Origin of the sequence: Thioclava atlantica, assembly GCF_000737065.1 — a bacterium.
GTDB classification, from domain to species: domain Bacteria; phylum Pseudomonadota; class Alphaproteobacteria; order Rhodobacterales; family Rhodobacteraceae; genus Thioclava; species Thioclava atlantica.
Genome location: NZ_AQRC01000005.1, coordinates 112,487 through 170,157 on the forward strand (window position 1 = coordinate 112,487; position 57,671 = coordinate 170,157).

The following is a 57,671-nucleotide window of genomic DNA, read 5'->3' on the forward strand; positions in this document are numbered from 1 at the left end:
ACGGAGGTGATGATGATCGTCGCGAGCGAGGTCGCCACGCAGACCTGCATCAGATCCTCGGACCCATAGCCCAAGCCGCTGAAGAGATAGAAGAAGGCGGGCACGAGAACGATGCCTCCGCCCACGCCCAGAAGGCCTGCGAGCACGCCCGCGAAGGCCCCCACGCCCATCAGGATCAGAACCAGCGGCGCGAGCGTCGCGAAATCGAACATAGGTGAACCTCTCCGATGAGACCGCGCTCAGATAGCCTGTTCACGCAATGCTGACAATGCGCTCGCGAAAAGTTCAGAATCCGCGCCCGGCCGGGTCGCGCCTTCGGAGAGGATCTGCCGGTAGCGCCGCGCGCCCGGGCGTCCGTGGAAGAGCCCGAGCATGTGGCGCGTCACCTGATGGAGGCGGCCGCCTCGCGCGAGATGGGCCTCGATATAGGGGATCATCGCCTCGGCCACCTCGAAGGGATCGCGCGCGTCCCCCCTGCCCCAGATCCGCGCATCCGCCGCACCCAGAACCTCCATCGGCTGGTGATAGGCGGCGCGGCCCACCATCACCCCGTCGAGGCCCTGCGAAAGCTCGGTCTCGGCCGCGGCGAGATCGCCGATGCCGCCATTGATCGAGACATGGAGCTGCGGGAAGGCCGCCTTCATCCGGTGCACGAGCGGATAGTCGAGCGGCGGGATCTCGCGATTGTCCTTGGGCGAAAGCCCCTGCAGCCAGGCCTTGCGCGCATGGATCGTGACCCGCCGCACCCCGGCCGCGGCGATCTTCCCGAGAAAATCGGGCAGCACCTCCTCGGGGTCCTGATCGTCTACGCCGATCCGGCATTTCACCGTCACCTCGACCGGGCTCGCCGCGATCATCGCGGCCACGCATTCCGCGACCAGATCGGGCGTCTTCATCAGCACCGCGCCAAAGGCGCCCGATTGCACGCGGTCCGAGGGGCAGCCGCAATTGAGGTTGATCTCGTCATAGCCGTGGTCGGCCCCGATCCGCGTGGCCTCGGCCAGTTCCTTCGGGTCCGAACCGCCCAGTTGCAGCGCCACCGGATGTTCGGCCGCATCGAAGCCCAGAAGCCGTGCGCGATCGCCGTGGCTGACGGCGGGGGCGGTCACCATCTCGGTATAGAGAAGCGCCTCGCGGCTGATCTGGCGGTGGAAATAGCGGCAATGACGGTCCGTCCAGTCCATCATCGGCGCGACGGAGAGCTTCGCGGCACGGGAGAGGGTGTCGGATGTCGTCATGGCGGGCTGTCCCTCATGGACCGGTTTCAGATAGCGCGGCAACCGCCCCCGCGGCGCAAGAAATTCACGATGAATGGGGGTGGCGCACCCGATAGGATTCGAACCTATGGCCTCTGCCTTCGGAGGGCAGCGCTCTATCCAGCTGAGCTACGGGTGCCTGAGCGCGGATATAGAGGAGGCGGGCGCGGGCCGCAACGGGAAATCTCAGGGGTCGCGGCGGGCAAGCGCGTCGTCGATCACGCCGGCGAGAACCTCGCGCGGGACCTCCGAGGTCACGAAGGCCTGGCCGATGCCGCGGGCCAGAATGAACCGCAGCTTGCCGTCGAGCACCTTCTTGTCCTGCGCCATCAGCTCGATCAACGCATCGGTGCCGGGAAGGTCGCCCTCGATATCGGCGAGATCCACCTTCATCCCCATCGCGCGCAGATGGGCGCGCACGCGGCTCGGCGCCTCCTGCGGACACAGGCCGAGGCGCTGGCTCAGCTCGAAGGCCAGCGCGCAGCCGATCGCCACGCCCTCGCCATGCAGGAGCCGGTCGGAATAGCCCGTCGCCGCCTCGAGCGCGTGGCAGAAGGTATGCCCGAGATTGAGAAGCGCGCGGTCTCCCTCCTCGGTCTCGTCGCGCGCCACGATCTCGGCCTTCATCTCGACCGAGCGTTTCACCGCGTGCAGGCGCTTGTCGAGATCACCCCCCGCCATCGCCGGGGCGTAGGCCTCGAGCCAGTCGAAGAACTCCGCGTCGCCCAGAAGACCGTATTTCACCACCTCGCCATAGCCTGCGAGGAAATCGCGCTTGGGCAGGGTCTCCAGCACCCCAAGATCGGCCAGAACCAGCGAGGGCTGGTGAAAGGCCCCGATCAGGTTCTTGCCCTGCGGCGCGTTGATCCCGGTCTTGCCGCCGACCGAGCTGTCGACCTGCGCGAGCAGCGTGGTCGGGATCTGCACGAAACGCACGCCCCGGCGCAGCACCGCGGCCGCGAAGCCGACCAGATCGCCGATCACGCCCCCGCCGAGCGCGATCACGATGTCCTTGCGCTCGACCTTCTGCTCGAGCAGCCATTCGACGGTGCGGGTGAAATGCGGCCAGCTTTTCGTGCCCTCGCCCGCAGGCAGGGTGAGCGCCACCGACTCGATGCCCCCGAGCCCGGCGCGCAGCGCGTCGAGATGCAGCCTCGCCACGGTCTCGTCGGCCACGATCGCCACCCGGGGCCGGCGCAGGAGCGGTGCGATCTCGACCGCGGCACCCTCGATCAGCCCGGTGCCGATCCGCACCTCGTAAGAGCGCGCGCCCAATTCGACCGGTACGATTTCACGCATCCTTTTCCCCTTCGAACAAACCATCGACCGCGCGCAGATGCGCGACCACCTTTTCCGCCATGTCCTGGATCGAGAGCCCCGGTTCGGCCTCCACCGCCACCTGCGCCATCTCGTAATGCGGCATCCGCTTGGCGAGAAGATCGGCGAGGGTCTGTTTCGGGTTCGGGGTGCGCAGGAGCGGACGGGTATCCTTGTGGCGCACGCGCTGCCAGAGCAGGTCCAGATCGGCCTTGAGCCAGACCGAAACGCCGAGCCGCGCGATCAGGGCGCGGTTCGCCTCGGAGAGAAACGCGCCGCCGCCGGTGGAGATCACCCCGGGCGGACCGGAGAGCAGCCGTTCGAGCACCTCCGATTCGCGGGCCCGGAAAAAGGGCTCTCCGTCGCGGGCGAAAATCTCGGACACGCTCATCTGGGCGGCACGTTCGATCTCGTGATCGCTGTCGAGGAAGGGCACGTCGAGCAGTTTCGCCAGCGCCGTGCCGACCGCGGTCTTGCCCGAACCCATCATGCCCACGAGCACGATCGACCGGTTCGGTCGCCCTTCTTTTCGCGCCTCCTGCTCCAAGCTGCTCCTCACCCTTGTCAATCCCGCGCCTCGGCCCAAATCCGCTCATCGGCGAAGCCTTGCACAAACGTGACGAAGGGCCCCTTGAATGGCGTGAACTTCCTTGAAATCCCATATATGATCAATGCGAAACCGCAACCAAGAACGGTCCCGCCGCAAGCGACGGACCGCGCAAGACGGCAGAAAAGAGAGAAAATGGGGCGCATCTTCAAACTCATCGTCATCCTTGTTGTGCTCGGCGCGATCGGCGTGATCGGCTATGCCTATCTGGGCGACATGGGTGCAGACAGCCAGCAGCAGCATATCGAGGTCACCTTGCCCGACGGGATCGGCGCAGGCGGCGGGGGCACGGGTGCGAACTGATCGCCGCGGCCTCGCGGCAGTCCTTGCCACGATCCTGATCGCTTCCCCGGGCGCATCGCTGCGGGCGCAGCAGACGGCCCAACCGGCCGCGACGGATCCGCATGTCCATCCGATGTCCGCGATCGAATGGCTGTCGGATTCTGTGGCGCAGCCCCCGCGCACGGGCAGCCGGACCGCACCGCCGCTCACCGGGGCGGGCGGGATCGAGAACATCGCCGTGCAATCGCTCGACGCGCCCTCGGCCGACACGCTGGGCCTGTTGCCGCCCGCACGCACCGGGCTGCCGGCGAACCTGTGGGGCGCGACTCCGGCCGCCGAGCTTGCGCAGGCCCTGCGTGAAATGCCGATCGATTTCCTGCCCAGCCTCCACGGTTTGGTGATGACGCTCCTTCTGGCGGAACTCGACCCGCCGCAGGTCGCAGCGCCGGGCCAGCGTGACGCACTCTTCCTCGCCCGGATCGACCGGCTTCTGGACATGGGCGCGCTCGAACAGGCGCATGCGATGCTGCAGCAGGCCCCCACCACGAGCCCCGGCGTGTTTCGCCGCAGCTTCGACGTGGCGCTCCTGCTCGGACAGGAGAATCGCGCCTGCCGGATCATCGAGCGCAGCCCCGCCATCGCCCCTTCCTACGCGGCACGGATCTTCTGTCTTGCGCGCACCGGGCAATGGGACCTGGCGGAGCTGACCTATGGGACGGGCAAGGTGCTCGGGCAGATCCCCGCCTCGGAGCAGAACCTGCTCGAGCAGTTTCTCGATCCCGCGCTGGCCGAAGGCGCCGAGGAGATGACGCCGCCCGATCCGGTCACGCCGCTTGCCTACAAGATGATGGAGGCGATCGGGCAGCCCCTGCCGACCGCCACGCTGCCGCTCGCCTTCGCGCAGGCCGATCTGACCGAGAACAATGGCTGGAAGGCGCAGCTCGAGGCAGGCGAACGTCTGGCCCGCGCGGGCGTGCTGGATCCGAACCGGCTTCTCGGGCTTTATACCGAGCGCAAGGCCGCGGCCTCCGGCGGGCTCTGGGACCGGGTCGCCGCGATCACCGCCCTCGACCAGGCGCTGCGCAAGAGCGACTCCGCCGCGGTCGCACGTACCCTGCCCCGCGCCTATGAGTCGATGCGCGCCGAACATCTCGAACCGGTTCTGGCCGCGCTCTTCGGCGACCAGCTTTCGGGAATGGAGCTTTCGGGCGCGGCCGGACGGATCGCCTATGAGCTGAGCCTTCTGACCCCGGCCTATGAGGAGAACGCGCGCCTCGGTGCCAAGGCCGATCCGCAGGGCGCGCTGCTTCAGGCGCTCGCGAAGGGCGATACCAGCGGGGTCGACGCGCGCGACGGGCTAGGCGAGGCGCTCAAGACGGTCTTCGATGCCGCCCCCGGCGATCCGCCGCAGCGCTATGAGGGCCTTGTTCCCGACCAGCTCGGCCTCGCGATCATCCGCGCGATCGGCGATGTCTCGGAGGGCGCGAAGGGGGATTATCCGCGTCTGCAGGACGGGTTGCAGCTCTTGCGGCTCGCGGGGCTCGAAACCGTCGCCCGGCGGAGCGCGATCGAACTCGTCGTTCTGGAGCGGCGCGAATGAGCGAGGCGCCTCCCGATCCCCACTGGTTGCCCGCCTTTCTCGAGGCGCAGGCCGCCGAGGCCGGATCGGCGCGCAACACGATCCTGTCTTACGGGCGCGATCTCAACGACTTCGCGGGGTTTCTTCAGGCGAAGGGATTGAGCTATGCCACGCTCGCCCGCGCCGATATCGAGGCCTATCTGATCCGCTGCGAAGCAGAGGGGCTCGCGAAATCCACCCGCGCGCGGCGCCTCAGCGCGATCCGGCAGCTCTTCCGCTTCGCCTATGAAGAGGGCTGGCGCAGCGACAACCCGGCGATCCGCATCTCGGGCCCGGGCCGCGCGCAACGCCTGCCCAAGACGCTGTCGCTGGAGGAGGTCGAGGCGCTACTGGAAGCCGCGCGCGATCAGGGCCGGTCAATGTCCGAGCAGATCCGCAACCGCTGCCTGATCGAGCTGCTCTATGCGACGGGCATGCGCGTGTCGGAACTGGTCTCGCTGCCGGTCTCGGCCGCGCGCGGCGATCCGCGGATGCTGCTCGTGCGCGGCAAGGGCGACAAGGAACGCATGGTGCCGCTCTCGCCGCCCGCGCGCGAGGCGCTTGCCACCTGGCTCGCCACCCGCGACGCCGCCGAAGAGGACGCCCGCGTCAAGCATCGCGCGGCCCCCTCGCGCTTTCTCTTTCCCTCGAGCGGCAAGGAGGGCCACCTCACGCGGCAGGGCTTTCATCGGCTGCTCAAGGAGATCGCGGTCGCGGCCGGGATCAGCCCCGCGAAGGTCACCCCCCATGTGCTGCGCCACGCCTTCGCCACGCATCTTCTACAAGGGGGCGCGGATCTGCGCGCGATCCAGATGCTGCTCGGTCACGCGGATCTCTCGACCACCGAAATCTACACCCATGTGCTCGACGAGCGGCTGAAGGATCTGGTGCTCGAGCATCACCCGCTCGCCAAACCGCGCACGGGTCCTTGATTGCGCCCCGCGCGCAGCCCATAACCAAGCCATGAACAGCTCTCTCGACCTCGCCTTCTGGCTCACCGCCGGTGCCATCATCCTGCTGCTGGCGCTCTCGGCCTTCTTCTCGGGCTCCGAAACCGCATTGACGGCGGCCAGCCGCGCAAAGCTGCGCTCCGCCGCCGACAAGGGGGAGAGCGGCGCCAAGACCGCGCTTGCCGTGACCGAGGACAGCGAACGGCTGATCGGCGCGATCCTTCTGGGCAACAACGTCGTCAACATCCTCTCGGCCTCGCTCGCGACCGCGCTGATGACCCGGCTCTTCGGCCAGTCCGGGGTGGCGCTCGCGACGCTGGTGATGACGGCGCTGGTGCTGATCTTCTCGGAAGTGCTGCCCAAGACCTATGCGATCACCTTGCCCGAGAAGGTCGCCTCCAAGGTCGCCGCGCCGATCCGCGTCTTCACGCTGCTGCTCGCCCCGATCGTCGAGATCGTGCGCGCGGTGGTGCGCGGCATCCTCTACGCTTTCGGGATGCGCACCGACAAGAACCAGCACATGTTCTCGATCCACGAGGAGATCGCGGGGGCGCTCGCGCTCGGCCAGTCCGAGGGGACGGTCGACAAGGAGGATCGCGACCGGCTGCTCGGCGCGCTCGATCTGGGCAACCGCACGGTCGAGGAGATCATGCTCCATCGCAGCCAGATCGAGATGCTCGATATCGAGGACGACCCGGACCAGATCCTGACCGCAGTGCTCTCCTCGCCCCATACCCGCCTGCCGCTCTACAAGGGCGAGCGCGAGAATGTCGTGGGCGTGATCCATTCCAAGGATCTGCTGCGCGCGGTCGAGAAGGTCGTGCGCGGCGGCGACGGGACGCTCGAGAGCGTCGCCGATCTCGACCTCTCCAAGGTGATGATGAAACCCTATTTCGTCCCCGAGACGACACCGCTCGACGAGCAGATGCAGGAATTCCTCAAGCGTCGCACCCATTTCGCGCTGGTGGTGGACGAATATGGCGATCTGCGGGGGCTGCTGACGCTCGAGGACATCCTCGAGGAGATCGTGGGCGAGATCACCGACGAGTTCGACCCCAAGGGCGAGCGCAGTCTCCGGCCCACCGAGAGCGGCGACTATATCGTGGACGGCGCGATGACGATCCGCGATCTGAACCGCGAGACCGACTGGACCCTGCCCGATGACGAGGCGAATACCGTGGCGGGCCTGGTGATCCACGAGGCGCAGACGATCCCGACCGAGGGCCAGGTCTTCTCCTTCCACGGCTTCCGCTTCGAGGTGGTCGCGCGCAAGGACAACCGGCTCACCCGGCTCAAGATCCGCCCGCTCGTGGCGCGCGAGGATGGGGGCGCTGCCCCCGCGCGCTGAGACGCGCTCCCCCGGGGTATTTCGGTCCAGGTGAAGGACGGGTGCTCAGTCACAGGCGCAGCCCGGCCCTTTCCGGCAGGTTTTCGACCGGCTGATGCAGCTGTTGCCGCAGGCTTTCCCGCTCGAGCAGTGCTTGCAGCAGCCCGCATAGAGCGCGTCGTGCTGGCCCAAGGAGAGCGCGAAGAGCGCGGATTTCGCGCGTGCCGCATCCCCGCGGCTTTCGTGGAGAGACTGGGCCGAGGCGACCGGGGCGGCCAGAAGCGCCGCGAGACCGAGCGTCGAAAAGAGCCTGAACACATCACGTCTCCCCCTGAAATACCCACCCGGGAAGCGTGAATGCGCGTCCAGGCGCGGTCAAGTCGGCGGATGCGCGCGCTGACCTCTTGCCTTCCGCCACGTCCGGCCCTAATGCCTGCTCCATGACACAGCACCAGCGCCTCCTCATCATCGACTTCGGTTCGCAGGTCACGCAGCTGATTGCGCGGCGCCTGCGCGAACTCAACGTCTATTGCGAAATCCACCCCTATCAGAACGTCACCGACGCCTTCCTGAAAGACTTCGCCCCCAAGGCGATCATCTTCTCGGGCGGCCCGGATTCGGTGACGCGCGAGGGATCTCCCCGGCCGCCGCAAAGCGCCTATAGCCTCGGCGTGCCGATCCTCGGCATCTGCTATGGCCAACAGGTGATGATGCAGGATCTGGGTGGGTTGGTGGAGGCCGGCCAGAGCCACACCGCCGAATTCGGCCGCGCCTATGTGAAGCCGACCGAGACCCGCATCGACATTCTCAACGGCTGGTTCATGGATGGCACGGGCCGCGAGCAGGTCTGGATGAGCCATGGCGACCATGTCAGCAAGCTGGCCCCGGGCTTCGAGGTCTACGGCACCTCGCCCGGCGCGCCCTTCGCGATCACCGCCGATCTGAGCCGCAATTTCTACGCCGTGCAGTTCCACCCGGAAGTGCATCACACGCCCAACGGCAAGACGCTCTACGAGAACTTCGTGCGGATGGCGGGGTTCACCGGCGACTGGACGATGGCGGGCTATCGCGACGAGGCGATCCGCCAGATCCGCGAACAGGTCGGCGATTCCCATGTGATCTGCGGGCTGTCGGGCGGCGTGGACAGCTCGGTCACCGCGATCCTGCTGCATGAGGCGATCGGCGACCAGCTGACCTGTGTCTTCGTGGATCACGGGCTCTTGCGGATGAACGAGGCCGAGGAAGTGGTCACGATGTTCCGCGACCATTACAACATCAAGCTGATCCATGCCGATGAGAGCGAGCTGTTTCTCGGCGAGCTGGAAGGCGTCACCGACCCCGAGGTGAAACGCAAGACGATCGGCCGTCTCTTCATCGACGTGTTCCAGAAATACGCCAACCAGATCGAGGATGCGGAATTCCTCGCCCAGGGCACGCTCTACCCGGATGTGATCGAGTCGGTCAGCTTCTCGGGCGGGCCCTCGGTCACGATCAAGTCGCATCACAATGTGGGCGGGCTGCCCGAGAAGATGGGCCTGAAACTGGTCGAGCCGCTGCGCGAGCTGTTCAAGGACGAGGTGCGCGCGCTCGGTCACGAACTGGGCCTGCCGGCTTCCTTCATCGGTCGCCACCCCTTCCCCGGTCCGGGTCTTGCGATCCGCTGCCCGGGCGAGATCACCCGCGAGAAGCTCGAGATCCTGCGCAAGGCCGATGCCGTCTATATCGACCAGATCCGCAAGCACGGTCTCTATGACGAGATCTGGCAGGCCTTCGTCGCGATCCTGCCCGTCCGCACCGTGGGCGTGATGGGCGACGGGCGCACCTATGATTATGCCTGCGCACTGCGCGCGGTGACCTCGGTCGATGGCATGACCGCCGATTACTACCCGTTCAGCCATGAGTTCCTCGGCGAGACCGCGACGCGGATCATCAACGAGGTGAAGGGCATCAACCGGGTGACCTATGACATCACCTCGAAACCGCCCGGCACGATCGAGTGGGAATGAGTTCAAGGCCCGCGCCCGCAACGGCGCGGGCCTTTTTCGTTACAGGAACCGCGCGATGCCCCTTACCCTCACCGGCCGCCTGATCTGCGCAACCGAGGAAGAGGCCGCGATCGTGCGCGCCCATCTTCCCGAACATATCCGCCTGACCCGGGCCGAACCCGGCTGCGAGCGTTTCGAGGTCCGCCAGGGAGCGGACCCGCTCGTCTAGGACGTGACGGAGCGCTTCGCCACACGCGCCGATTTCGAGGCGCATCAGGCGCGGGTGAAAGCCTCCGACTGGGGCCGCGCGACCGCGGGGATCGCGCGGGATTACCAGATCACCGAAGACTGAGCCTCACAGGAAGGCGTCGGGTACCGCGGCCTTCTTGCGCGCGACATAGTCGGACAGCGCCTCGGCCACGCCCGGATCGAGCGGCGGCGGCTGGTAATCGCCCAAGAGTTTCGCGACCCGTTTTTCCGCAAGCGCCATCGTGTCGGGCGCTCCCTGCTCTTCCCAGGTCTCGAAGGGACGGTAGTCGAGCAGGTTGGTGCGCCAGAACGCGTCCTTGAAATTGGCCTGGGTATGGGCGCAGCCGAGATAGTGACCGCCGGGCCCGACCTCGCGGATCGCGCCCATCGCCTGGCCGTTCTCGGACATGTCGATCCCGGCGGCGAGCTTGTGCAGCGCACCGAGCTGATCGGCATCCATGACGAATTTTTCATAAGATGAGACCAGCCCGCCCTCGAGCCACCCGCAGGCATGGAGCATGAAGTTCACCCCGGCCATCAGCCCGGTATTGAGCGTGTTCGCGCTTTCATAGGCCGCCTGCGCATCGGGCAGTTTCGAGCCGGTGAACCCGCCGGCCGAGCGGTAGGGCAGCCCGAGGCGCCGCGCGAGCTGCCCTGCGCCCAGCGTGATCTGCGAGGCTTCCGGGGTGCCGAAGGTGGGCGCGCCCGAGTTCATGTCGATCGAGGTGACGAAGGCGCCGAAGATCACCGGCGCGCCGGGGCGGACGAGCTGCGAATAGGCGACGCCCGCGAGCACCTCGGCGAGAACCTGGGTCAATGTGCCCGCGACCGAGACCGGGGCCATCGCGCCGCCCACGATGAAGGGCGAGATGATGCAGGCCTGGTTGGCCGCGGCGTAGATTTCGAGCGCGCCCATCATCGTGCTGTCGAAGGTGAGCGGCGAGTTGATGTTGATGAGCGAGGTCATCACCGTGTTCTCGTCGACGAAGGCGTCGCCGAAGAGGATCTTCGACATCTCGACCGAATCCGCGGCCCGCGAGGGCTCGGTGACCGAGCCCATATAGGGCTTGTCCGAGAGCGTCATATGGGCGTGCAGCATGTCGAGATGGCGCTTGTTCACGGCGACGTCGGTCGGCTCGCAGACCGTGCCGCCCGAATGGTGGAGCCATTTCGACATCTGCCCCAGTTTCACGAAATTCCGGAAATCGGTGATCGTGGCGTAGCGCCGGCCATTCGCGCTGTCGCGCACGAAGGGCGGGCCATAGACCGGGGCGAGAACGAGATTGCGCCCGCCGATCACCACGTTGCGCTCGGGATTGCGGGCGGCCTGAGTGAATTCGCGCGGCGCGGTGGCGCAGAGCTGGCGGGCAAGACCGCGCGGGATGCGCACCCGTTCGCCCTCGATCTCGGCGCCCGCCTCGCGCCAGCGCTCGAGCGCGGCGGGGTTGTCGACGAAATTCACCCCGATCTCGGCGAGCACCGTCTCGGCGTTGGCCTCGATGATCTCGAGCGCTTCCGCGTTCAGGATTTCGAGATCGGGAATGTTGCGCGTGATGTAGCGGGTGAATTCCATCCGCACCGCGGTGCGTTCGGCACGGCGCGCCGCACCTCCGCCGCCGCGCGCGCGCCGCCCCACACGTTCGCCCAGATCCGAATCGGCCATGCTCGCCTCCGCACGTTGTCCTGCGGTCAAATTACCGGCTGCGCGCAGGGCGGCATGGCCCGTTTGCGGCATCAGCGGTAAAGAAGCGACTGTCCGTTCGCGAAGAGATGGACCTTGGAGGGATCCGCGGTGAGCCCGATTTCCGAGTGACGCCGGTCATGATGGATACCGGGCAGTTTCGCGATGATCGGGTCGCGCTCGCCCTCGGCTTCGAAATAGAGCAGCGTCACCTCGCCCAGGGCCTCCACGATATCGACCCGGCCGGTATAGATCGGCTCGACGCCCTCTGCGGGCACGAAATCCTCCGGCCGCACCCCGATATTGACCTTCAGGCCCTTGTCTGCGGGTTGCGTCGGCACGCTCGATCTCGCGACACCGCCGCGATCGAGCTTCACCACCGTCGTCGCGCCGGTCTCGACCACCTCGCCGGGGAACAGGTTCATCGAGGGGCTGCCGATGAATTGCGCGACGAATTCGTTTTGCGGCTTCTCGTAAAGCTCGAGCGGCGTGCCGACCTGCGCGATCCCCTTGTTCGCCAGCACGACGATCCGCGAGGCCAGCGTCATCGCCTCGACCTGGTCATGGGTGACGTAGATCATCGTGCGCTCGGGCATCGCCTCTTTCAGCTGCGCGATCTCGATCCGGGTCGCGACGCGCAGCGCCGCGTCGAGGTTCGAGAGCGGTTCGTCGAAGAGATAGACCTTCGGGTCGCGCACGATGGCGCGGCCGATCGCGACGCGCTGGCGCTGGCCGCCCGAGAGCGCCTTGGGCAGACGGTCGAGATAGGGTTCGAGCTGGAGCATCCTGGCCGCCTTCTCGACCGCGGCGTCGATCTCGGCCTGCGGCATCTTCGCGATCTTGAGCGCGAAGGCCATGTTGTCGCGCACCGTCATGTGCGGATAGAGCGCGTAGGACTGGAACACCATCGCGATGCCGCGGTTCGCGGGCGGGACGTCGTTCATCCGCACGCCGTCGATCTCGAGCGTGCCGCCGGTGATCTTCTCGAGCCCCGCGATCATCCGCAGCAAGGTGGATTTGCCGCAGCCCGAGGGGCCCACGAAGACGATCAGCTCGCCGGCCTTGATGTCGAGATCGATGTCCTTGAGGACCTGCACCTCGCCATAGGATTTGGCGACGTTTTCAAGTTTCAGATCGGCCATGTTCCCCCCTTAGGCCTCGTGCTCGTCGAGGCGAAGAATACTCGGCTGCCAGGGGCCGAGATGCAAACTATGATCGGCCATCGGCCGGATCGACCCGAGCTCGCCCCCGATCGTGACCCAGTTGCCCGGCGGCACGGTGGCGTTCACCGGCTGGTCGGACAGGTTGAAATAGCACAGGATCGTCTCGTCGGCGTTCCTGCGCGTGAAGACCAGAAGATCGCCAGAGCAATACATGTCTTCCATCCCGCCCGAGCGCAGCACGTCGTGATTGCGCCGGAAGGCGAGCGCGCGGCGGTAGAAATGCAGCAGCGAGGCGGGATCGTGCTCGGCCACATCGACCGCGTGATTGTGGTGGCTCGACGAGACCGGCAGCCAGGGCCGCGCATTCGAGAAGCCCGCATAGGCGGCGTCGCGCTCCCAGACCATCGGCGTCCGGCATCCGTCGCGGCCCTTGAATTCGGGCCAGAACTCCTTGCCGTAAGGGTCCTGCAGATCCTCGAAATCGAGATCCGCCTCGGGCAGGCCGAGCTCCTCGCCCTGATAGAGGCAGACCGATCCGCGCAGGCACATCATCAAGGTGGTGTAGAGGCGCGCGGCGGCCGGGCTGAGTTTCCAGCGCGAGATGTGGCGCTCCACATCGTGGTTCGAATAGGCCCAGCAGACCCAGCCGTCCTTCGCGACCCGCTCGACCTTGTCGAAGACCGATTTCAGGTAGCTCGCGCTCAGCGGCTCGTGACCCGAGAGCAGCTCGAAGGCATAGGACATCTGCATCTTGTCGTTGCCCGAGGTGTATTCGCCCAGGATCTCGAGCCCGCGCTGGCTGTCGCCCACCTCGCCCACGGCCGCCGCGTTGTAATTGTTCATCAGCGTGCGGAGCTTGCGCAGGAAGCGCAGGTTCTCGGGGTGGTTCTTGTCGTGGATGTGGAGCTGGTGGTTGTAGGGGTTCACCTTCGGCGCGGTCTGGTCGTTGCGCTCTTCCGGCGGCAGCGGAGGATTGTCGCGCAACTCCTTGTCGTGCATGTAGAAATTGATCGTGTCGAGGCGGAATCCATCGACCCCGCGCTCGAGCCAGAACTGCGCCACGTTGAGCAGTTCCTGCTGCACTTCCGGGTTGTGGAAGTTCAGGTCGGGCTGCGAGGTGAGGAAGTTGTGCAGGTAATACTGCTCGCGCCGCGAATCCCAGTGCCAGGCCGAGCCGCCGAAGATCGACAGCCAGTTGTTGGGCGGCGTGCCATCGGGCTTGGGCTCGGCCCAGACATACCAGTCGGCTTTCGCGTTGTCGCGGCTCGAGCGGCTCTCGACGAACCACGGATGCAGGTCCGAGGTATGCGACAGCACGAGATCGATCATCACCTTGAGCCCGAGCACATGCGCGGTCGCGATCACCTGATCGAAATCGGCCAGCGAGCCGAACATCGGATCGACATCGCAATAGTCGCTCACGTCATAGCCGAAATCCTTCATCGGCGAGGTGAAGAAGGGCGAGATCCAGACTGCATCGGCGCCCAGCGACGCCACATGCGGCAGCCGCCGGACGATCCCGAGAAGGTCGCCCACGCCGTCGCCATTGCTGTCCTGAAAGCTGCGCGGATAGATCTGGTAGATCACGGCCCCGCGCCACCAGTTGTCTTTCTTAGTGAGGGTTTTCATCAACCACCTTTAACCGAACCCGCCAGCAGACCTCGGACGAGATATTTCTGCATCGCGAAGAAGACCAGGAGCGGCACCGCGATCGAGATGAAGGCCGCCGAGGCGAGAATGCCCCAGTCGCCCCCACGCGACCCGAGCAGGTCGTCGGCAATCTTCACCGTCATGACTTTCGACCAGTCGTTGGCCGGCAGGAAAACCTTGGCCACGAGAAGGTCGTTCCAGACCCACAGGAACTGGAAGATCGCGAAGGAGGCCAGTGCCGGGAAGGACAGCGGCAGCACGATCTTCATGAAGATCTGGAAATCCGTTGCGCCATCGACCTTCGCGCTCTCGATGATGTCGCGCGGCAGCCCGACCATGTAATTGCGCAGAAGGTAGATCGCGAGGGGCAGGCCGAAGCCCGTATGGGCGAGCCATATCCCGAGGAAGCTCTGGCCGATGCCGACTTCCTGATGAAGCCGCAGCAGCGGCACCAGCGCCAGTTGCAGCGGCACGACCAGCAGGCCGACCACCGCCGCGATCAGCAGCCCGCGCCCCGGAAACTCCATCCAGGCCAGCGCGTAGGCCGCGAAGGCCGCGACGAGGATCGGAATGATCGTCGCCGGGATCGTCACCGTGAGCGTGTTCATGAAGGCCTGCCCCATCCCGTCGGAATAGAGGACCTCCCTGTAATTCGACAGCGTGAAGGCGGGCGGCATATCGGCCACGAAATAGACCCGCGGCCCCGAGCCCTCGAAACTCACGGGCGAGCTCGCCTTGAAGGTCCCATCGGCATTGACCGTCATCGTGGCGCCATCGCCCAGATCGGCGGTCTCGCCCGGCTTGTACTTGTCGGGCTTGATGCCCGAGGTGCCGAAGGCGACGATCTTCGCGCCCGACTTGAGGTCCTGCGCGTTCTGGCCGTCGGTGAGCAGATTGCCTTCGAGCACGTAAGCCCCGTTCGCCTGGGTCTCGCCATCGGCGGGGATGCGGTCGCGGAAGGCTTTCTCGACCGGGAAGGCCGCGTCCCACCAGCCAGACTGGCTGATCTGGTCCGTGGTGCGGAACGAACTCACCAGCAGACCCACGGTCGGGATCAGCCACAGCACCACCATGACCACGACCGAGATCTGCACCGCCCAGGTCAGGCGCGATTTCTGTCCTGCGATTGCCGACATCAGCGCGTCTCCTTGCGGGCTTGAATGATGTTCCAGATCATCACCGGCAGCACGATGATCATGATGACGAAGGCCACCGCCGTCGCGCGCCCGTCATCGCGGAACATGTATTGCATCATGTAACTGGGCAGGATCTGGGTGCCGAAATTGCCGCCCGTCGTCGCATAGACGATATCGAAGACCTTCAGCACGAGGATGGTGATCGTCGTCCAGACCACGACGATCGTCGGCATGATCTGCGGCACCTTGATCTTGAAGAAGAGCTGGAACGGGTTCGCCCCGTCGAGCACCGCCGCCTCGATCGTCTCCTCGGGGATCCCGCGCAAGGCGGCCGAGAGGATCACCATCGCGAAGCCAGTCTGGATCCAGACCAGGATCACCATCAGGAAGAAGTTGTTCCAGAACGGGATCTGCAGCGGGTCGATCGGCTGGAGCTGGAAATAATCCCGGATCGCGTTGATCAGACCGATCTGCGGATTGTTCGCATAGACGAATTTCCAGATCAGCGAGGCCCCGACGAAGGAGATCGCCATCGGCATGAAGATCAGCGACTTGGCGATGTTGCCCCACTTGATCCGGTCGGTGAGCTGGGCCGCCATCAGGCCGAAGAAGGTGGCCGCCGCGGGCACGACCAGCACCCAGAGGAAGTTGTTGAACACCGCCTGCCGGAAGGTCGGATCGGCGGCGAGCTTCTCGTAATTGCCCAGGCCGATAAATTGCGCGCCGTCGCGGTCGAAGAGCGACCGCCAGGCCGAGCCGACCACCGGATAGGCGAGATAGAGACCGAGCGCGAAGATCGCGGGGAAGAGAAAGAGCCACGGCCGCACCGCATTCGCGCGGTTGATGTTGCGGCCCGGATCGGAGCCCTTCGGCGGGAAGATCACTTTGTCGAGGATCAGGTTCGAGGCGTAGAAATAGGTCACGCACCCCCCTACCCCGAGCACGATCGTGATGATCCCTTGCAAGATCGGTGACATGCGGACCCTCCCCGGCACTCACAAAAAAGACACGCGCCCCCGGGGATTGCTCCCGGGAGCGCGTCTGATGGTTACTTCTTGATGCCGTCCCAACGCTTCTGGATCGCCTCGGCGGCCTGCTCGGCGGTCTCGTCGCCGGTGGTGTAGGCCACCATCGCCTTCCAGAACGCATCCGTGCCGATTTCGCCCGGCATCTGGTCGGAGCCGTCGAAGCGGAAGGTCGTCGCGTCGAGCAGGATCTCGTTCATGTGACGCTGGACGTCATTGGCGAAGGCCGCCGGGTTGACGTTCTTGTTCGGCGTCAGGAAGCCCGACTGGGCCATCCAGATCTCGCTCGCGATCGGGGTCTCGAGGAACTTCACGAAGGCTTCCGCCGCCGGGCTGTCCTTGGTGATCCCGAACATCGTGCCCGCACCGAGTACCGGCTTACCGAGATCCTTGCTCGCATAGGCCGGGAAGTAGAAGAAGTTCACGTCCTGGCCGACCTTCGTGCCCTCGGGGAAGAAGGTGGGGATGAAGCTCGCCTGCTTGTGCATGTAGCATTTCGGCGGGAAGTCGAAGAGACCTTTCGGGCTGTCACGGAAATCGGTGGTGGCCACCGCCTGCGGACCGCCTTCGGCAAAGCCCGGCGTCTTCGCGAACCAGCCGTATTCCTTGATCGCCTCGACGACCTTGGGATCGGTGAACTTGATCTTGTTGGTCACCCATTCGTCATAGACTTCGGGCTTCTGGGTGCGCAGCATGAAATCCTCGACCCAGTCGGTCGCGGGCCAGCCCGTCGCCGCCCCCGATCCCAGACCGATGCACCACGGGGTGCCGCCATCGGCCTTGATCTTCTCGGTCAGCGCCTTGAGGTCCTCCATCGTCTCGGGAACCTTGTAGCCCGCTTCCTTGAAGTTCTCCGGCACGTACCAGACGAGCGATTTCAGGTCCGCCTTGAACGGGAAGGTGTAGGTCTGCTCTGCGCCATCCTTGCCCTTGTAGGTCGAGAGGTCATACCAGCTCTGGCCGGCGGCATAGTTGTTCTTGATCCAGTCGCCGGTGCCCTGGGGCATCGCGGTGAGGTAGCCCTGGCGGGCCATGTCGGCGGCGAGGCCGGGCTGCGGGAAGACCGCGACATTCGGAGGCGTGCCGGCCTTGGCGGCGATGACGATATCGTTCTCGAAGCTTTCCGAGCCCGAATAGTTCACCTTCGCGCCGGTCGCGGCCGCGAAATAGGCCAGGACGCTTTCGAACAGTTTCTTGTCGTTGCCCGTCCACGGGCCGGTGATCGTCAGCGTCTGGCCGCTGAGATCGGTGTCCTTCGCGAACTGGTCATAGCTCGACCAGTCGAAGCGGTCCGGCTGATCGCCCGGCTTGAACTTGAGGTCCTGAGCCGAAGCGAGCCCGGCCGACAGCGCGACGGCTGCGATGCCAAGCAACAGATGTTTTGTCATGAATTCCTCCCGGTAGGTACCACCGCAGCCCCTTGCGACTCGATCATCCCAAAGCGCTTTGGATGCAACGAAGCTTTCAGAGCCGCCTTGCGATGTCAATTGGCGGCCCTCACGACGAAATCAAATTTACTTCATTTCACTGGGGATTGCGCGACATTTCGCGCCGCATCGCAGCATTCCGCACGCGGCAATCGCAGCATTGACGGGCCTCGGCCCGCGCTCTAACCTCGCCGCCAGCCAAAGCGGTTTGGAGCGATGAATCTCAAGACATTAGCACAAGAACTCGGGCTTTCGCCCACAACGGTGAGTCGCGCGCTCAACGGCTATCCGGAAGTCTCCGAGGCCACGCGGGCGCGGGTCCTCGCCGCCGCGCGGGCCGCGAATTACCGCCCCAACACCCAGGCGAAGCGGCTCGCCACCGGGCGCGCCATGGCGATCGGCCACATCATCCCGATCTCGACGCGCCACGAGATCGTGAACCCGGTTTTCGCGGATTTCATCGCCGGGGCGGGTGAGGTCTATGCCCGCGCCGGATACGACATGGTGATGACCATCGTGCCCGACGATCAGGAGGCCCGCGCCTATGCGGAGCTACGCTCGAAGGGGAATGTCGACGGCGTGCTCGTGCATGCCCCCAAGGTCGAGGATCACCGGGTCACCCTGCTCGACCATCTCGGGCTGCCCTTCGTGCTGCACGGGCGCGTGAGCGGGATCGAGAACTCCTACAGCTGGGTCGATGTGAACAACGTGCGCGCCTTCGAGCGCGCGACGAATTTCCTGCTCGATCTCGGCCATCGCCGGATCGCGCTGATCAACGGGATCAGCGACATGGATTTCGCCCGCAGGCGCCGGCGCGGTTACGAACAGGCGCTGCGGGCGCGCGGCATCGCCCCCGATCCCGCCCTGATCGTCGAGAGCGCGATGACCGAGGCGCAGGGTCATGATGCCGCCCGCGCGATGCTCACCCTGGCTGAGCCGCCGACCGCCTTTCTGACCGCGTCGCTCCTCTCCGCGATGGGCGCGCGGCGCGGGATCGAGGAAGCCGGGCTGAAGATGGGGCGCGACATCTCGATCGTGACCCATGACGACGAGCTGGGCTATCTGAAGAACGGCACGACGGAAGAGCCGATCTTCACCGCCACCCGCTCCTCTGTGCGCGAGGCGGGGCGGCGCTGCGCGGCGCTCCTGCTCGAACAGATCGAAAGCGGCGACCGCACGCCGCGCCATGAACTCATGGAGGCGGTCCTCGTCGTCGGACAATCGACCGGCCCCGCCCCGCAAAGCTGATGCAAAGGATGAACATGCTTCCGAAACGCACGGATTTCCCCAAAGATTTTCAATTTGGCGTCGCCACCTCCTCCTACCAGATCGAGGGCCATTCCTTCGGTGGTGCGGGCACGACCCACTGGGACACTTTCGCCGCCACGCCGGGCAATGTGGTGCGCGCGGAGAACGGCGATATCGCCTGCGACCATTATCACCGCTGGCAAGAGGATCTCGACCTGATCGCGGGCGCGGGCTTCGACATCTACCGCTTCTCGACCTCCTGGGCGCGGGTGATGCCCGAGGGGCGCGGTCCGGTGAATGCCGAGGGGCTCGACTTCTACGATCGGCTGGTGGACGGGATGCTCGAACGCGGGCTCAAGCCGGCGCTCACCCTCTATCACTGGGAGCTGCCCGCGCCGCTGGCCGACAAGGGCGGCTGGCGCAACCGCGACATCGCGGAGTGGTTTGCCGATTTCACCCAGGTGATCGCGGACCGGCTCGGCGACCGGATCTGGTCGGCCGCCCCGATCAACGAGCCCTGGTGCGTCGGCTGGCTGAGCCATTTCCTCGGCCTCCACGCGCCGGGCCTGCGCGATATCCGCGCCACCGCCCATGCGATGCATCACGTTCTGCTCGCGCATGGCCGCTCGATCCAGGTAATGCGCGAGCACGGGATGAGCAATCTCGGGGCCGTGTGCAATTTCGAGTTTCCCCTGCCCGCGGATGATCGCCCCGAGACCCTCGCCGCGACGAAGATCTACGACGCCTATTACAACCGCTTCTTCGTCGAGGGCATCTTCAAGGGCAGCTATCCGCAAGAGGTCATGGAGGCCTTCGCGCCGCATATGCCCGCGAACTGGCAGGACGATTTCGCCACGATCCAGCAGAAACTCGACTGGTTCGGGCTCAATTACTACACCTGCAAGCGGATCGCGCCCTGCGAGGGACCCTGGCCCGGACATGAAGAGGTGGAGGGCCCGCTCCCGAAGACCGCGATGGGCTGGGAGATCTATCCCGAGGGGCTCTATCAGTTCCTCACCCGAACCGCGCGCGACTACACCGGAGATCTGCCTTTGTATGTGACCGAGAACGGGATGGCCTCGCCCGATACCGTCGAGAACGGCACGGTCGATGACCCGGCGCGGATCGCCTATTACAAGGACCATCTCGCAGCGGTGCAGCGCGCGATCGCCGACGGGGTCCCGGTCAAGGGCTATATCGGCTGGTCGCTTCTGGACAATTACGAATGGGCGCTCGGCTATGAAAAGCGCTTCGGGCTGGTCCATGTGGATTTCGAAACCTTGCAGCGGGTGCCGAAAGCGTCCTATCAGGCGTGGAAAGAAGCGCTGAGGGCCAGTTGATGAGCGAACCGATCACGCTGCTCGCCGATATCGGCGGCACCAATACCCGTGTGGCTCTGGCCGACGGCACCCGCCTGCGGCATGGCTCGATCCGCCGTTTCGCCAACAAGGGGCGCGGCTCGCTCGAGGAGATCCTCGCCGATTACATCGCCGCGGAAGGCTGCGGATCGCTCGCGGGGGCCTGTGTCGCCGCGGCCGGTCCGGTCCGCGACGGTCGCGCCGAGATGACCAATCTCGCCTGGGTCATCGAGGCGGAGAATGTCGCGCGGGTCAGCAATGCCGCCCGGGTCTACGTGCTCAACGACCTGCAGGCGCAGGGACACGCGCTCGGCCATCTGGCCGAGAACGCGGTGCGCCCGATCCTGCCCGGCGAGCCTGCCCGCCCGGACTCGGCCCGCCTCGTGATCGGGATCGGGACCGGCTTCAACGCCGCGCCGGTGCATGAAGGCCCCGGCGGTCGCGTCGTGCCGCCTTCGGAGGCCGGCCACACCACCCTTCCCTGCATCACCGCGGAGGATTTCGCGCTCAAATCCTATCTCGAGGAGAAACATGCCTTCGCCAGTGTCGAGCATGTCGTCTCTGGGCGCGGGATGGAGCGCCTCTATGCCTATCTCGCGGGCCATGAGGAGGCCACCGTGACCGGGGCCCAGATCCTCGCCAAGATCGAAGCGGGCGATGCCACCGCGCACGCCGCCGGCCAGCGCTTCGTCGAGATGCTGGGCCGTGTGGTGGGCGATCTCGCCCTCACGCATCTTCCCTTCGGCGGCATCTTCCTGATCGGCGGCGCGGCGCGGGCCGTCGTCCCGTGGTTCGAGGAGTTCGGCTTTGCCGAGGCGATGCGTGCCAAGGGCCGGTTCTCGGATTTCCTGCGCGCCTTCCCGGTTTCGGTGATCGAGGATGATTATGCCGCCCTGCAGGGCTGCGCCGCTTTCCTGAATTCGCGTCTCGCGGCGCAATAAGGCGTTTCGCGTCAAGCCTATTTTAACGGCTGATCGGTAAGCCTCTTTCATCACCGTATGAAAGGGGTTGCCGATGCGCACGCACCGTTCAGCTTTCATTGAGGTCCCCAGATGACCGCGCTCGATCTGCCGGAGCGGATCGATCTGGCAGCCGTGGGCGCGTTGCAGGACGCACTTTCCCAGGCGCTGGCGGAGGGCGATCTCACACTCGATGCGTCGCAGGTGTCGCATCTGGGGGCGCTTGGCCTGCAGCTTCTCGTCTCCGCCGCGAAGACCGCGCGCGCACAGGACCGCAAATTCAGCATCACCCCCCGCTCCGAGGCATTCGACGAGGCGGTCTCGCGCCTCGGCGCGTCCCTCGACGATCTCGAACACCGCGAGGAAACAACCGCATGAAGGTTCTTGCAGTCGATGACAGCCGAACGATCCGCGACATGCTGCGGCTCACCCTCAGCGGTGCGGGGATCGAGATCTACCTGGCCGAGGATGGTCAGCACGGGCTCGAGGTGCTCGAGGGAATCGCACCCGACGCGATCATCTCGGATATCAACATGCCGCGCCTCGACGGCTTCGGCTTCATCTCCGCGGTGCGCGAACAGGATCGCCATCGTGCGACGCCGATTCTCGTCCTCACCACCGAATCCGCGCCCGAACTCAAGGCGCGGGCCCGCGCCGCCGGGGCGACAGGCTGGATCGTGAAGCCCTTCGATCCGGACAAGCTCGTCCGGGCGCTCAACATGGTTGCCGGCTGAGGAGCCCTGTGATGTCCGACCCGATGGCCGAAATCAAAGCCTCGTTCTTCGTCGAATGCGAGGAACTTCTCGAGAGCCTGCAGGATGCGCTCAACCTCATGGATGAGGGCGCGCATGACGACGAGACGATCAATATCGTCTTCCGCGCGGTTCACTCGATCAAGGGCGGTGCGGGCGCCTTTGGCCTCGATGCGCTCGTCGCCTTCGCGCATCGCTTCGAAACCGTGATGGACGAGGTGCGCTCGGGACGGCTCGCCGTCACGCCCGAGGCGCAGCGGCAGTTTTTTCACACCGCCGACCTGCTCGCCGACGAGGTCCATGCCGCCCGCGACGGCCTGCCCGAACCGGAGGCCGCGGAGGAGTGTCTGACCGAGCTCGAAACCCTGCTGGGCGTCCCGCCCGGGGGAGGTGCCGAGGAAGAAGAGGTGGACGATTTCGTGCCAATGGGGCTGTCCTTCGACCTCGACCTGCCCGACGTGGACGCGGCCGAAACGAACGGCCCAATCGAGATCCGGTTCTCTCCGCACGCCTCTCTCTACGCGGCCGGCAACGACCCCTACCATCTTCTCGGCGCATTGACCGAACTCGGAGCGCTGGACGTATCGGTCGATCTCTCCGCAATTCCCACTCTCGACGCGCTCGACGCCGAGGCCGCGCTCTTGCATTGGACGTTGCGCCTCGAGGGTGAGACAGACGAGGCCGAGATCCGGGAAATCTTCGAATTCGTCGAGGATCTCTGCACCCTCGAGATCGCCCATCCCGACGTGATGGATCCGCCGGATCTCGGCGAACTGCCCGCTGTCGAAAGCGATCCCCTCCTCGCACCCACCCCGCCCCCGCCTCCCGAGCCTGCAAGGACCGAGGCGCCTCCTCCGGAACCCGCCGGTAGCGAGACCAAGGAAAAAAGCACGCCTGCCGCACCCGCAGCTCCTGCAGCAGCGCCGGCAGCCGAACCGGTCGCGACCGTCCGCGTCGATCTCGAACGCATCGATCGGCTGGTCAATCTCGTGGGTGAGTTGGTGATCAACCAGGCGATGCTCTCGCAATCCGTCTCGGAAGCCGGGCTGCCGCCGAACTCCCCCGTGATGACCGGGCTCGAAGCCTTCATGATGCTCACCCGCGACATCCAGGACAGCGTCATGATGATCCGTGCGCAGCCGGTCAAACCGCTCTTCCAGCGTATGGCCAGGATTGTCCGCGAGGCCTCGTCGGCCATCGGAAAAGACGTGAAGCTGCGCTGCGAGGGAGAGGCGACGGAGGTCGACAAGACGGTCATCGAACGGCTCGCCGATCCGCTTACCCACATGATCCGAAACGCGGTCGATCACGGCCTCGAGATGCCGGATGCGCGCACCGCTGCCGGAAAACCCGCCGCCGGGGTGATCACGCTCTCTGCGCAACACCGCTCCGGCCGGGTCGTGATCGAGGTTAGCGACGACGGCGGAGGCATCAACCGCGAAAAGGTTCTCGCACGCGCGGTCGAGCGAGGCCTCGTCCCTGCCGAAGCCACGCTTTCCGATAGCGAGATCGACAACCTTCTGTTTCTGCCTGGCTTCTCCACGGCCGATCAGGTTTCCGCCCTATCCGGCCGCGGGGTCGGCATGGATGTCGTCAGAAGCGCAATCCAGTCCTTGGGCGGGCGTATCTCGATCAGTTCCGAGATCGGTGTAGGCACGTGCTTTTCGGTATCGCTGCCGCTCACCCTCGCGGTCCTCGACGGAATGGTGGTCAAAGTCGCCGACGAGACCCTCGTCGTCCCCCTCTCCTCGATCCAGGAGACCGCAACCCTCGCTGCGGACGACATCCGCCCGCTGGGCCCGGAAACGCATGTCATCCAGCTCCGCGGAGCCTTCGTGCCGCTCTACGACCTCGGGTCGGAACTCGGCTATCGGAGCCCGCAACCCTCCTACGAGGGGGGTATCGTTCTCCTGACGGCGCAGGAGACAGGCGAAAGATCAGCGCTGCTCGTCGACTCGATCATTGAGCAGCGGCAAGTCGTTATCAAAGGGCTCCAGCGTTCCTATGCCCAGATCCCCGGCGTCGCCGCCGCGACGATCCTCGGAGACGGTCAAATCGCGCTCATCCTCGATCCCGCCGATCTAGTTCAAACTGCCACGGGCCGCACGCGGCCTCCCCAAATCTCGTTAGCAGGCTGACCCATGACCAACGATAGTGCCCAGAACCCTTCCGACGAAATCGAACTCCTTTCTTTCCGCCTGGGGGAAGAGGAATACAGTCTCGATATCATGTCAGTCCGTGAAATCCGCGGATGGACGCGTGCGACCCCCCTGCCCCATGCACCCGATCATGTACGCGGCGTTATTAACCTGCGCGGAACCGTCCTTCCCGTCGTCGATCTTTCCGTGCGGCTCGGGATGCCTCCTGTGGCCGGCGACGCGCGAAACGTCATCATCGTGGTCCAGACCGGGGCGCAGACAGCGGGGCTGCTCGTCGACGCCGTTTCCGACATCTTCGCACTTCCCTGCTCCGAGCTTCAAATCCCGCCGGAGCTGTCGGCAGATGTCGCACGGCGATACGTCTCTGCCCTCACGATCGTCGAAGGCCGGATGATCAAGGTTCTCGATCTCGCGACCGTCCTTCCTGAAAATTCGGCAGAAGCTGCATGAATGCTCCCGCCCCAAAAGATGAGCGGATCACGCTCTCCGCAGAAGAATTCGACGCCCTCGCGGCTATCGTGCACGAGGTGAGCGGCATCGTGGTTTCCGCCGGAAAAAGCTCCATGGTGCATAGCCGGCTCTGGAAACGCCTGCGCGCGCTCGGAAAGTCCGACTATTCGAGCTATATCGCGCATCTTCGATCACCCGAAGGGGTGGAGGAGAGGCGACACCTGGTATCGGCGCTGACGACCAACGTCACAGGCTTCTTTCGGGAAAATCACCACTTCGAAACCCTCCGAGACCAGGTCCTTCCTCCCCTTCTGGCCCGCGCCCGGGCGGGGGGTCGCGTGCGTCTGTGGTCGGCCGGGTGCTCCACCGGAGCAGAGGCATACTCGATGGCGATCACGATTGCGCAAACAGCACCTGACTTCGCGAACTACGACATCCGCATATTGGCGACCGATATAGATCCCCTCATGGTTGCGCATGGCAAGGAGGCCCGGTTCGATCTGAATGCGGTGGCCGGCCTTTCGGAAGACTTGCGCACGCAATTCCTCATCCCGGCCGAGAACGACTTCCAGATCATACCTGCATTGCGTTCGCTGGTGCAATTTCGGGAGCTGAACCTCCATGACGCGTGGCCGATGTCCGGCGGGTTCGACGTGATCTTCTGCCGCAATGTGGTGATATATTTCACTCCCGAGGCGCGCATGCGGCTCTGGACTCGTTTCGAGAGCAAGCTGGCGCCCGGCGGCTGGATGTTCATGGGCCATTCCGAACGAATTCCGGATCTTACCCAAACCCGGCTAGATCCGGCCGGCATAACGGCATACCGGCTTCGCGCCGAGGATGCGGCAACGAAAGCGACCCAATGTCTCTGAGAGATCAATTACGAGTTCTCGTTGTGGACGACATGTCCACAAGTCGCGGCCTGATCATGCAGGCGCTCGATGGCTTCGGCATCAGGCAGGTGGGCTACGCTGTCGACGGCCCAGGTGCACTGGAAATCATGAACAAAGCGCCCGTGCATCTCGTGATTTCGGATTTCAACATGCCGGGGATGGATGGCCTGCAGCTCTTGCATGCGATGCGCGCCCATCCGCGCGCCAAAAGCTCTGGTTTCATCCTCATAACAGGTCGGGCGGATCGGGAAATCATCGAAACTGGGCGACGGTTGGGAATGAACAATTTCATCAAGAAGCCGTTCGCGCCCCAAGATCTGAAAGCGTGCATCGAAGCTGTCGTGGGCCGTCTCTGATGTCCGGAGAAGCAAGAAATCTCGCAGAAGACCCGAAGGTCCGGGAAATCGTGGTCTCGCTTCTCCTCGAGCGGATCGGCAACGAAATTCAAGGCCTGGCGCGCCTCTCGATTTCGATCGAGCGGGCGCTGTCGGAAATTGACCTTCATCCCTCCTTGCCTGCAGAAACGGTCCGCGATCTCCAGACGATCGACCGGATCACCCAGACCCTGCGCGATCTCGGCCGCCTAGTGCCCGCCATCGCTTTCGTTCTGCCTGATCATCTCGGCTTTCCGCAGACAGAACTCATCTCGCAACTACGACTCGCGGAGCTAATCGAGCGTCTCGACCCTGAGATCCCTATCTGCACGCTCCACCGCGAAGACGATGGCGAAGTCGCGTGGTTCTAGACCCATCGTAAGGAGCGGGTCTCGTATCGCTCTCAAGATCAGAAGAGTTCGATTTCGTTTTCTTTCGGCGGCGCGACCTCTCTTACGATAACGTCGCCTGCCTCGCGAATGAATTTTTGACGCGCGAACCCTGTTTCCGGCTGGAACTCCACACGGCGTGCCTGTGTTCCCCCGAGACTGCGCCCGACGCAAGGTATCCCTTCCGCGGCCAAAAATGCTTCGGCGAATTGCGCGTTTTCCTGACCGATATCCGACAAACCAGCGATCATCCGCGCACCCCCGAACAGCTTTGCCTGAAAAGAATCTCGCTGCGCGCCGGATTTGACTAACGCATTGATCAACAACTCCATGGCATTCACGCCGAAACGCGCGGCTCGGGTCGCGCCGCTGCTCTCTGGAAGCAGGAAATGGTTCATGCCGCCGACACGAGCGTCTGGATCAAAAAGGCAACAGGCGACGCAGGAGCCGAGTATGGTCGAGATCATGCGCGGGTCGGCGCTACCGCCGACCGAAAATTCGCCCTGAGTGATGTGGATCATACGGTGGCGGAGAGTTTCTGTCATTTCGCATCGCCTCGAAAATCGCGATCTCTGGACTCGCCACATGGTCCGCACAGGCGAAGAATTTCTCCGGCGACTTCATTCAGAGGAACGGCATTTTCAGCAGCACCGTTCTCGAGCACTGCACGAGGCATCCCGAAAACCACCGAAGTTGCGCGGTCCTGTGCGATGCAACGCGCACCGGCCTGACGCAATTTCAGCATCGCCTTCGCACCATCGCGCCCCATCCCGGTCAGCATGACCGCGACGATTTTCTCCGCCAGGGGAAGCGCGGATTCGAAAAGAACTTCGACTGAAGGACAATGACCATTGACCTTTTCGCTATTGAGCAAGCGACATTGGGCCTCAGAAGCAGCGTTTACGGCGAGATGAGTTTGGCCGCCGGGCGCAAGAAAGATACGTCCGGGGGAAATGGTCTCCATATCCTCCGCAAGAGAAACCTGCGGCAGAACATTCTTGTGGAGCCTGCCCGCGAAATTCTCGAGAAAACTCGCAGGCATGTGCTGCGCAATGAGCGTTGGGGGAGCGTTCTCTGGAAAACCTGAAAGCACAGTCTCAAGCGCATCGACACCGCCTGTCGAGGAGCCGATGAGAACGATATTTCCATTCCAAGTGAAGCCCGCCGAAGGGGCGCTGGTTTTCTGCGCCCTCGGACCTTGCACCCGTGCCGACGCTGCGGCAACCAACAGCTCGGGCAATCGTTCAAAAGCATGTTGCAGGCCCCCACCGGTGGCCGGCTTGCCGATACAATCCACCGCGCCGAGCGACAGCGCCTTGACCGCAGCCCGCGATCCCGAGCGGGTTTCGCTCGATATCATCACGACGGGGAGCGGGCGCAACCGCATCAGCTTTTCCAGGAACGTGATGCCATCCATGTGGGGCATCTCGACATCGAGCGTAAGAACGTCGGGAGACGTTTCCTTGATCAGACGACGCGCTTCATGTGCATCACGGGCCTCTCCCACCACTTCCAGGCGGCGATCGGTTTCGATGCGTTGCCGGATCAGCGTCCGCATGGTCGCGGAATCGTCGACAATCAACACTTTTTTCGGGCGAGTTATTTTCATCCCCTCAACGTCTCCGCTCGTTCACGTTCTGATCAAAACTCATCCCAATCATCATCGTCAGGCGCCGCCAGCGCGACCGCACTGGCAGCCACATCAATAGAGCGCTCGCTCGACCCACCCTTGGCGGGTTTTTGGGCAGCTTTTTCCTTGCGCATCTCGGGTTTCGGTGCTGGATGCGTCGGCTGAGTGACCGCGACGACATTCGAAGGAACACGGAAACGTGCGGTCGTTTCGCGCAAGGCGGAAACACTGGAGTTGAGCGCATGACTGGCTGCGGTCGTTTCCTCGAACATCGCGGCGTTTTGTTGTGTCACCTGGTCGAGCTGGTTCATCGCCGAATTGATCTCGCTCAGTCCCTGCGCCTGTTCGCGCGCACCGGACGCGATCGCTGAGACGCGGCCCGCGACATCGACGACGGAAGCCAGGATGCCTTCGAGCGCGCGCCCGGTCTCGCCCACCAAGCCGACCCCGCGCGAGACCTGCTCGGAAGAGGAGGTAATCAGAGCTGCGATTTCGCGCGCGGCATCCGAAGAGCGCTGGGCGAGCGCGCGCACTTCGGACGCGACGACCGCAAATCCCCGGCCAGCCTCTCCAGCGCGCGCCGCCTCGACCCCGGCATTGAGCGCGAGAAGATTGGTCTGGAAGGCAATTTCGTCGATCACACCGATGATTTTCGAAATCTGCTTCGAGCTCGTCTCGATCTCGCTCATCGCGCCGATCGCCTCGCGCACGATCTCGCCGGAACTCTCGGCGCTCGAACGCGCCTGGGTGACGACGCTGTCGGCTTCGGAGGCCCCTTCTGCCGCGGCATTGACCGACGAGGACAATTCATCAAGTGCCGCTGCAGTTTCTTCAAGCGTGGCGGCCTGGCGTTCGGTGCGTTTGCTCAGATCGTCGGAGGCCGAGGCGATCTCGCGCGCTTCGCCGTCGATGGCGGCAGCGTTTTCGATCACGTTCTGCATCGCCCCGGCGAGGTTGGTCATGGCTGCGTTGAAATCCGCGCGCAGCGCCTCGTATTCGGCGGAGAACTCCGTCTCGATCGAGCTCGAGAGATCGCCCTTTGAGAGTTCGTTCAAGCCGACCTGAAGCGCCTCGACCACGGATTTCTGGGCCGCGATCATCTGTGCATTGTTTTCCTGCGCTTCGTTGAGCGCTTTTTCCGCATCCGTGATGTCTCGGGCGATGAGCACGATTTTCATCAGCCGATTGGCGCTGTCGGCAACCGGGTTGAGCGTTCCTTCGAGCAGATGCATTCCCCCGTCCGGATCGCGGAGCCGGAAGCGCCCGGACACGGAGTTTCCGTTCTCCAATGCGGTCCAGGCCGTCTCGCCATCGAGAGGGGTCAGGCAGTCACGAAGCGGACATCCGAGCAGCGTCTCGGCCTTCGACCCCAACACCTCGCGCAGCCGGTCATTGAGCCGGGAGATGCGCCCCTCCGGCGTCGTCTCGGCCATCGATTGATTGGCGTCGATCGCCGCGAGCAGCGCACGTTGCATCCGGCGTTCGGTGACGTCTCGCCATTCGACGACAAATCCGAGCGGCGCCCCTGCTTCATCGACAATCTCCGACAGCTGGACGGCGAAACGCGCCTCTCCGACCTTGATCTCGACATGGAGGGGAAGACGCGAGCGGTCCTTGAGAATCTCCCGCGCGACACCCGGCCGACCGTGGAACTCATCCATATTGCGGCCGATAAGCGCGTCGGGTTTGAGAGTCTTCGACACCGTATGGAAATCCTCGAGCCGCGCGTCGAACAGCTCGACGAGCGCGGTGTTGACGCGGGTGATCCGGAAATCGGTATCGACGAGCATCAGCGCGGCAGAGGCCGTCCCGAAGGCTGTTCCCTGGATGCGTGCCTGACGCTGGGCCACCTCCGCCTCCTTGAGGTCGGAGCGTAGCCCGTCAAGCGCATCGGCGATGATCCCGACCTCGTCGCGGCGACCGGTGGCGGGGATCTCGTTGGCATGGTCTCCCGCGGCGATCGCGCGGATCGACGCGCCCAGTTTTTGGAGAGGTTGCGACACGGTGCGCGCCATGAGCGCCGAAAGTCCCGCGAGAACGACGATCAACCATGTCGCATTGGTGAGCATCGATGCGGCGAGCGCACGCGCGGGCGCAAAGAGTTCCGACTGATCCTGTTCGATCACCGCGGCATAGTCGCGACCGAAGAGCGACACCGGCATGTAGGCCTGATCGGCGATCTCCCCGTCATGCGACAGGCCGACCCGCTGCCCGGCCCCTTCTTCGAGGGCGACTTTCGCGGCGTCGCTATGGATCGTGGTGCCGGGAATGACCCCCTTTTGCGTGTGCCGCAGCGGAGACATCAGCCGCCCGGAGGCATCGACGAGATAGACCTCTCCGGTCTCGCCGAGACCGCGCGGCTCCCGCATCGCCTCGGAAATGACCGTCGTGGGCACTTCCACCGCCACCGCCCCGAGATGGAGGCCATTCGCGCTCACCACAGGGGCGGCGGCGAAGAGATGGGGGGCACCCTGCCCGGTGATGATATCGGAGATGAAGACCTGCGGACCGTCGGGGTTCTTCGCGGCCAGAGCTTCGCGCAGCAAAGGCGCAAGCGGCCCGTCGAGAGTCTCGAGCCGGGCGCCATAGCGCGGCCCCTTGCGCGCGGAATAGACAACGAGCCCATCGGCGGAGACGAGATAGAGATCCTCGAGGCCACGTTCCTCGATCTCCTTCAGGAATTCCTTGTGATAGCGGCGATGCTGGAGGGTGTAATCGAGCAGGACGCCGCCCTCCATATCGGCGGCTTTCTCGCCCTCGGGATCGGTTTCGGTGAAGGCACGCGTGATCAGATCTGACGCATTCTCCCCAAGCCGCGTCCAGGCCTTCTCGAGGTCGTAGAGCGCGCGCGCCGTGGTCTGGTGGCCGGCCAGGGCGCGGGTTTCGGTTTGCATGCTGTCCGCCCAGGTGCGGATCTGCGCCACGCGGGCGTCCAGCGTCTGGGCAAGTCGCGTCTCTCCCTCGCGCTCGAGCAGGGCGTGGGCTTCGCGATAGGCCGAAAGCCCCATGATCGTGAGCGCGATCATCGCCACGCTGACCAGCATCAGCGGCAGTTTGATCCCGAGTTTGAGATTGTCCAACAAGCGCATCGAATTCCTCCCGCGGGTCGGATAGGCCAAGCACGCCCATCCCGGGGCGCGCCGGCTCACAATCGATGCAAGTGCTGAAGATTCGCTAAACCACCGTGCGCTTTCGCGTCCCGCCGTCGCTAAAATCCGGGAGAACCGCTCAGATCCACCCGAATGCGGCGCGCAACAGTCCGGTACGACGGGAAAATTCGGAAAGCTCGAGGGTCCCGGGCACGAGCGGATCCGCGCCTTTCCGGACCCGGCCCAGCAAGGTGCGCGCCTGCCAGCCCGGCAGCAAAGCGGCGCGCGCCGGTCCCCGCAACGCGCGTCGTCCCGCGGCGAGGCGGGCAAGCCCCTCCTCCGCCAGCGTTCGGAACTCATCCGGCCCGAGACCTGCCATCGGCGGGCGGTTGCGGGCCACCAGTTCCGGCCAGGCGCGCAAGAGCGCCGCGAGCCCGGCCCCGGCGCCGAAGCCACGCACCTGCCCTTCGGCACCCTCAGGCGCCCCGAGCGCTTCCGCCGCGCCCCAGTAGAGGCTTCCGGCGGTCTGATCGAGATAGGCCCAGAGCGCGGCGCGATCGGCGAAGGGGTCGGGCCAGCAATCGGCACGCCGCGCCTCGGCCACCGCGATCAGGTGACGCGCGGGCCCCGCGAGCGGCATCAGGGCGGGGCCGATCTCATGCGGGGGCTCGCGCCCCTCACCCACCCCCTCGAGCGCGTCGATCCACCATTGCAGGCGCATCTCGGCCACCATCGGCTCGGCCGAGGCCCAGGGCGCGCGGGCAATCTCAAGATTGGCGGCATAGAGCGGCCAGAGACGGTCGCGCAGGTCCGCCGGCGCGGCCATGGTCGCGGCGAAGCGGTCGGGATCGCCCCGGCGCACCGCCTCGGCCGCGGCGGTCAGACTGGCGGGCAAACGGGCGGCCAGATCGCTCACGCCACCGGCGCCCCGTCGCGCAGCAATTTCCAGATCATCGCGTCGAGCAACGCATCGAAGGAGGCGTCGACTATGTTGGGCGAGACCCCGACCGTCGACCAGCGCCGCCCGGATCCGTCTTCGCTGTCGATGATGACGCGGGTCACGGCTTCGGTGCCGCCCTGGGTGATCCGCACCCGGAAATCGACCAGCTTCATGTCGTCGATGAATGCCTGATACGGCCCGAGATCCTTGGTCAGCGCCTTCGACAAGGCGTTGACCGGCCCGCGATCATGGCCCTGCTCGTCCATGCTTTCGGAGACCGAGAGCATCTTCTGCCCTGCGACCTTCACGACGACCACCGCCTCCGAGATCGAGACCATCTGGTCATAGCGGTTCTTGCGCCGCTCGACCGTGACCTTGTAGCGCTTCACCTCGAAGAAGTTCGGCAGCAGGCCCAGCTCGGCCCGCGCGACCAGCTCGAAACTGGCCTGCGCACCGTCATAGGCGTAGCCCTGATCCTCGCGCTCCTTGATCACCTCGAGGATCCGGCCCAGACGCGGATCGTCCTTGGCCACTTCGATCCCCATCCCCTTGAGCCGGGCGCGCAGGTTCGACTGGCCGGCCTGGTTCGACATCGGGATCAGCCGGGCATTGCCGACCTGAGCGGGGTCGATATGTTCGTAGGTCGACGGGTCCTTCAGGATGGCGCTGGCATGGAGCCCCGCCTTGTGGGTGAAGGCCGAGGCCCCGACATAAGGGGCCGAGCGCAGCGGAACGCGGTTGAGAATATCGTCGAGCCTGCGCGAGAGCTTCGTCAGATCGCGCAGCTTGTCATGGCCGATCCCGGTCTCGAGCGTGCTCGCGAAGGGCTCTTTCAGGGTCAGCGTCGGGATCAGGCTGATCAGGTTCGCATTGCCGCAGCGCTCGCCGAGGCCGTTGAGCGTGCCCTGCACCTGCCGCACGCCCGCTTCGACCGCCGCCAGCGACCCCGCGACCGCATTGCCGGTATCGTCATGGCAGTGAATGCCAAGCCGCTCGCCCGGGATGCCTGCCTCGATCACCGCAGACACGATGCGCGCGATCTCTCCGGGCAAGGTGCCGCCATTGGTGTCGCACAGCACCACCCAACGCGCACCGGCCTCATGGGCCGCGCGGCAGCAATCGAGCGCGTAATCGGGGTTCGCCTTGTATCCGTCGAAGAAATGCTCCGCGTCGAAGAGTGCCTCGCGCCCCTTCGCGACCATATGGGCGACCGAGGCGCGGATATTCTCGAGGTTTTCCCCCAGCGTGATCCCGAGCGCGGCGGTCACATGGTAGTCATGCGTCTTGCCCACGAGGCAGACCGCGGGGGTCCCGGCATTCATCACGCCCGCGAGCACATCGTCATTCTCGGCCGAGCGCCCGGCCCGCTTGGTCATCCCGAAGGCGGTGAAGGTCGCGCGGGTCTCGGGGCGGGCGGCAAAGAAATCGCTGTCGGTCGGGTTCGCGCCGGGCCAGCCGCCCTCGATATAGTCGATCCCGATCTCGTCGAGCGCCTGCGCGATCGCGACCTTCTCGGGGACCGAGAATTGCACGCCCGCGGTCTGCTGCCCGTCGCGCAGGGTCGTGTCGTAGAGATAGAGGCGGGATCTGTTCATCGGGTGCCTCCATCGTCCTCGTGTCCCACCCGTTCAGGCGGTCCTGCGTTCAGAGCTCCCGCCCGGCGGCACGCCGGGCCGCGCCCGACCCGCCCCCCAGGGCGGGCGCGATTGCGCCCCCCCTCGGGTCCGGCGCGTCCCTTGTCTCTGCAATTGGGCACCATCACAGGCCCTCCAGCTTGGACAAATCTACCTCCAGGCCGAATTCCCACTCCGTTTTATCTTTCGAGTCTTTCAGAATAATCCCCGCCCGTGAGAGACTATCTCGGATTTCATCTGCTCGCTTAAAGTCACGATCTGCTTTTGCTTGAGCTCGACGCAGAACGAGTTCGTCAATCCGACGTGCCGACATCTCGTTCGTTCCGACATACAATTCATCAGACTTCACGAAGCGAGGCTTCGCCCAGTCGCCCATCGCATCTTCCAGGAGCCCCAACATCGCCGCCGAACCCTTTAGCACAGCCGGATCGTCGATCTGGTGCAATGCCGCGATCGCGCCCGCCGTGTTCAGGTCGTCGGCCAGCGCCGCGATCACCTCGGGCGCCGCGCTCGGCGCGGGTTCGATGCCCGCGGTGAGCGCCCGCCACTTGCGCAGCGTCGCCTCCGCCTGCCGCGCCTTCTCCGCCGTCCAGTCCATCGGCTTCGTGTAATGCGTCTGCAGGAACACAAACCGGATCACCTCGCCCGGAATGCCCTTCTCGCCGTCATGACCGTCCAGCAGATCGCGCACGGTGAAGAAATTGCCCAAGGACTTGGACATCTTCTTGCCCTCGACCTGCAGCATCTCGTTATGCAGCCAGTAGCGCGCAAACGACCCCTCCGGATGGGCGCAGCAGCTCTGCGCGATCTCGTTCTCATGATGCGGGAATTGCAGGTCGATGCCGCCGCCGTGGATGTCGAACGACGCACCGAGCAGCTCGTAGGACATGGCCGAGCACTCGATATGCCAGCCCGGACGCCCACGGCCCCAGGGGCTCTCCCAGCCCGGCAGCTCGGCATCGGACGGCTTCCAGAGCACGAAATCCATCGGGTCTTCCTTGAAGGGCGCCACCTCGACCCGCGCCCCCGCGATCATGTCATCGACCGTGCGTCCCGAGAGCGCGCCGTAATTCTTGTAGCTTCGCACCCGGAACAGGACATGGCCGTTGGCCGCATAGGCATGTCCGTCCGCGATCAGCTTCTCGATCATCGAAATCATCGCGCCGATGTAATCGGTCGCGCGGGGCTCGTGATCGGGGCGCAGCGCGCCGAGCGCATCCATATCCGCATGATACCAGCCGATGGTCTCCTCGGTGCGCGCCCGGATCAGCTCCTCGAGGCTGCCCTCGGCCCCAGCTTCCTTGCGCGCCAGAGCCGTCGCGTTGATCTTGTCATCGACATCGGTGAAGTTGCGCACATAGGTGACGTGGTCTTTCCCGTAGACATGGCGCAGCAGCCGGTAGAGCACGTCGAACACCACCACGGGCCGCGCATTGCCCAAATGCGCGCGGTCATAGACGGTCGGGCCGCACAGATACATGCGCACATTGTCGGGGTCGATCGGGTGGAAATCCTCGACCTTCCGGGTCAGGGAGTTGCGCAAACGGATCTGGGGTCCGGTCTGGGTCATGTGTCCTCGCAAACGTCGCGGCTGCAGTCACGGCGGCACCTGCCGGCGGGCTTACAAGGTCATGTCATATTTGGAAAGAGAAGACCGGCCCGCCTGAGAGATGTCAGCGGGTAATGCAGCAAATGATGATGGTCACGGTCGTCATGCGCTCTTGTTACGGCATATGCCCCGGCCGCGTCCAGAGCGAAGATCGCGAAGCCGGAACGGAAACGGCGCGCGGGCCATCACCCACGCGCCGTAATCCCGTCTTTTCGAACGCTTACAGGACGAGCTTCAGCCGAAGCTGACGTCTTCCGCGGCTTCGACGATCACCAGATCGCGCTCCGAGGCGCCTTTCGCATGGGCCAGCGCCGCCTGATATTCGTCCGAACGGTAGCAGGTCTCGGCCGCCTCGAGCGAGGGAAACCACGCCACCACGTTGCGCGCCCGGTCATTGCCCTCGAGCTGGACATAGCGCGCGCCGCGGGCGAGGAATTTCCCGCCATGCTTGGCGATCGCCGGACCCGCGCCTTCGGCGTATTTTCCATAGGCCTCGGCATCGAGAACCTTCACATGAGCAATCCAGAACGCACCCGCCATCACAAAGCCTCCAGTTGAGATTTCACCGCCGCGACCGCGTCATCGGCTTTCGACGGATCGGCCCCGCCCGCCTGCGCCATGTCGGGACGGCCACCGCCGCCCTTGCCGCCAAGCGCCTGTGCCGCGGCCTTGACCAGATCCACCGCGCTCACCCGTTCGGTCAGATCCTTGGTGACGCCCGCGGCCACCGCCGCCTTGCCGCCGGTGTCGGCGACCACGAGGATCACGCCCGAGCCGATCTTGTCCTTCAGCTCGTCCACGATGCCGGGAAGATCCTTGCCCGTCACCCCGGAGAGCACCTGAGGAAGGAACTTCAACCCGTTGATATCCTGAGCTTCCGGACCGCCGGACGCACCACCGCCCATCGCCAGTTCGCGACGCAGCTGCGCGACCTCGTTGGCGAGTTGCTTGCGCTCGTCGAGGATCGCCTGCAGCCGGTCGAGTACATCCTGCTCGGCGGTCTTCAGCAGCCCCTCGACCTCGCCCATCAGCGCATCGCGCCGACGCAGCTCGGCCAGAGCGGCCTCGCCGGTGAGCGCCTCGATCCGGCGCACGCCGGCCGAGGAGGCGCTTTCCGAGGTCAGCAGGAAGGTCCCGATATCGCCGGTGCGCTTCACATGGGTGCCGCCGCAAAGCTCCAGCGAATAGACATTGCCCTGCGTGCCCTTGCCGGAATTGGCCATCTCGCCCATCGCGACCACGCGCACCTCATCGCCGTATTTCTCGCCGAAGAGCGCCTGCGCGCCCAGCTCGCGCGCGTCATCGGGTGTCATGATCCGGGTCTCGACCGGCGTGTTCTGCCGGATGAACTCGTTCACCTCGCGCTCGATGCGGCGGATCTCGTCTTCGCTCAGCGCCTTGTTATGCGAGAAGTCGAAGCGCAGCCGGTCATCGGCATTGAGCGATCCGCGCTGCGCGACATGTTCGCCCAGCGTGCGGCGCAGCGCCTCATGCAGCAGGTGCGTGGCCGAGTGGTTGGCACGGATCGAGCCACGCCGCGCGTGATCGACCTCGAGGCGTGCGCCCTGTCCTTTCGCGATCTCGCCCTCTGTGATCTTCGCGAAATGGATGAACACGCCCGCGACCTTCTTCGTGTCGGTCACTTGCGCGCGGCCCGTTTCGGTCACGATCCAGCCGCTATCGCCGACCTGGCCGCCCGATTCCGCGTAGAACGGGGTCTGGTTGGTGACGATCTGCACCTCGCCCCTGGCCGTCTCGATCGCGGCACCTTCGGCCACGAGGGCAACGATCTGGCCCTCGGCCTCCTCGGTGTCGTAGCCGAGGAATTCGGTCGCGCCGACCTTCTCCGCAATGTCGAACCAGATCGCGGCATTCGCCGCCTCGCCCGTACCGGCCCAGCTGGCGCGTGCCTTGGCCTTCTGCTCCTCCATCGCGGTGTCGAAGCCCTCGGTGTCGACCTCGCGGCCCTTTTCGCGCAGCGCGTCCTGCGTCAGGTCGAGCGGGAAGCCGTAGGTATCATAGAGCTTGAACGCGGTCTCGCCCGGCAGCTTGCCATCCTCGGGCAGATCCGTCAGCGCCTCGTCCAGAAGCTTCAGCCCGCGGTCGAGCGTCGTCTTGAAGCGGGTCTCCTCACCCAGAAGGGTCTCTTCGATCAGCGCCTGCGCCCGGCCCAGTTCGGGATAGGCGGCGCCCATCTCGCGCACCAGCGCGGGCACCAGACGGTGCATGACCGGATCCTTCGCGCCCAGAAGATGCGCGTGACGCATCGCGCGGCGCATGATCCGGCGCAGCACATAGCCGCGCCCGTCGGCCGAGGGCATCACCCCATCCGCGATCAGGAACGAGGTCGAACGCAGGTGATCCGCGATCACCCGGTGATGCACGTTGCCCGGACCGTCGGGTTCGCTCGAGGTGGCATGGGCCGAGGCCTCGATCAGGTTGCGCATCAGGTCGGTGTCGTAATTGTCGTGCTTGCCCTGCAAGAGCGCGCCGATCCGCTCGAGCCCCATGCCGGTGTCGATCGACTGCATGTCGAGCGCGCGCATCGAGCCGTCCTCGAACTGCTCGTTCTGCATGAAGACGAGGTTCCAGATCTCGATGAAGCGATCGCCGTCTTCTTCCGGCGAGCCGGGCGGGCCGCCCCAGATGTGATCGCCGTGATCGAAGAAGATCTCGGTGCAGGGGCCGCAGGGACCGGTCGGGCCCATCTGCCAGAAATTGTCAGAGGTCGGGATGCGGATGATCCGCTCGTCGGGCAGGCCCGCGACCTTCTTCCAGATCTCGGCCGCCTCGTCATCGGTGTGATAGACGGTGACCAGAAGCTTGTCCTTCGGGATGCCGAAATCCTTCGTCAGCAGCTCCCACGCGAAGGGGATCGCGCCGTCCTTGAAATAGTCGCCGAAGGAGAAATTCCCCAGCATCTCGAAGAAGGTATGGTGGCGCGCGGTATAGCCCACATTGTCGAGATCGTTATGCTTGCCGCCTGCGCGCACGCATTTCTGCGCGGTCGTGGCGCGGACGTAGTCGCGCTTCTCGACCCCGGTGAAGCAGTTCTTGAACTGCACCATGCCGGAATTCGTGAACATCAGCGTCGGGTCGTTGCGCGGAACGAGGGGCGAGCTGTCGACGACCGTGTGGCCGTTGCGCTCGAAGAAATCGAGGAAGGTGGAGCGGATATCGTTAAGGCTGGGCATGTCCTGTCTCGCCTGATCGGGCTTGTTCGGTCCCGTTTAACGCCGCCCCAGCCCCCTGTCCAGCAAGTGAAAAAGGCCGGGGTGCGGGCCCCGGCCTTCGATCCTGTCCGTTCGGCGCCGATCAGTCCTCGGTCAGCGCGTCGTCTTCGCTCATATTGTCGAATTCGAGCCCGTGGCTGGCGCGGATCTTGTCCTCGATCTCATAGGCGATATCGGGATGTTCGCGCAGGAAATTCTTCGCGTTCTCGCGCCCCTGCCCGATCCGCTCGTCGCCATAGGAATACCACGCGCCCGATTTCTCGACCACGCCGGCCTTGACGCCCAGATCGACCAGCTCGCCCATCTTCGAGATGCCTTCGCCATACATGATGTCGAATTCGACCTGCTTGAAGGGCGGCGCGACCTTGTTCTTGACGACCTTCACGCGGGTCTGGTTGCCCACCACCTCGTCGCGATCCTTGATCGAGCCGATGCGGCGGATGTCGAGGCGCACGGAGGCGTAGAATTTCAGCGCGTTGCCGCCCGAGGTGGTTTCCGGCGAGCCGAACATCACGCCGATCTTCATCCGGATCTGGTTGATGAAGATCACCATGCAGTTCGAACGGCCGATCGAGGCGGTGAGCTTGCGCATCGCCTGGCTCATCAGGCGGGCCTGGGCGCCCACGGTGTGATCGCCCATATCGCCTTCGATTTCCGCCTTCGGGGTGAGCGCTGCGACCGAGTCCACGACCACGAGGCTCACCGCACCCGAGCGCACGAGCGTATCGACGATCTCGAGCGCCTGCTCGCCGGTATCGGGCTGCGAGATCAGCAACTCGTCGAGATCGACGCCCAGCTTGCGCGCATAGCTCGGGTCGAGCGCGTGTTCGGCATCGACAAAGGCGCAGACGCCGCCCTTCTTCTGCTCTTCCGCGATCGCGTGGAGCGTCAGCGTCGTCTTGCCCGAGCTTTCGGGCCCATAGATCTCGACGATCCGCCCCTTCGGCAGACCGCCGATCCCGAGCGCGATGTCGAGACCGAGCGAGCCGGTGGAGGTCGCCTCGATCTCGCGCGCGGGGGTTTCCCCGCCGAGCTTCATGATCGAGCCCTTGCCGAACTGCCGTTCGATCTGCGCCAGAGCCGAGTCGAGCGCCTTCTGCTTGTCTGCCTTGGAATTCTTGTCCATCTCGAAAAGCTTCGCTACTGCCATTGTCCGCTTCCTTATTCCACAGACGGCGCGTGGCTACAATGCGGCCCGACGCCTGTATGTTCACCTCATGTTCCGCCCTCACTATGGGTACGAAAGCGGAACATTTCAATCAATTTCTTCCAGATCCAGATAATCGCGCTAAGGTTAACAGGAGGTTTCCGCCAATGAGAGCTGGCCGTGCCGCGTCATCCCTCCGCGGGGCGCGCTCAATTCGCGTTGGCGACGGGCGCGGGCTGAACGTCCTGATCGGGTTCGGCCAACTGGTTCTGCACCGTCGTCGTCAGCTCGCTCAGCGAGAACGGCTTGGGCAGGAAGACGGAGTTGCGCACCGGCGTGGTGCCGTCCCGGAAAACATCCTCCGCATAGCCCGAGACGAAGACGGTCCTGGTCCCCGGTCGGGTCTCGAGCGCCTTGCGCACCCAGCTCGGCCCGTCGAGCCCGGGCATGATCACGTCGGTGACGAAGATATCCACCACGAGATCGGGATCTTCGAGCAGCGAGAGCGCCTCCTCCGCGCTGTCGGCCTCGAGCACCGTGAAGCCGCGCAGTTTCAGGGCCCGCGAGGCGAAGGCGCGGACCGGCGCCTCATCCTCGACGAGAAGCACCGTCGCATCCCCCCAGCGGGTGAGAGCGCCCTTCGCGGGCATGAGGGCGAGCCCCTCCGCCGCCGCGTGCGGCGGCCTTGCGGACTCCCAGCTTTGATTGACACTCGGCAACATCGGGTCGGGGACCGTCGTCTCCTCTTCGGCAGCGTCGCGCGCGTCGGCAAGCCGCTCGTGCGCGGGCAGGTAGATCGTGAAGGTCGTTCCCGCGCCGACCGCCGACTCGCAGAAGATGTAGCCACCGGTCTGCTTGACGATCCCGTAGGCGGTCGACAGCCCCAGACCCGTCCCCTCCCCGGTGCGTTTGGTCGTGAAGAACGGCTCGAAGATCTTGCCGATCTTCTCGGGCGCGATGCCCACCCCCTCGTCGGAAACCCGGATCACGACATATCTGCCGCGCGGAACGGTGGCCCGGTCGAATCTTTGGTCCGCATCGAGATTGGCCATCTCGGTCTCGACCCTGATCTGTCCGCCCTCGGGCATCGCGTCGCGCGCATTCACCACGAGGTTCATGATCACCTGTTCGAGCTGCCGTTTATCGGCACGGATCGGGGCCAGATCGGACGCATGAGAAACGGTCAACGCGGTCCGCTCGCCCACGAGGCGATTGAGAAGATGCGTCAGGTCGGCGAGCGTTTCGCGCAGATCGAGGCTCTGCGGCTTGAGCGTCTGCTTGCGCGAATAGGCCAGAAGCTGACCGACCAGCGCCGCGGCGCGGTTCGCGTTCTGGCTGATCTGGTCGAGATCCGCATAATCGGGATCGTTCTTGTCATGGCGCAGCATGAGCAGATCGCAATGGCCCGAGATCGCGGTGAGCAGGTTGTTGAAATCATGCGCCACCCCGCCCGCGAGCTGGCCGATCGCCTACATCTTCTGGCTCTGTACGAATTGCGCCTCGAGCGTCTTGAGCTGCGTCGCATCGGAGAGCACCGCGAGAAGGCCGGCGCGCCCGTTCTCGAGGATGCGCGAGAGCGTCACCTGCAGGAATACCTCGCGCTCGCCGTGACGGGCGCGCAAAACCTCGGGCCGTCCATCCGCGCGCCCGGCAAGCGCATCGGTCACCCAATCGGAGACCGGCCGGCCGAGCCCTTCGAGCAGATCCGACAGACGTGTCTGGGTCTCGATCCGGCCGAGCAGCCCGCGGGCCGCGCGGTTGGCGGCCTGCACCTTGCCATGGGCGCTCAGTTTGATGAGCGCGACCGGGAGCGCCTCGAAATGCGCACCCTCGGCATCACGCCGCTGGCTGGCGATCGGCAGCAGATACACTTCCGAACGCCCGCCCGCCCCGTCGATCTGCGCGACGACCGCGGTGACCGGCCCGGCCTCGGCGCGGATCTCGTGCTCTTCGCCCGAGCGCAGCGGCAGGTCGGTGAATATCCGGTCGAGCGACCGCACCCTTTCGCCCACGAGCCGCCGCAGCGCCTCGTTCATGAAAAGGATCGTGCCGCCTTTCGACACCGTGAGCATCGGCAGGCTGATCGTCTCCGCGCCGCGTCCGCCGATCACACGTTCGGCCATATCCTCGAGCCGCCACAGATAGTCGGACGCGCCGACCCGGTGCACCGAGAGCCGCAGATGCCCCCGGCGGGTGACGAGATCCTCGCGCGCAGCGCCGGTCGCCACCGCCTTGTTCTTCAGGCGCCGGAGCACGCCCCCCGGATCGGCGAACAGCTCCGCCAGCGTCCGCGTGAGCGCCTGCCCCCCGCGCGAGCCGAAGCGTTCCAGCGCGGCGCGGTTCTGATACCCGATTTCTCCCTGCTCATTGGTGGCGAAGCTGGGCGAGGCGTCATTCGCGATGAATTGCGAGAGCGCCTCCTGCAACCGGCCATGGCGCCGCTTCTCGACGAAGAAGGCGCCACGCATCGCGATCGAGGTGACGAGAAGCGTGCCGGCCACCGAGAACAGCGCCCAGGTCGTCGCGCGATCGGGGATGAGCACGGCCAGACCCGCGGCGAGAACTGCGGCAAGCGCCAGGTAGACTGCCCCCGGCGCGAGCGACGCCATCGTCTTGGACAGGGGTTGCAGCGCCAGCTCGTTCCGCCCCACGCCAGCCTCCTCGATTGAATCATCTCGATCCATAGCGCGGCAAAAGGATTAACACCGCCCTAAGAGGACTAGATATTCAACCTCGGATTGTGTCAATCGCGAAGCCGGGATCAGCGACGCTCGAATTGCGCGACGAAGAACCCGTCGCCGCCGTCGAGCGGGCTGAAGGCGCGCTGCTCGAGCAGGTGAAACCCGCTCTCCCGGGCGAACCGCGCGGCCTGTGCCTCGTTCTCCGCCTCGAAGAGCGAGCAGGTCATGTAGACGAGCCGCCCGCCGGGCGCGACGCAGTGCGAGGCCTCCGAAAGGATCCGCGCCTGCAGGGCGACAAGCTCCTCGAGACGCTCGGGCGTGAGGCGCCATTTCGCCTCGGGCGTGCGCCGCCACGTGCCCGAGCCCGAACAGGGCGCGTCGACGAGAACCAGATCGTAGCCCGTGCCGGGATCGCCGGGTGCGCGAAGAGCGATCCGGGTGCCCGCGCGCTCCGCCCGAACGGGGATGTCACGCATCCGCCCCGCATCGACGTCATGGGCCGAGATCCGCGCCTCGTGGCAGGCCGCCGCGAGCGCGAGCGCCTTGCCGCCGCCGCCCGCGCAGTAATCAAGACAGCTCTGCCCCGCCACGAGCGGCACCCGGGCGATTGCGGCCTGCGAACTCGCATCCTGCAATTCCACCAGCCCCTCGCGCCAGGCGCGCGATTGCTGGATCCGGCGGGCACCCGCACCCAGTTCGAGAGCCGTTTCGGCGAGCGGATGCGGCCGGGCTTCGATCCCGTCCTCCTCCAGCGCGGCGATCGCCGCCCCGCGCGAGACCCGCGCGCGGTTCACCCGCACGAAAACGGGGGCCCGGTGGCGCATCGCTTCGGCCACGGCCGGACATTCCTCGCCGAAACGGGCCTGCAGGGGCGCGAGCAGCCAGTCGGGCCAATCGCGCAGCGCGAGATCTTCGGGAACGGGCCGATCGAGACGCGCACGCTCCTCATCGCTCAAGGGCGCGGGGGCGAACCGTTCGCCCGAGAATACAGTCTCGGGCGCCTCTCCCTGAAGCCGGATCAGGCCGAGCACCAGAGCGCGGCCGCCCTGCCCGCCCCCGAGCGCCGCACAGCTTCCCCGGCACCGCAACACGTCATAGACATGGTCACGGATCGCGGCCCGGTCCTTCGAGCCCGCGAAGCGATGCGCGCGCGCCCAGTTCGTTAGACACCGCTCGGCAGGCGCGCCCGCGGCGATCTCGTCGAGAATGTCGATGGCGGCTGCATAGCGCGCGGCGGGCGTCATGGCGCGGATCTCCGAAAATTGTCCTGCCGTCTCTACCGCGCGACCCGGGAGGGCGCAACGCAGCCGGCGACCTGGCACGAGGCCAGACAGTTTCCGTTAGTGATAAAAAAGGCGACTTTACCGCATTTTTGCCACGTTTCACCTCCAATAAAAGTCTTTGCGACATGCGAAACGGCCGGTTTGCGCCATGCGAATGTCGAAATGGTTAATGGTGAGGCGCAGCGAAGATGCGTTACTGTCAGTACTGGGTGAAAGATGAAGAGGGCTCGACCACGATCGAGTCCCTGTTCTGGATTCCGTTCTTCATCTTCCTGATGGCGATCACGGTCGACATCTCGATGATCTTCAACGCCCATGCGCGTATCCTCGGCATCATCCAGGACGTCGACAGGTCCTATTCAGTCGGGCGCATCGCGGATGACCAATCCGCCGAAGACACGGTGCGCAACATGCTCTCGCAATATGGCGACTCCCTGTCGGTCACCACCTCGGTCAATAACGGCGTGATCGGAACGACCGTGAAAGTGCCGATGTCGAAACTGGTCGCAACCGGATTTCTGGGGAATTTCCTCTCGGCCGAACTGACCGTTCAGGATTTCCGCTTCAAGGAGATGTGAGATGAGCCGCCAGGGTCTTCGTCGCTTTGCAGCCTCGCAAGAAGGCGCGATCACACCGTTCGCGCTCCTCTGGCTCATGCTCACCCTTACCGTGGGCAGTCTCGCCGTCGACGTCTCGAACGCCTATCGCGAACGCACCCAGATGCAGGACGCGGTCGATGCCACGGCCCTCGGCGCGGTCTATCTCGAATCCGATCCCAAGATCTCCGTCGACGAGGCCCGCCAGAGAGCCGTCGCGGTTGGACAGGCCAATCTCGGGCAGGACGCAAGTTCGGTGATCACGCCCGAGGATGTCGTCTTCGGTTATTACGACGACACCAACGACACTTTCACCACCACCTATACGGCGGGCGAGGCCCTCACCCGCGCCGTGAAGGTGACAGCGCATCGCGACGCCGAGCGGAACAACGAGACCCCCACCTTCATGGCGCGGCTCGCGGGGAAATTCGGCTGGACGATCCGGACCTCCGCCATCGCCGAGGCCTATCGCCCGAAATGCCTGACCGAGGGGTTGAGCGCGAATGGCGTGATCGACCTGCAGTCGGGCAACACGTTCAAATCGGGCTTCTGCCTCTACGCCCGGGCCTATGTCTCGCTCAATCAGAACAATATCTTCGAGCCCGGAAGCATCGTCTCGATGCCCGATGTGAACAATCTCGACATACCCGCTTCCGGATTTTCCAGGAATGACGGGCTGGCAGAGGCGCTGCGCAACGCCTTCTACGACCTGCGCATCCTCAACCAGCTGAGCACGAAGATCGACGATCTGCGTTCCGGCGCCGCGACCATGCCCTCCTATATCACCGACCCATCGATCACCACGATCAGCAAGAGCAAGATCGACACCAGCGAATTCCAGCCGGGACATGTCTACGAACTGAGCTGCAGCGGGTCGAAGGCGCATATCGACGGAACCACGATCAAGGACGCGGTGATCTTCGCGAGCTGTCCGGTGGTGTTCGGCAATGGCGTGGCGCTCGAAAACGTGATCTTCGCGAACACCTCGACCAGCGACCGGAGCTTCTCCGCGCCCAGCGGCTTGCGCCTTGGCGCGAACGACAGTTGCGCATCGGGAGGCGGGGTGCAGATCCTCACGCTCGGCGGTGTCGGCTCCGCCGCCAAGGTCGAATTCTACGGCAGCCAGATCATCGCCGCGCGCGATGTGAACTTCGCCGCACAAGCCAATGGCGTGCAAGGCATTTCCGTCATTGCCGGCGGCAAGATCGACGGCACCTCGAACTCCACTTTCGGGCATTGCGGCAGCGGCATGGATTCGAGCTTCGACCTGCAGTATTTCCGTCTGCGCGCCTGAGCGGAGAGCCAGAGGGAACAGCCTCGGCGTGAACCGCGGGGGGCCGGCCTTTCCGGCCCGTCCGCGTTGCAACCACCGTCTATTGATCGGTTGCCCGTGGCTGCACTATTCGCCCGCTTCGCGCAGATAGACGTCCTCGTAGCGCGTGATGTCATCCTCACCGAGATAGCCGCCGGTCTGGACCTCGATCAGCACCATCGGCAGCTTGCCCGGGTTTTCCATCCGGTGCCGCGCGCCGATCGGAATATAGACGGACTCGTTTTCCGTCACGAGGCGCGTCGCCTCCCCGATCGTGACCTGGGCCGTGCCCTGAACGACGATCCAGTGTTCGGCGCGGTGGTGATGGCTTTGCAGGCTCAGCGCGGCGCCGGGCTTCACCACGATCCGCTTGACCTGGAACCGCTCTCCGAGCGCGAGGCGCTCGAACCAGCCCCAGGGGCGGTGATCGCGCGGGAAATCCGTGGCCTGAGCGGCGTTGCGCGCCCTGAGCGCGCTCACCGCCCGGCGCACCTCCTGCGCGCGCGACTTGTCGGCCACGAGGACCGCATCGGGCATCGCGACCGCGATTATCCCCTCGAGCCCCAGCCCGACAAGCTCGAGCCGCGGATCCTCCGAGCGCAGAAGGCTGTCGCGGCATTCGATCGCCGTGGCCGGGCCCGAGAGTGCAACCCCATCGCCCGTACCCGGCACGCTGCGGCGCACGCCCTCCCAATCGCCCAGATCCGACCAGCCGCCCGAGAACGGCATCGCGACGAGGTTCCGGGCCTTTTCCATCACCGCATAGTCGATCGAGACGTCTTCGGCCCGGCTCCACGCCTCGGGATCGAGGCGAAGGAACCCCAGATCCTGCCGCGCTTTCGCCAGCGCGGCCGAGACCGGGTCCAACAGGGCCCCGGCATGGGCTTCGAAAGCGGCGCGAATGGTGGGCGCCGTGAAAAGGAAGATGCCCGCATTCCAGAGATGGCGCCCGCTTTGCGCCATCCGGGCGGCCGCCTCGGGCCCCGGTTTCTCGATGAAGGCCTTGAGCGCGCGCGGGGCCCCGTCCGCCGTGTCGCCCTCGCCCAATTCTAGATAGCCGTATCCGGTTTCCGCGCGGTCCGGCGCGATCCCGAAGGTCACGATCTTGCCTGCGCGCGCGGCTGGCACCGCCGCCACGACCGCGTCGCGAAACGCCTGCGCATCCGCGATCAGGTGATCGGAGGGCGCCACCAGCATCAGCGCATCGGGCGAGGTCTGCGCGCACCACAGCGCAGCCGCGAGGATCGCGGGAGCGGTGTTGCGCGGGCCGGGCTCCAGGATCACGGCGGCCGGATCGACCCCGAGCGCCGATAATTGTTCGGCCGCGATGAAGCGAAACGCCGCTTGGGTAAGCACCACGGGCGCGGCGAACCCTTCGCCCGAAAGCCGTTCCGCCGTCGCCTGGAACAGGCTGCGCGTTCCGGCCAGTTCGGAGAATTGCTTGGGGTAGCTGCGGCGCGAGAGCGGCCAGAGCCGCGTGCCCGATCCACCGGCAAGAAGTACAGGGGTGATCATTGCGGCCTCCCACGCTAAGGGCGCGCTTTTGCGCGCTCGATGGAAGGCTCACACGGACATACCTAATGTCCGGTTAACCGGTGAAAATACCCTGTCGCGGACACCGGGACGAACCGATCTCACCCGCGATGGCGCTGATAGGCCTTGAGCGCGCGCTCGCGGCCCTCCTTGAGATCGACGATCCGCTCCGGATAGGCTTGGTCGGGCGAGAGGTTCCAGCTTCGTGGCACCGCGTCGAAATAAGCACGCGCGGTCGCGGGCGGGGTCGACTGGCCCTCGGCGATGAAATCGCGCCGGTAGCGCCCGTCGGGATCGAATTTCTCGGCCTGCGTCGCGGGGTTGAAGACGCGGAAATAGGGCGCCGCATCGGGGCCGGGCCCGGCCACCCATTGCCAACCCATCGCGTTCGAGGCCGGATCCCAGTCGATCAGGCAGTCCTCGAACCAGCGCAGCCCCACGCGCCAATCCGTCATCAGGTGCTTGGTCAGATAGGAGGCGACGATCATCCGCGCGCGGTTATGCATGGTCCCGGTCACATACATCTCGCGCATTGCGGCATCGACGAAGGGCTCGCCGGTCATTCCGCGTCGCCACGCCTCGGCGTCGTTATTGTCGGGCCGCCAGCCGAAACCGTTCCACTCCTCGCGCCAGTTGCGTTCGGCCATGTCGGGCCAGTGATAGAACAGATGCCAGGCGAATTCGCGCCACACGAGTTCCTTGAGGAAATGCTCGGCCCCCTGCGCGCCCTCCTCGAGATGCCGCCAGCCCGCATGCCAGATCGCGCGCGGCGAAATCTCTCCATAGGTGAGGTTCTCCGAGAGCCCCGAGGTCGCCCCGGAGGCCGGAAAATCGCGCCGCGACTTGTACTGCCCGATATGGTCGCGCAGGAAGGCGGCGAGCCGACCCTGCGCCGCCCGCTCGCCGACGTGAACATGCGCCGCGACCACTTCCGCGCCCCGCCGCATCGCAGATCCCATCGCCCAGTCATCGATCTTTTCGCTGATTGGCCAATCGGTTGGCGGGCGAAGTTCCGATACCGTCTTAACTGGTGCCGCGATCAGGCGCCCCTTCACCGCGCGCCAGAAAGGGCTGTAGACCTTGTAGGGCTCTCCCTGCCCGGTCTCGACGGTCCAGGGTTCGAACAGCAGATGGCCCGGATGGCTCTGCGCGCTCAGCCCATCCGCCTTGAGGCCCGATTTCACCGCCGCGTCGCGGTCCCGGCTCGGCTTGTCATAGAGGCGCGACCAGTGAACCTCTTGCGCCCCGGTTTCGGAGACCAGATCGCGCAGCACCTCGAGCGGCTCGCCGCGCCGCAGGATCAGGCGGGATCCTTTCTCTTGCAGCGCCTTCGCGAACGCGTCGATTGCGAGACCGAGCCGCCATTTCGGCGCCGCACCGAGCGCCTCGACCTGCGCGTCATGGATGAAGACGGGAATGACGGGCCGACCGTTCGCCGCCGCGGCGGCCATCGCCGGGTGATCGTGAAACCGAAAATCGCGCCGCAGCCATAACAGGGCCGGTCTGTCGCTCATGCCTGCCTCCCTTTCCTTTTCCACTCCTACGCACTCGGCGCGTGCCGGTTCACTTCTGCCCGTTTTTTCCGCATCTGCCCCGTGCAAGGCGGCAGACATGGCGGCGCGCGCCCCCGCAATCCCGGCGCGGTGTGAAAATCTCTCTTGCCCGGTTCGAAAAGCGGTTCTAGCGTTCTCACAAAACCATGATCTCCAACAGGGTATATGTAATGAAAAAAACTGCACTTCTTCTGGCAGGCATCGCTGCCGCCGCGCTTTCCACACCTGCGCGCGCCGCCGATCCGGAGCTGACCGTCTTCGACTGGGCGGGGTTCGAGATTCCGGGTCTGTTCCAGACCTATATCGACAAATACGGCGACAGCCCGACCTATGCCTTCTTTGGCGATGACGACGAGGCCTATCAGAAACTCGCCTCCGGCTTCAAAGCGGATGTCGCCCATCCCTGCTCGCAGATGATCTCGAAATACAAGGATGCCGGGCTGATCGAGCCCTGGGACGTGTCGAAGATCCCGGAATACAAGAATATCGATCCGAAATTCCTGAACTCCAAGATCTTCGTCGATGACGCCAAGAACGTGTGGTACATCCCGACCGATTGGGGCGCGACCGCGATCGCCTACAATCCCGAGAAGGTCCCGGCCGAGGATGTCTCGACACTCCAGGTCTTCGTGAACCCGAAATACAAGGGCCGCACCTCGCTGCCCGACAGTTCGGATGACGTCTGGGCGCTGGCCTATCTGGCGACCGGCGTGACCGACTGGACCAATGTCACCGACGAGCAGTTCAAGGCCGCCGCCGACTGGCTGCGCAAGGCCAACGAAAACGTGCAATCCTACTGGACCGACCCGTCGCAGCAGGCGCAGCTGATGGCCTCGGGCGAGGTTCTGATCGCGTGGTCGTGGAATGACGGCGTCGCCTACTTGCAGGACGACAACTATCCCGTCGCCTTCCAGCGCGAGGCCAAGGAAGGCTCCTCGACCTGGTTCTGCGGCTTCGTGAACCTCAAGGACGGTCCCGGCTCCGAGGACAAGGCCTATGACTTCATCAATGCCTGGCTGCGTCCCGAGGCCGGCCCGGTGCTGGTCGACGAGATCGGCTATGGCCACACCAATACCGAGGCGATGAAGCTCGTGCCGCAGGAAAAGCTCCAGTCCGCGGGCCTCACCCCGATCACCGCGCCGATCCTCGCGCAGACGCCCAACAGCCCCGAGCTGCGTGAAAAGCAGCTCGCCGAGTTCGAGAAGATCAAGGCGGGCTTCTGATCGCCCGATCAAACTGTTACGGAGCACGGGCCGCGGGGAACCGCGGCCCTTTTTCTTTCGTTCCCATCCCGCCCCAACGAACGGACCCCGATGCTTCTCGACACCGCGATCCTGATCCTCGCCCTTCTCGTCCTTGCCGCGATGTTCGTCCCCGCCCTGCGCGACCGGCCGCGCTGGCGCGCGATGGTGACCCCGCTTGCCTCGATCATCGGCTCGGGGTTTCTCGTGCTGGGGCCGATCCTCGAGGTCCGCTTCGGGGCAGCCGCGCCGCTCGCGATGGCCCTGCTCTGCCTCGCGGGCTGGCTGTTCGGGGCGGCTGTGCGCCACAACATCGCGGCCGAGGAGAGCCCCGACAGCTGGGGCGTGCTGCGTATCGAGGAGCTGGCCCAGGCCGCCCTCGCCTTCGCCTACATGATTTCAGTCGCCTATTATCTCAATCTTTTCGGGGCCTTCGCGGTCTCTCTCACGCCTTGGGATACGCCCTTCGCGGCCCGCGCCGTGACCACCGCGATGCTTGTCCTCGTCGCGATTGCGGGGTTCTCGGGCGGGTTCCGGGCGCTCGAGCGGATGGAATACGCCTCGGTCGCACTCAAGCTCGCGATCATCGCGGGGCTCATTCTGGGCCTTGCGATCTATTTCTCGAAAACCGCGGTGGCCGGCGATCTGGTGGTCGACGCGCCCACGCTCGGGCCCTGGGATTCGCTGCGGCTGATCTTCGGGCTGATCGTCACCGTTCAGGGCTTCGAGACCGCGCGCTATCTCGGCAAGAGCTATGACGCCTCCACCCGGATCGCCGCGATGCGATGGGCGCAGCTTCTCTCGACCGCGATCTACATGGTCTATATCGGGCTTCTCGCCTATCTCTTCGAGCCCGACCCCCGCCACCTCTCGGAAACCGCGATCATCGACATGATGCGCGTCGTCGCCCCGATCCTGCCCGCCTTGCTCGTCGCGGCCGCGCTGGCCGCGCAATTCTCGGCTGCGGTCGCCGATACCGGCGGTGCGGGCGGGCTGATCTCGGAATTCTCGCGCGGGCGGATCCCGCCCAAGCTGGGTTATCTGGTGCTGATCGGTGCGGGGATCGCGCTGACCTGGAGCACCGATCTCTTCTCGATCATCTCCTATGCCTCGCGCGCCTTCGCCGGCTATTACACCTTGCAGGCGGTGCTCGCGGCGCTGCAAAGCGAAGGCCCGCGCCGCCCGGCCTTCTGGGCCCTCGCCCTGCTCGGCGCGGCGATGACGGTACTCGGCATCCCGGCCGAGGGAGGCTGATCACCCCTCGTCCAGGGCCTGCGCATGGAGCCTGAAATCGAGCGAGTAATACTGGCCGATGAAGCCACGGATATTCTCGGCCAGGAAGGCCTCATAGGGTGGGTTGCGCGCGCCGAGCCACTCGTCGGGGAGCGCATCGGCGAGATTCTCCGCGGACGCTGCGCCGGATTTCTCGACCGCATTGGTCATGCCCAGCCGGATCGTGCGCAGATCCTCGGGCAGGCGCGCGCGCACGAAAGCCTCGAATGCCTCGATCCGCTCGAGCGCGAAGAGCCGGTCCCAGTGCCGGTTCTGCAGATAGCTCCATTGCGCGGCCCAGTGCGAATCCTGCACCTCGCGCGCGGTCGCGTTGATGTAGAAGCAGAACTGCCGGAAACTGAGCCCGCGCGCGACCGTCTCGCGATCGGGCTCGGCCCCGTCATTGAAGAACGCGTAGACCGCGCGGGTGTGGTGCAGCACCGAATCCTGCGCCCGGTTGCGTCCGAACTTGTCGCAATAGCAGCTCACCAGCCGGTCGAAAGGGTCGCGCAAGAGCGCCACCGAGGCCCAGCCGGGATCGCGCGCGATCCGGTCGCGCAGCGCGAAGGCCCAATGTCGGCCCTGCATCTTGTTCTGCCCGGAATCGAGCCAGTAATGCGACATGCCGGGATTGGCCCGCCCCTCGCCGCAAAGACGCAACGCCCAGTCCTTCACCGAGGTATTCGCCACTTTCGCGATCGGACAGAACACGATCCGCGCCATCGGCAGGTAAAGCATCGCCCCGTCATATTGCGTACGGTCCTGATCGAGGAGAAGCCGCGCCTTGCGCCGGTATTCCGGAGAGCCGCGCAATTCCCGCTCGACCTGCGCGACGCTCGCGCGGCGCTCTTTCAATGCGGATTGCGCATTCTCCTTCGCCCCCCGCCCGAGATAGGCGCGAAAGAGCGCATCGATCACCTCCGGACTTGCCGGGACCTCGGCCAGAAAACCGGGATCGTCGAAATCGGCCGGCGCGGCCGGGATGGGCAGGTCTTTCATTGCAGGGAACTCCCATAGCTGGCGATCAGGGGCGACAGGCGGGCATGCCAGCCATAGCGGGCGACCTCCTCGGCACGGCGGGTCGCGCGACGCACCCCGGTCATCACGTCGCGCAGGAGGTTGCGGAACTCTTCGGGCGTATCGGCAACATAGACGCCCTCCATCGCCTCGGCCTCTTCGAAGCCGCGCAGGGCCGGGCGCATCGCGACGACCGGCTTGCGCCACATCAGCGCCTCGGCCGTCTTGAGATTGGTGCCGCCGCCTTCGGTGATCGGCAGGCAGATCGCGCGGGCATGATGCAGGAGGGCCGCGAGACAGCTCTCCTCCACCACGCCGAGCGGGGCCACGAATTCCGCGTTCATCCGTTCGTAGCGGCGAAACCGGTCATCGGCGGTGATCAGATGGGTCATGCCGCCCGCGACCGCGAGCTTCGAGCCGGGGGGCAGAAAGCCCGGGATCTCGCCGAAACTCGTCCAATAGCCGGTCGCATTGGGGGGATGGGCCGAGCCCGCGACGAGCGCATAGGGCCCTGCAAGCGGCGCCGGGTCTTCGCCCGGAGCCGGCGGCCAGCACCCGTTTGGCGCAACCAGCGTGCGGGCCCGTCCGGCGCCGCGCCACTCGTCGAAGATCGCCGCATCCGCCGCGCTGACCGCGATCACGAGATCGGCGCGCGCGACAAGTTCGCCCTCGAGCGCCCGCGCCGTCGCCTGCCAGCACGGGTCGATCAACGCGCTTTCGACATTATGGGCCGAATAGACGATCCGCGCGCGCGACAGGACCGGATCGGAGGCCAGCGCCCTGGCGAAGAGCGGATAGAGCCAAGGCTGCTCGAACTGCACCACATCAGGCGCGTAGCGGCGCAGATCGTCGAGCAGGTGCCGGGCCAGCGGATGCCCCTCGATCAGTTGTGCCAGATGCAGATCCTCGCGCCGGCGCAGGTCATGGAGCCGGTCGAGAAGGGGCTCGGGCACCGCGGTCAGACGCTCGTCCGGCGAGCCGTCGGGATAGCCCCGCGTCGAATAGACCGGCACGTATCGAAACGCGTGCCCCGCCCGGCGCGCCTCGGCCGCGATCGCCGCGACACGGCGCTGACCGCCATGCAGCGGGCGGTGGATCGGGTAATGACCGAAAGCGGCGATCTTCATGCGGCATCCTCCTGAACGGACGGTTGAGCGGACTCCGGAACGGGCGCGGCGCGCGCTGCTCCGATCGCCGCCTCGAGATCGGCCCCAAGCTCCTCGCGGAATGTCGCCCAATTGCGCCCCTCGAACCGGGCCGCGCGGGCACAGGCGGCGCCATAGGCGGCCTCGTCGCTCATCAGGGCGTGACAGCGCTCGAGCCAGCGCTCTCCCTCGAACAGCCCGATCGGTTCGGCCGCCCCTGCCCCCGCCTCGATCAGCGCCGGCGCATCCGACGTCAGGCAGGGCTTGCCATGGCCGAGCGCCTCGACGACCGGCAGCCCCCAGCCTTCGTAATGCGAGGCATAGATGGAGAACCGGCACGCGCGGTATAGCTCCTCGAGTTCGTCATCCTCGACATCGGGCAGGATACGGATCGCCTCATGCGGAAGCCCCGCATCGTTGCGCAACATCTCGAGGAGCGGCGCGATCGACCAGCCGGGCTGGCCCACCCAGACCAGCGGCATCACCTGGCCGGGATGGCGATGGTGCAACTCGCGCCAGAGCCGGTAGACGAAATCGTAATTCTTGCGCGGCTCCTGGGTGCCGACCATCAGCACGAACCGGCCCGGCACGAGGTTCCGGCGCGCGAAGATGCCCTGGCGCATCGCCGGATCGGCACGTCCCCGCGCCGCATCGGCGCCAAGCGGCACCGGCAGTACCTGCGCGGGATCGAGCGGCGGATAGCCGTGACGCGCGGCATGAGCGAGCAGATCGCGGCGCGTCGTCTCGGAATTCGTCCAGATCCGGTCGACGCCCCAGAGCATCCAGTGCAGCGCTGCCGGGTAGGTCGTGCGGGTCGTGGGCTCGGCCAGATGCCCCCAGAGGATCGGGATCAGATCGTGGATATAGTAATGCAGGCGCCAGCCATGCGCGCCCCGCATGCGATGTGCCAACCGGTAGCGATCATCCGACCAGAACCCGCCCGCCGAGACATAATGCGCGACCCGGTCAGGCTCGATCCGGTTCTCCGGCGTGCAGATCTCGTCATGGACGGTTCGGAGCAGCCCGAAATGCGCCTTGTGATTGAGCGCGTCGAGCCCCTGGATGGACGCGGCGATCCGAGGGAAGACCCGTTCGAGCCGGACCAGCGCGCGCCGCATCATCGCATATTCCGCAACCGAGAGCCGCAACAGCTCCGTCCCGATCACGGCCTCGCGGCGCGACCGCGCCTCCTCCCCGCGGACCGCGCGACCCCGCCCGCGGGCGCATACACGCAAAACGAACCGCCCGACCCGCATCCAGGACCGCCAGCGGCTGCGCGCGGTGCAGGCCCGCTCCGGGACAACCGGCTGCCGGCCGTTGCGGAATATCACCTCTTCGAACAGCGCCTCGGGAATCCGATAGAAACCATCGCGCGCCTCTTCATAGATCACCGGGCAGAGCCGCGCCCCGAACCGGTCCGCGAGCGCACGATAGACCTCGTGCTCCACCCTCAGGATGCCCATCGGTTTCCAGTGGCGGAACTGGTAACTCGTCGAGAGGTCGATCAGGATCGTCTTGTCCATCATCATCGTGCACCATGTCCCACCCCACCACGAGCGAGCACCTTGCAGGCCACCATCCGGTGATAGACCGGCAGAAGTTAACATTTCGCTCCCTGCCGACAGCGGGTTGAAGCCGCCCTGCGCCGGACCTATATTCAGAGCGTTCCCGGCAACGGGGACTATGGGCATAAACGCGCATGGAATAAGCGGATCGGACCCGGGGGCGGTACCCGGCGGCTCCACCAAACACCCTCGTTGGGGGAACATGGGGCCGAAATAGGATCGACGAACGTGTAAAGATGTTTGCTTTGTCTCGGTGAGCTACCACCGTCATCGGTGCAAATTGTACAGTTGCCAACGACAACCGTGCTCCGGTCGCTCTGGCTGCGTAAGCAGCTCGGGTAACCGAAACCTAACTCCTTGCGCCTAGCAGCGTAAGGCGGGGCCCGCAGGAGCCTTGCAACAGAATCCTGCACCTTCCCCCCCTTTTTTTCGCAATTTGCATCTCGGCTTTCGTTTTTCGAGCGCGCTTAACGAAGTCGCAAAGCTTCCTCGCCATTCTGCCCGGGTCATGAGGACCGAAGGGAGGATGCGATGTCCCGGCTTTCGATGATCGACGCGTGGCTCAACGATGTGTGGGGAGAGGGGCGGCTCGACCGGATCGACTCGCTTTTCGCCACCGAGGCGCAGGCCAATGGCCTCATGCCGGGCCTCGAATTGCGGCCCGAGGAATTTCGCGAACTGGTGCCGGCGCTGCGCGTGCACCTGCGCGACATCAAGATCACCGTCCTGCGCCATTGCGAGACCGAGGACTGGCTCTGGACGCTGCTGCAGATCGACGGCACCGCCGCCCAGAGCGGTCATCACGTCTGTTTCAACGGCCAGCTCGCGATGCGCTTCGAGGGCGACAGAATCGCGGAGGCCTACAACAATTACGACGTGATCGCCCTGTTCGAGGAGATCGAGCTGCTGCCGCGCGACACGATCGCGCTTTGCCTCTCGGGCGAGTCGCTGGCCTGATCGGAGGCTTCCTCTCCCCCTGCGTGCCGCGGGTCCCGCGCAAGGTTTGCCGCCCCGAGCGGTACTGAGCCAATGCCCGTTCGCGATCCGCGCCCACCGCCCCGGCTGCGGCTCGCCCCCCCTTTCCTCTCGCGACGAATCCCCTATGCTGAGCGCAGACGAAACGAGGGGCCACGGATGACGCGTTCGATCGATTACGGCAATCTCATGCATGATGCGATGCGCGGGCTGATCCAGACCGTGCTGAGCGACATTGCCGAACGCGGGCTCCCCGGCGACCACCACTTCTTCATCACCTTCGACACCCGCCACCCCGAAGCCGAGCTGGCCGACTGGCTGCGCGAGCGCTACCCCGAAGAGATGACCATCGTCATCCAGCACTGGTACGACAATTTCGAGGTGGGCGAGGACGGGTTCGCGATCACCCTCAATTTCGGCAATTCACCCGAACCGCTCTACGTCCCGTTCGACGCCATCACGACCTTCGTCGATCCTTCGGTCGAATTCGGGCTGCGCTTCGAGACTCAGGATTACGAAGAAGACGACGAGTCGGACGAGGACGAGCTGGCGGACGAAACCCCGCCCGCCGCCGAACGTGGCGAAGCCGAAGTCGTCAGCCTCGACAAGTTCCGCAAGTAACAGCCCCCCGTATACTGTCGCATACCGATTGCAAATCGCCCCCGCCCGTCCTAGAACGCGCGGGAGTTTTCGCGTAGATCATGGAGGCCCAGATGACCGCGACCCGCACCGAGACCGACAGCTTCGGCCCGCTCGAGGTTCCCGCCGACAAGTATTGGGGCGCCCAGACCCAGCGTTCGATCATGAACTTCCCGATCGGCTGGGAACGTCAGCCCGTCCCGATCATCCGGGCCCTCGGCGTCATCAAGAAGGCCTGCGCCCAGGCCAACAAGGAGCTGGGCAACATGGAAGCCGAGATCGCCGACGCGATCATCGCCGCGGCCGGCGAGGTGATCGAGGGCAGGTTCGACGACAACTTCCCGCTCGTGGTCTGGCAGACCGGTTCGGGCACCCAGTCGAACATGAACGCCAACGAGGTGATCTCGAACCGCGCGATCGAGATGCTCGGCGGCGAGATGGGTTCGAAGAAACCCGTCCACCCGAACGACCACTGCAACATGGGCCAGTCCTCGAACGACACCTTCCCGACCGCGATGCATGTCGGGATCGCGATGCAGGCGCGCGACGTGCTGCTGCCGGGGCTGAAGAAACTGCTCGCCGCGCTCGAAGCCAAGCAGGACGAGTTCAAGGACATCATCAAGATCGGCCGCACCCATACCCAGGACGCGACGCCGCTCACGCTGGGTCAGGAATTCTCCGGCTACGCGCATCAGGTGCGCAAGGGGATCGAGCGGGTCGAGGCCTGCCTGGGCGACATCTACGAACTGGCGCAGGGCGGCACCGCCGTCGGCACCGGGCTCAATACCAAGAAGGGCTGGGCCGAGATGGTCGCCGCGAACATGGCCGAGATCACCGGCCTGCCCTTCGTCACCGCGCCCAACAAGTTCGAAGCCCTCGCCGCGCATGACGCGATGGTGATGTTCTCGGGCGCGCTGAAGACGGTGGCGGCCTCGCTCTTCAAGATCGCCAACGACATCCGGCTGCTGGGCTCGGGCCCGCGCTCGGGTCTGGGCGAACTGATCCTGCCGGAAAACGAGCCGGGCTCGTCGATCATGCCGGGCAAGGTGAACCCGACCCAGGCCGAGGCGCTGACCATGGTCTGTGCCCATGTGATGGGCAATGATGCGGCGGTCGGTTTCGCCGGGTCGCAGGGCCATTTCGAGCTCAACGTCTATAACCCGATGATGAGCTATAACGTGCTGCAATCGATGCAGCTTCTGGGCGATTCCGCCAGCGCCTTCACCGACAACATGGTCTCGGGCATCCAGGCCAACGAGGCGCGCATCGAGAAGCTGATGAAGGAAAGCCTGATGCTGGTCACCGCGCTTGCGCCCACGATC

49 protein-coding genes, 1 tRNA gene, 1 other RNA gene and 1 pseudogene (2 of these 52 running past the window's edge) are annotated in these 57,671 nt (G+C 65.2%); 24 read left to right on the top strand and 28 right to left on the bottom strand.

Annotated features, from left to right (window positions below):
* The 5 genes from DW2_RS08085 to DW2_RS08105 form a co-directional block, all read right to left on the bottom strand.
* Positions 1-212 carry the 5' portion of a sulfite exporter TauE/SafE family protein gene (locus DW2_RS08085; protein WP_038145288.1) on the bottom strand. It extends 604 nt beyond the left edge of the window, so 212 of the gene's 816 nt are visible here — the first part of the coding sequence; its start codon is at positions 210-212; the stop codon falls past the left edge of the window.
* Positions 213-239: 27 nt separating this feature from the next.
* Positions 240-1,238, bottom strand: coding sequence for a tRNA dihydrouridine(20/20a) synthase DusA (gene dusA / locus DW2_RS08090; protein ID WP_038145289.1), 999 nt, complete (start codon positions 1,236-1,238; stop codon positions 240-242).
* A gap of 80 nt (positions 1,239-1,318) precedes the next feature.
* A tRNA-Arg gene (locus tag DW2_RS08095) sits at positions 1,319-1,395 on the bottom strand.
* Positions 1,396-1,442: 47 nt separating this feature from the next.
* Positions 1,443-2,555: a 3-dehydroquinate synthase gene (gene aroB / locus DW2_RS08100; protein WP_038145291.1), complete on the bottom strand. Its 1,113-nt coding sequence runs from the start codon at positions 2,553-2,555 to the stop codon at positions 1,443-1,445.
* Positions 2,548-3,132 carry a shikimate kinase gene (locus DW2_RS08105; protein WP_202900102.1) on the bottom strand — a complete coding sequence of 195 codons (585 nt, stop codon included), beginning with the start codon at positions 3,130-3,132 and terminating at the stop codon, positions 2,548-2,550. The genes aroB and DW2_RS08105 overlap by 8 nt, the downstream gene beginning before the upstream one ends.
* A 183-nt stretch (positions 3,133-3,315) precedes the next feature.
* Between DW2_RS08105 and DW2_RS19700 the strand changes: the two genes are divergently transcribed.
* Genes DW2_RS19700 through DW2_RS08120 form a run of 4 tightly spaced genes read left to right on the top strand, consistent with a single transcriptional unit; the run spans position 3,316 to position 7,378 of the window.
* Positions 3,316-3,483 (top strand): hypothetical protein, encoded by a 168-nt coding sequence (locus DW2_RS19700; RefSeq protein ID WP_156102920.1) that lies wholly within the window; start codon positions 3,316-3,318, stop codon positions 3,481-3,483.
* Positions 3,473-5,062 (top strand): hypothetical protein, encoded by a 1,590-nt coding sequence (locus DW2_RS08110; RefSeq protein WP_051855657.1) that lies wholly within the window; start codon positions 3,473-3,475, stop codon positions 5,060-5,062. The genes DW2_RS19700 and DW2_RS08110 overlap by 11 nt, the downstream gene beginning before the upstream one ends.
* Positions 5,059-6,012 (top strand): site-specific tyrosine recombinase XerD, encoded by a 954-nt coding sequence (locus DW2_RS08115; RefSeq protein WP_038145293.1) that lies wholly within the window; start codon positions 5,059-5,061, stop codon positions 6,010-6,012. Before DW2_RS08110 ends, DW2_RS08115 begins: the two co-directional genes overlap by 4 nt.
* A 31-nt stretch (positions 6,013-6,043) precedes the next feature.
* Positions 6,044-7,378 carry an HlyC/CorC family transporter gene (locus tag DW2_RS08120; RefSeq protein ID WP_038145295.1) on the top strand — a complete coding sequence of 445 codons (1,335 nt, stop codon included), beginning with the start codon at positions 6,044-6,046 and terminating at the stop codon, positions 7,376-7,378.
* Between the two features lie 45 nt (positions 7,379-7,423).
* Here DW2_RS08120 and DW2_RS08125 read toward each other — a convergent pair whose 3' ends face one another.
* A complete protein-coding gene (locus tag DW2_RS08125; RefSeq protein WP_038145297.1) occupies positions 7,424-7,675 on the bottom strand; it encodes a hypothetical protein in 252 nt (83 codons plus the stop codon).
* Between the two features lie 122 nt (positions 7,676-7,797).
* Between DW2_RS08125 and guaA the strand changes: the two genes are divergently transcribed.
* Positions 7,798-9,363 (top strand): glutamine-hydrolyzing GMP synthase, encoded by a 1,566-nt coding sequence (gene guaA / locus DW2_RS08130; protein ID WP_038145298.1) that lies wholly within the window; start codon positions 7,798-7,800, stop codon positions 9,361-9,363.
* A gap of 55 nt (positions 9,364-9,418) precedes the next feature.
* A complete protein-coding gene (locus DW2_RS20345; RefSeq protein ID WP_337588236.1) occupies positions 9,419-9,571 on the top strand; it encodes a putative quinol monooxygenase in 153 nt (50 codons plus the stop codon).
* A 126-nt stretch (positions 9,572-9,697) separates the two neighbouring features.
* Here DW2_RS20345 and DW2_RS08140 read toward each other — a convergent pair whose 3' ends face one another.
* The 6 genes from DW2_RS08140 to DW2_RS08165 all read right to left on the bottom strand — a co-directional run bounded on the left by DW2_RS08140 (position 9,698) and on the right by DW2_RS08165 (position 17,634).
* On the bottom strand, positions 9,698-11,254 hold the full coding sequence (locus DW2_RS08140) for a trimethylamine methyltransferase family protein (protein WP_038145299.1): 1,557 nt from the start codon (positions 11,252-11,254) through the stop codon (positions 9,698-9,700).
* 71 nt (positions 11,255-11,325) lie between these two features.
* Positions 11,326-12,414 (bottom strand): ABC transporter ATP-binding protein, encoded by a 1,089-nt coding sequence (locus DW2_RS08145; protein ID WP_038145300.1) that lies wholly within the window; start codon positions 12,412-12,414, stop codon positions 11,326-11,328.
* 9 nt (positions 12,415-12,423) lie between these two features.
* Complete coding sequence (locus DW2_RS08150) at positions 12,424-14,064, bottom strand: alpha-glucosidase (protein WP_038145301.1); 1,641 nt, start codon at positions 14,062-14,064, stop codon at positions 12,424-12,426.
* A complete protein-coding gene (locus DW2_RS08155; RefSeq protein ID WP_038145303.1) occupies positions 14,064-15,221 on the bottom strand; it encodes a carbohydrate ABC transporter permease in 1,158 nt (385 codons plus the stop codon). Before DW2_RS08155 ends, DW2_RS08150 begins: the two co-directional genes overlap by 1 nt.
* Positions 15,221-16,198, bottom strand: coding sequence for a carbohydrate ABC transporter permease (locus DW2_RS08160; protein ID WP_038145304.1), 978 nt, complete (start codon positions 16,196-16,198; stop codon positions 15,221-15,223). Before DW2_RS08160 ends, DW2_RS08155 begins: the two co-directional genes overlap by 1 nt.
* 71 nt (positions 16,199-16,269) lie before the next feature.
* Positions 16,270-17,634, bottom strand: coding sequence for an ABC transporter substrate-binding protein (locus tag DW2_RS08165; RefSeq protein ID WP_038145307.1), 1,365 nt, complete (start codon positions 17,632-17,634; stop codon positions 16,270-16,272).
* Between the two features lie 255 nt (positions 17,635-17,889).
* Here DW2_RS08165 and DW2_RS08170 point away from each other — a divergent pair, with 255 nt between their 5' ends.
* The 10 genes from DW2_RS08170 to DW2_RS08215 all read left to right on the top strand — a co-directional run bounded on the left by DW2_RS08170 (position 17,890) and on the right by DW2_RS08215 (position 26,237).
* Entirely contained in the window at positions 17,890-18,921 is a 1,032-nt protein-coding gene (locus DW2_RS08170; protein WP_038145308.1) for a substrate-binding domain-containing protein, read from the top strand.
* An 8-nt stretch (positions 18,922-18,929) separates the two neighbouring features.
* On the top strand, positions 18,930-20,261 hold the full coding sequence (locus tag DW2_RS08175; protein WP_420340833.1) for a GH1 family beta-glucosidase: 1,332 nt from the start codon (positions 18,930-18,932) through the stop codon (positions 20,259-20,261).
* Positions 20,261-21,220 (top strand): glucokinase, encoded by a 960-nt coding sequence (locus DW2_RS08180; protein WP_038145310.1) that lies wholly within the window; start codon positions 20,261-20,263, stop codon positions 21,218-21,220. Before DW2_RS08175 ends, DW2_RS08180 begins: the two co-directional genes overlap by 1 nt.
* A gap of 111 nt (positions 21,221-21,331) precedes the next feature.
* Positions 21,332-21,616 carry an STAS domain-containing protein gene (locus tag DW2_RS08185; protein ID WP_038145311.1) on the top strand — a complete coding sequence of 95 codons (285 nt, stop codon included), beginning with the start codon at positions 21,332-21,334 and terminating at the stop codon, positions 21,614-21,616.
* Complete coding sequence (locus tag DW2_RS08190) at positions 21,613-21,972, top strand: response regulator (protein WP_038145313.1); 360 nt, start codon at positions 21,613-21,615, stop codon at positions 21,970-21,972. Before DW2_RS08185 ends, DW2_RS08190 begins: the two co-directional genes overlap by 4 nt.
* Before the next feature lie 11 nt (positions 21,973-21,983).
* Positions 21,984-24,128, top strand: coding sequence for a chemotaxis protein CheA (locus DW2_RS08195; RefSeq protein WP_038145314.1), 2,145 nt, complete (start codon positions 21,984-21,986; stop codon positions 24,126-24,128).
* Positions 24,129-24,131: 3 nt separating this feature from the next.
* Positions 24,132-24,599: a chemotaxis protein CheW gene (locus DW2_RS08200; RefSeq protein ID WP_038145315.1), complete on the top strand. Its 468-nt coding sequence runs from the start codon at positions 24,132-24,134 to the stop codon at positions 24,597-24,599.
* The gene (locus DW2_RS08205) at positions 24,596-25,471 is read left to right on the top strand and encodes a CheR family methyltransferase (RefSeq protein ID WP_038145316.1); all 876 of its coding nucleotides are present in this window, start codon (positions 24,596-24,598) and stop codon (positions 25,469-25,471) included. The genes DW2_RS08200 and DW2_RS08205 overlap by 4 nt, the downstream gene beginning before the upstream one ends.
* Positions 25,462-25,848 (top strand): response regulator, encoded by a 387-nt coding sequence (locus DW2_RS08210; RefSeq protein WP_038145317.1) that lies wholly within the window; start codon positions 25,462-25,464, stop codon positions 25,846-25,848. The genes DW2_RS08205 and DW2_RS08210 overlap by 10 nt, the downstream gene beginning before the upstream one ends.
* Positions 25,848-26,237 carry a hypothetical protein gene (locus DW2_RS08215; protein ID WP_038145318.1) on the top strand — a complete coding sequence of 130 codons (390 nt, stop codon included), beginning with the start codon at positions 25,848-25,850 and terminating at the stop codon, positions 26,235-26,237. Before DW2_RS08210 ends, DW2_RS08215 begins: the two co-directional genes overlap by 1 nt.
* A gap of 38 nt (positions 26,238-26,275) precedes the next feature.
* Here DW2_RS08215 and DW2_RS08220 read toward each other — a convergent pair whose 3' ends face one another.
* From DW2_RS08220 to DW2_RS08270, 11 genes and pseudogenes are all read right to left on the bottom strand, one after another.
* Entirely contained in the window at positions 26,276-26,800 is a 525-nt protein-coding gene (locus DW2_RS08220; RefSeq protein ID WP_038145320.1) for a chemotaxis protein CheD, read from the bottom strand.
* Complete coding sequence (locus DW2_RS08225) at positions 26,797-27,864, bottom strand: protein-glutamate methylesterase/protein-glutamine glutaminase (protein WP_051855659.1); 1,068 nt, start codon at positions 27,862-27,864, stop codon at positions 26,797-26,799. The genes DW2_RS08220 and DW2_RS08225 overlap by 4 nt, the downstream gene beginning before the upstream one ends.
* Before the next feature lie 32 nt (positions 27,865-27,896).
* The gene (locus tag DW2_RS19045; RefSeq protein WP_051855660.1) at positions 27,897-30,974 is read right to left on the bottom strand and encodes a methyl-accepting chemotaxis protein; all 3,078 of its coding nucleotides are present in this window, start codon (positions 30,972-30,974) and stop codon (positions 27,897-27,899) included.
* Positions 30,975-31,113: 139 nt separating this feature from the next.
* Positions 31,114-31,890, bottom strand: coding sequence for a squalene/phytoene synthase family protein (locus tag DW2_RS08235; protein WP_238321292.1), 777 nt, complete (start codon positions 31,888-31,890; stop codon positions 31,114-31,116).
* Positions 31,887-33,509: a citramalate synthase gene (cimA, locus tag DW2_RS08240; protein ID WP_038145321.1), complete on the bottom strand. Its 1,623-nt coding sequence runs from the start codon at positions 33,507-33,509 to the stop codon at positions 31,887-31,889. Before cimA ends, DW2_RS08235 begins: the two co-directional genes overlap by 4 nt.
* A gap of 163 nt (positions 33,510-33,672) precedes the next feature.
* Positions 33,673-35,118, bottom strand: a complete 1,446-nt coding sequence (gene cysS / locus DW2_RS08245; RefSeq protein ID WP_038145322.1) for a cysteine--tRNA ligase — start codon at positions 35,116-35,118, stop codon at positions 33,673-33,675.
* Between the two features lie 273 nt (positions 35,119-35,391).
* Positions 35,392-35,697 (bottom strand): DUF1330 domain-containing protein, encoded by a 306-nt coding sequence (locus tag DW2_RS08250; RefSeq protein ID WP_038145323.1) that lies wholly within the window; start codon positions 35,695-35,697, stop codon positions 35,392-35,394.
* Entirely contained in the window at positions 35,697-38,351 is a 2,655-nt protein-coding gene (gene alaS / locus DW2_RS08255; RefSeq protein ID WP_038145324.1) for an alanine--tRNA ligase, read from the bottom strand. The genes DW2_RS08250 and alaS overlap by 1 nt, the downstream gene beginning before the upstream one ends.
* A 121-nt stretch (positions 38,352-38,472) precedes the next feature.
* Complete coding sequence (gene recA / locus DW2_RS08260) at positions 38,473-39,540, bottom strand: recombinase RecA (protein ID WP_038145326.1); 1,068 nt, start codon at positions 39,538-39,540, stop codon at positions 38,473-38,475.
* 206 nt (positions 39,541-39,746) lie between these two features.
* Positions 39,747-42,005 (bottom strand): annotated as a pseudogene (locus DW2_RS08265) (ATP-binding protein).
* Between the two features lie 293 nt (positions 42,006-42,298).
* Positions 42,299-43,462 carry an RsmB/NOP family class I SAM-dependent RNA methyltransferase gene (locus tag DW2_RS08270; protein WP_038145328.1) on the bottom strand — a complete coding sequence of 388 codons (1,164 nt, stop codon included), beginning with the start codon at positions 43,460-43,462 and terminating at the stop codon, positions 42,299-42,301.
* Positions 43,463-43,689: 227 nt separating this feature from the next.
* Between DW2_RS08270 and DW2_RS08275 the strand changes: the two genes are divergently transcribed.
* Together DW2_RS08275 and DW2_RS08280 are read left to right on the top strand one after the other, a co-directional pair.
* The gene (locus DW2_RS08275) at positions 43,690-44,079 is read left to right on the top strand and encodes a TadE/TadG family type IV pilus assembly protein (RefSeq protein ID WP_156102921.1); all 390 of its coding nucleotides are present in this window, start codon (positions 43,690-43,692) and stop codon (positions 44,077-44,079) included.
* Between the two features lies 1 nt (position 44,080).
* Positions 44,081-45,391, top strand: a complete 1,311-nt coding sequence (locus DW2_RS08280) for a pilus assembly protein TadG-related protein (protein WP_051855663.1) — start codon at positions 44,081-44,083, stop codon at positions 45,389-45,391.
* Between the two features lie 105 nt (positions 45,392-45,496).
* Here DW2_RS08280 and DW2_RS08285 read toward each other — a convergent pair whose 3' ends face one another.
* Both DW2_RS08285 and DW2_RS08290 read right to left on the bottom strand, forming a co-directional pair.
* Positions 45,497-46,924, bottom strand: coding sequence for a mannose-1-phosphate guanylyltransferase/mannose-6-phosphate isomerase (locus tag DW2_RS08285; protein WP_038145331.1), 1,428 nt, complete (start codon positions 46,922-46,924; stop codon positions 45,497-45,499).
* A gap of 119 nt (positions 46,925-47,043) precedes the next feature.
* On the bottom strand, positions 47,044-48,456 hold the full coding sequence (locus tag DW2_RS08290) for a cryptochrome/photolyase family protein (protein WP_038145333.1): 1,413 nt from the start codon (positions 48,454-48,456) through the stop codon (positions 47,044-47,046).
* 209 nt (positions 48,457-48,665) lie between these two features.
* Here DW2_RS08290 and DW2_RS08295 point away from each other — a divergent pair, with 209 nt between their 5' ends.
* Both DW2_RS08295 and DW2_RS08300 read left to right on the top strand, forming a co-directional pair.
* Positions 48,666-49,718: an ABC transporter substrate-binding protein gene (locus tag DW2_RS08295; protein ID WP_038145335.1), complete on the top strand. Its 1,053-nt coding sequence runs from the start codon at positions 48,666-48,668 to the stop codon at positions 49,716-49,718.
* 90 nt (positions 49,719-49,808) lie between these two features.
* Complete coding sequence (locus tag DW2_RS08300; RefSeq protein ID WP_038145337.1) at positions 49,809-50,990, top strand: hypothetical protein; 1,182 nt, start codon at positions 49,809-49,811, stop codon at positions 50,988-50,990.
* Here DW2_RS08300 and DW2_RS08305 read toward each other — a convergent pair whose 3' ends face one another.
* From DW2_RS08305 to DW2_RS19050, 3 genes are read right to left on the bottom strand one after another with little or no spacing between them, the layout of a single operon-like run.
* On the bottom strand, positions 50,991-52,007 hold the full coding sequence (locus DW2_RS08305) for a sulfotransferase family 2 domain-containing protein (protein ID WP_038145339.1): 1,017 nt from the start codon (positions 52,005-52,007) through the stop codon (positions 50,991-50,993).
* Positions 52,004-53,152, bottom strand: coding sequence for a glycosyltransferase (locus DW2_RS08310; protein WP_038145340.1), 1,149 nt, complete (start codon positions 53,150-53,152; stop codon positions 52,004-52,006). The genes DW2_RS08305 and DW2_RS08310 overlap by 4 nt, the downstream gene beginning before the upstream one ends.
* Positions 53,149-54,699, bottom strand: a complete 1,551-nt coding sequence (locus DW2_RS19050; protein WP_051855668.1) for a glycosyltransferase — start codon at positions 54,697-54,699, stop codon at positions 53,149-53,151. Before DW2_RS19050 ends, DW2_RS08310 begins: the two co-directional genes overlap by 4 nt.
* 96 nt (positions 54,700-54,795) lie before the next feature.
* Here DW2_RS19050 and ssrA point away from each other — a divergent pair.
* The 4 genes from ssrA to fumC all read left to right on the top strand — a co-directional run.
* Positions 54,796-55,149: a transfer-messenger RNA gene (gene ssrA, locus DW2_RS19215) on the top strand.
* Positions 55,150-55,266: 117 nt separating this feature from the next.
* Complete coding sequence (locus tag DW2_RS08320) at positions 55,267-55,692, top strand: ester cyclase (protein ID WP_038145341.1); 426 nt, start codon at positions 55,267-55,269, stop codon at positions 55,690-55,692.
* A gap of 177 nt (positions 55,693-55,869) precedes the next feature.
* A complete protein-coding gene (locus tag DW2_RS08325) occupies positions 55,870-56,331 on the top strand; it encodes an SspB family protein (protein WP_038145342.1) in 462 nt (153 codons plus the stop codon).
* Between the two features lie 92 nt (positions 56,332-56,423).
* Positions 56,424-57,671: the 5' portion of a class II fumarate hydratase gene (gene fumC, locus DW2_RS08330; protein WP_038145343.1), read on the top strand. The gene runs 147 nt beyond the window's last position; 1,248 of the gene's 1,395 nt are visible here — the first part of the coding sequence; it begins with the start codon at positions 56,424-56,426; the stop codon falls past the right edge of the window.

Bases quoted from the DNA above. Each gene is read 5' to 3' on its own strand.
- dusA (WP_038145289.1), bottom strand. From the start codon at position 1,238: ATGACGACATCCGACACCCTCTCCCGTGCCGCGAAGCTCTCCGTCGCG.
- aroB (WP_038145291.1), bottom strand. From the start codon at position 2,555: ATGCGTGAAATCGTACCGGTCGAATTGGGCGCGCGCTCTTACGAGGTG.
- DW2_RS19700 (WP_156102920.1), top strand. From the start codon at position 3,316: ATGGGGCGCATCTTCAAACTCATCGTCATCCTTGTTGTGCTCGGCGCG.
- DW2_RS08115 (WP_038145293.1), top strand. From the start codon at position 5,059: ATGAGCGAGGCGCCTCCCGATCCCCACTGGTTGCCCGCCTTTCTCGAG.
- DW2_RS08120 (WP_038145295.1), top strand. From the start codon at position 6,044: ATGAACAGCTCTCTCGACCTCGCCTTCTGGCTCACCGCCGGTGCCATC.
- guaA (WP_038145298.1), top strand. From the start codon at position 7,798: ATGACACAGCACCAGCGCCTCCTCATCATCGACTTCGGTTCGCAGGTC.
- DW2_RS20345 (WP_337588236.1), top strand. From the start codon at position 9,419: ATGCCCCTTACCCTCACCGGCCGCCTGATCTGCGCAACCGAGGAAGAG.
- DW2_RS08140 (WP_038145299.1), bottom strand. From the start codon at position 11,254: ATGGCCGATTCGGATCTGGGCGAACGTGTGGGGCGGCGCGCGCGCGGC.
- DW2_RS08145 (WP_038145300.1), bottom strand. From the start codon at position 12,414: ATGGCCGATCTGAAACTTGAAAACGTCGCCAAATCCTATGGCGAGGTG.
- DW2_RS08150 (WP_038145301.1), bottom strand. From the start codon at position 14,064: ATGAAAACCCTCACTAAGAAAGACAACTGGTGGCGCGGGGCCGTGATC.
- DW2_RS08155 (WP_038145303.1), bottom strand. From the start codon at position 15,221: ATGTCGGCAATCGCAGGACAGAAATCGCGCCTGACCTGGGCGGTGCAG.
- DW2_RS08160 (WP_038145304.1), bottom strand. From the start codon at position 16,198: ATGTCACCGATCTTGCAAGGGATCATCACGATCGTGCTCGGGGTAGGG.
- DW2_RS08165 (WP_038145307.1), bottom strand. From the start codon at position 17,634: ATGACAAAACATCTGTTGCTTGGCATCGCAGCCGTCGCGCTGTCGGCC.
- DW2_RS08170 (WP_038145308.1), top strand. From the start codon at position 17,890: ATGAATCTCAAGACATTAGCACAAGAACTCGGGCTTTCGCCCACAACG.
- DW2_RS08175 (WP_420340833.1), top strand. From the start codon at position 18,930: ATGAACATGCTTCCGAAACGCACGGATTTCCCCAAAGATTTTCAATTT.
- DW2_RS08180 (WP_038145310.1), top strand. From the start codon at position 20,261: ATGAGCGAACCGATCACGCTGCTCGCCGATATCGGCGGCACCAATACC.
- DW2_RS08185 (WP_038145311.1), top strand. From the start codon at position 21,332: ATGACCGCGCTCGATCTGCCGGAGCGGATCGATCTGGCAGCCGTGGGC.
- DW2_RS08190 (WP_038145313.1), top strand. From the start codon at position 21,613: ATGAAGGTTCTTGCAGTCGATGACAGCCGAACGATCCGCGACATGCTG.
- DW2_RS08195 (WP_038145314.1), top strand. From the start codon at position 21,984: ATGTCCGACCCGATGGCCGAAATCAAAGCCTCGTTCTTCGTCGAATGC.
- DW2_RS08200 (WP_038145315.1), top strand. From the start codon at position 24,132: ATGACCAACGATAGTGCCCAGAACCCTTCCGACGAAATCGAACTCCTT.
- DW2_RS08205 (WP_038145316.1), top strand. From the start codon at position 24,596: ATGAATGCTCCCGCCCCAAAAGATGAGCGGATCACGCTCTCCGCAGAA.
- DW2_RS08210 (WP_038145317.1), top strand. From the start codon at position 25,462: ATGTCTCTGAGAGATCAATTACGAGTTCTCGTTGTGGACGACATGTCC.
- DW2_RS08215 (WP_038145318.1), top strand. From the start codon at position 25,848: ATGTCCGGAGAAGCAAGAAATCTCGCAGAAGACCCGAAGGTCCGGGAA.
- DW2_RS08220 (WP_038145320.1), bottom strand. From the start codon at position 26,800: ATGACAGAAACTCTCCGCCACCGTATGATCCACATCACTCAGGGCGAA.
- DW2_RS08225 (WP_051855659.1), bottom strand. From the start codon at position 27,864: ATGAAAATAACTCGCCCGAAAAAAGTGTTGATTGTCGACGATTCCGCG.
- DW2_RS19045 (WP_051855660.1), bottom strand. From the start codon at position 30,974: ATGCGCTTGTTGGACAATCTCAAACTCGGGATCAAACTGCCGCTGATG.
- cimA (WP_038145321.1), bottom strand. From the start codon at position 33,509: ATGAACAGATCCCGCCTCTATCTCTACGACACGACCCTGCGCGACGGG.
- cysS (WP_038145322.1), bottom strand. From the start codon at position 35,118: ATGACCCAGACCGGACCCCAGATCCGTTTGCGCAACTCCCTGACCCGG.
- DW2_RS08250 (WP_038145323.1), bottom strand. From the start codon at position 35,697: ATGGCGGGTGCGTTCTGGATTGCTCATGTGAAGGTTCTCGATGCCGAG.
- alaS (WP_038145324.1), bottom strand. From the start codon at position 38,351: ATGCCCAGCCTTAACGATATCCGCTCCACCTTCCTCGATTTCTTCGAG.
- recA (WP_038145326.1), bottom strand. From the start codon at position 39,540: ATGGCAGTAGCGAAGCTTTTCGAGATGGACAAGAATTCCAAGGCAGAC.
- DW2_RS08270 (WP_038145328.1), bottom strand. From the start codon at position 43,462: ATGACGCCCGCCGCGCGCTATGCAGCCGCCATCGACATTCTCGACGAG.
- DW2_RS08275 (WP_156102921.1), top strand. From the start codon at position 43,690: ATGCGTTACTGTCAGTACTGGGTGAAAGATGAAGAGGGCTCGACCACG.
- DW2_RS08280 (WP_051855663.1), top strand. From the start codon at position 44,081: ATGAGCCGCCAGGGTCTTCGTCGCTTTGCAGCCTCGCAAGAAGGCGCG.
- DW2_RS08285 (WP_038145331.1), bottom strand. From the start codon at position 46,924: ATGATCACCCCTGTACTTCTTGCCGGTGGATCGGGCACGCGGCTCTGG.
- DW2_RS08290 (WP_038145333.1), bottom strand. From the start codon at position 48,456: ATGAGCGACAGACCGGCCCTGTTATGGCTGCGGCGCGATTTTCGGTTT.
- DW2_RS08295 (WP_038145335.1), top strand. From the start codon at position 48,666: ATGAAAAAAACTGCACTTCTTCTGGCAGGCATCGCTGCCGCCGCGCTT.
- DW2_RS08300 (WP_038145337.1), top strand. From the start codon at position 49,809: ATGCTTCTCGACACCGCGATCCTGATCCTCGCCCTTCTCGTCCTTGCC.
- DW2_RS08305 (WP_038145339.1), bottom strand. From the start codon at position 52,007: ATGAAAGACCTGCCCATCCCGGCCGCGCCGGCCGATTTCGACGATCCC.
- DW2_RS08310 (WP_038145340.1), bottom strand. From the start codon at position 53,152: ATGAAGATCGCCGCTTTCGGTCATTACCCGATCCACCGCCCGCTGCAT.
- DW2_RS19050 (WP_051855668.1), bottom strand. From the start codon at position 54,699: ATGATGATGGACAAGACGATCCTGATCGACCTCTCGACGAGTTACCAG.
- DW2_RS08320 (WP_038145341.1), top strand. From the start codon at position 55,267: ATGTCCCGGCTTTCGATGATCGACGCGTGGCTCAACGATGTGTGGGGA.
- DW2_RS08325 (WP_038145342.1), top strand. From the start codon at position 55,870: ATGACGCGTTCGATCGATTACGGCAATCTCATGCATGATGCGATGCGC.